This window comes from Methylorubrum sp. B1-46 (assembly GCF_021117295.1).
Classification (GTDB): domain Bacteria; phylum Pseudomonadota; class Alphaproteobacteria; order Rhizobiales; family Beijerinckiaceae; genus Methylobacterium.
The window spans coordinates 1,017,501-1,073,140 of record NZ_CP088247.1 but is presented as its reverse complement, the minus strand read 5'-3'; the positions used below and the strand labels follow the sequence as shown (position 1 = coordinate 1,073,140).

Below are 55,640 nucleotides of genomic sequence, written 5' to 3'. Positions count from 1 at the left end.
GGAGGTCTGAGGCCGATGATCGGATTGAGCCACTACCTGACGGTTGCCGCGATCCTGTTCACGCTCGGCGTGCTCGGCATCTTCATCAACCGGAAGAACGTCATCGTCATCCTGATGTCGGTCGAGCTGATCCTGCTCGCCGTGAACATCAACCTCGTCGCCTTCTCGACCCATCTCAACGACATCACCGGGCAGGTCTTCGCCCTGTTCGTGCTGACGGTGGCCGCGGCCGAGGCCGCGATCGGTCTGGCGATCCTGGTGGTGTTCTTCCGCAACCGCGGCTCCATCGCCGTCGAAGACGTGAGCATGATGAAGGGCTGACGCTCCCTCCCAAAGAGAGCCCCGTCCCCTTCGTCCGCCTGCTGCGAGGCACGACCGACCCATGTATCACGCGATCGTCTTCTTCCCGCTGATCGGCGCCCTGATCGCCGGCCTGTTCGGCCGGTTCATCGGCGCGCGGATGAGCGAACTCGTGACGACGGGCTGCCTTGCCTTCGCGGCCCTGCTGTCCTGGGGCGCCTTCTTCCTCGTGACCGGTGACGGTCGGGCCGAGACCGTGCCCGTCGCGCAGTGGTTCAGCGCTGGCGACCTCGTGGTCGATTGGGCCTTCAAGGTCGACACGCTGACCGCGGTGATGCTCGTCGTCGTGACCTCGGTCTCGACCCTCGTGCACCTCTACTCCATCGGCTACATGCACGAGGATCCGCACCGGCCGCGCTTCTTCGCCTACCTGTCGCTCTTCACCTTCGCCATGCTGATGCTGGTGACGGCCGACAACCTCGTGCAGATGTTCTTCGGCTGGGAGGGCGTCGGCCTCGCGAGCTACCTGCTGATCGGCTTCTGGTACGAGAAGCCCTCGGCGAATGCGGCGGCGATGAAGGCCTTCATCGTCAATCGCGTCGGCGATTTCGGCTTCTCGCTCGGCATCTTCCTGGTGTTCGTGCTGACCGGCTCGGTCGGGTTCGACGCGATCTTCGCGAAAGCCCCGGAGCTGAAGGACGCGACCTTCCACTTCCTCGGCCATGACTGGCACGCTCTGACGCTGGCCTGCCTGCTGCTGTTCATGGGCGCCATGGGCAAGTCGGCGCAGTTCCTGCTGCACACTTGGCTCCCCGACGCGATGGAGGGACCGACCCCGGTCTCGGCGCTGATCCACGCCGCCACCATGGTCACCGCCGGCGTGTTCATGGTCGCGCGCCTGTCGCCGCTCTTCGAGCTGGCCCCGACTGCGCTCACCGTCGTCACGGTCATCGGCGGCATCACCGCCTTCTTCGCGGCGACCGTCGGCCTCGTGCAGAACGACATCAAGCGGGTCATCGCCTACTCGACCTGCTCGCAGCTCGGCTACATGTTCGTCGGCCTCGGCGTCGGCGCCTACGCCACGGGCGTGTTCCACCTCTTCACCCACGCTTTCTTCAAGGCGCTGCTGTTCCTTGGCGCCGGCTCGGTCATCCACGCGATGCACCACGAGCAGGACATGCGGAACATGGGCGGCTTGCGCCGCTACATCCCCTTTACCACGGCGATGATGACGATCGGCACCATCGCGCTGATCGGCTTCCCCTTCACCTCTGGCTACTACTCCAAAGACGCGATCATCGAGGCGGCCTACATGTCCGACCGCCCCGGCCACGTGCTGGCGTTCCTCGCCACCGTAATCGCCGCGCTGATGACCTCGTTTTACTCCTGGCGCCTGTTCTTCCTCACCTTCGAGGGACCGCAGCGCTGGGTCACGCACGGCGCCCATGGTCACGACGATCACGCTGCGCATGATCATGCCCACGCGGCGTCCGCTCACCAGGCCGACGGCGCGCCGGGCCATCACGAGGGCGTCGCTCACGATGACAAGGGCCACGATATCGAGCCCGCCTCGCACAGCGCGATCGAGCACCACGACGATCATGCCCACACGCCGCACGAGAGCCCGCTCGTGATGACGATCCCGCTTGCGATCCTGGCCTTCGGCGCCCTGTTCGCCGGCCTGATCTTCAAGGAGCGCTTCATCGGGCACGACATGGACAAGTTCTGGGGCAATGCGCTGCCGCACGGCTCCGGCAACGACATCATGCACAAGATCCACGATGCGCCGGGCTGGGTCGCCGCCTCGCCCTTCGTGATGCTGGTGCTCGGCTTCCTCTTGGCCTTCTGGATGTATATCCGCCGGCCCGACATGCCGCACCGCATCGCGGAGTCTCAGCCGATCCTGTACCGCTTCCTGCTCAACAAGTGGTACTTCGACGAGATCTACGACCGGATCTTCGTGCGGCCGGCCAAGAACTTCGGCCTGTTCCTCTGGAAGGAGGGCGACGGCCGCATCATCGACGGGCTGGGCCCGAACGGCATCTCGGCCCGGGTCGTGGACATCACCCGCGGCGTGGTCCGCCTCCAGACCGGCTACGTCTACCACTACGCCTTCGTGATGCTCGTCGGGGTCGCCGGCCTGATCACGTGGTACCTCGTCTCCGGCGTGCCTGGGGGGACCCACTGATGCTCGGCCTCGGTATTCTCTCCGGGCTCCTGATCGTCCCGCTCGCGGGCGCCGCCTTCATCCTGACCCTAGGTGAGGAGACGGCGGCGGTGAAGCGCAATGCCCGCTGGGCCGCGCTGATCACCACGATCGTCACCTTCCTGCTCTCGCTGGCTGCCTGGGCCCGCTACGACATCGCGTCCCCGAGCTTCCAGCTCGTCGAGAGCCATGCGTGGCTGGCCGAGACGATCCGGTTCAAGCTCGGCGTCGACGGCTTCTCGATGCCGCTGATTCTGCTGACCACCTTCCTGATGCCGTTCTGCATCGGGGCCTCGTGGCTGTCGGTCGAGAACCGGGTCAAGGAGTACTTCGTCGCCTTCCTGGTGCTGGAAACGACGATGATCGGTGTGTTCTGCGCCCTCGATCTGGTGCTGTTCTACCTGTTCTTCGAGGCTGGTCTGATCCCGATGTTCCTCATCATCGGCATCTGGGGCGGCAAGCGGCGCATCTACGCGAGCTTCAAGTTCTTCCTCTACACGCTGCTCGGCTCCGTGCTGATGCTGCTCGCCATCATGGCGATGTACTGGGAGGCCGGCACCACCGACATCCCGACGCTCCTCCAGCATCGCTTCCCCGTCGGGATGCAATGGTGGCTCTGGCTCGCTTTCTTCGCCTCGTTCGCGGTGAAGATGCCGATGTGGCCGGTCCATACCTGGCTCCCCGACGCCCACGTCGAGGCGCCGACCGCGGGCTCGGTGATCCTGGCCGGCATCCTGCTGAAGATGGGCGGCTATGGCTTCATCCGGATCTCGCTGCCGATGCTGCCGGATGCGTCGGCCGAGTTCGCGCCTCTGGTCTTCGCGCTGTCGGTGATCGCGATCATCTTCACCTCGCTCACCGCGATGATGCAGACCGACATCAAGAAGCTGATCGCCTACTCCTCCGTGGCGCATATGGGCTTCGTGACGCTCGGCCTGTTCACCCTTAACGAGCAGGGCATCCAGGGCGCGCTGTTCCTGATGATCTCGCACGGCATCGTCTCGGGCGCGCTCTTCCTCTGCGTCGGCGTCGTCTACGACCGGATGCACACCCGCGAGATCGCCGCCTATGGCGGCCTCGTGAAGCGGATGCCACTCTACGCCGCCGCGATGATGGTCTTCACCATGGCCAATGTCGGCCTTCCCGGCACGTCGGGCTTCGTCGGCGAGTTCCTGGCGATGACGGGCGCCTTCAAGGCCAACCCGACGGTCGCCTTCTTCTCGGTCTTTGGCATCATCCTGTCGGCGGGCTACGCGCTGTGGCTCTACGCCCGGGTGATCTACGGGAAGCTCGACAAGCCTAACCTCCAGGGCATCCTCGATCTCGACACGCGCGAGAAAATCATCATCGCGCCGCTCGTCGCGCTGACGATCTGGTACGGCGTGCATCCGGCCCCCGTGCTCGACACCTTCGCGCCCTCCACCGAGGCGCTGGTGCAGAACATGCGCGGCGCACTCGGCAACACGCAGACCGCCGAGGCCGCCGCCAAGGCGGCGAAGCTCGCGGCGGCCGAGAACATGGCTGGACCTGAGTCCCAGAAAACCGTCGAGGCCGCCGCGCGATGACCCCGATCCAGTCCGTCCTGCCGGCGATCACGCCGGTCCTGCCGGAGATCGTCCTGAGCGTCGGCGCTTTGCTGCTCGTGCTCTACGGGGCGTGGCGCGGCGAGCGCTCGTCCGAGGGCGTCAATGTCGGCGCGCTGATCCTCCTGATCTTCACCTTCTTCCTCGTCGTCTCGCAGACGGGCAACGTGACGACGCTGAACGGCGCCTTCATCGCCGACCCGTTCGCGCGGGTGATGAAGTCGCTGATCCTGATCGGCTCGGCGGCGACGATCCTGCTCTCGCGCGACTACTTCCAGCGCGAGCGCATCGACCGGTTCGAGTATCCGATCCTGATCGTGCTCTGCACCATCGGCATGATGGTGATGGCCTCGGCCAACGACTTGATCTCGCTCTATCTCGGGCTGGAACTGCAATCGCTCGCCGCCTACGTCATCGCCGCCTTCCACCGCGACGATGTGAAGTCCACGGAAGCGGGCCTGAAGTACTTCGTGCTCGGCGCGCTCTCCTCCGGCATGCTGCTCTACGGCGCCTCGCTGGTCTACGGCTTCACCGGCACCGTTTCGTTCCCCGGCATCGTCACGGCGCTCAACGGCGCGACGAGCTTCGGCATCGTGCTCGGCATCGTGTTCGTGGCCGCGGGCGTCGCCTTCAAGCTGGCGGCGGTGCCGTTCCACATGTGGACGCCGGACGTCTACGAGGGCTCGCCGACGCCGGTCACCGCCTTCTTCGGCTCCGCCCCGAAGATCGCCGCCATGGCGATGACGGTACGCGTCTTCATCGGCGCCTTCCCCGACGTGACGGCGGTCTGGCAGCAGATCATCGTGTTCGTCTCGATCGCCTCGATGGCGCTCGGATCCTTCGCCGCCATCGGCCAGCGCAACATCAAGCGCCTGATGGCCTATTCCTCCATCGGCAATGTCGGCTACGCGCTGATCGGGCTCGCCGCCGGCTCGGAGGAGGGCGTGCGCGGCGTCATCATCTACATGGTGATCTACCTCGCCATGACGCTCGGCGCCTTCGCCGTGCTGCTGTCGCTCCGCCGCAAGGACAAGATGTTCGAGACGATCGACGATCTCTCGGGCCTCTCGCGCACGCATCCGTGGCTGGCCTTCTGCCTCGCCGCGATGATGTTCTCGCTTGCCGGCATCCCGCCGCTCGCCGGCTTCTTCGCGAAGTTCTACGTCTTCGCCGCCGCCATCAAGGCGGGGCTGGTGACGCTCGCCGTCGTCGGCGTGGTGACCTCGGTGGTGGGTGCGTTCTACTACCTCCGCCTCGTCAAGGTGATGTACTTCGACGAGGCCAAGGCCCCCTATGAGCGGATCCCGCCGGGCTCGGCCATCGTGCTCGGCGTGTCGAGCGCCGTCGTCGTGCTGTTCTTCCTCGTCCCGGCCCCGTTGGTCGCGGCGGCGGGTGATGCGGCAAAGGCGCTGTTCTGAGGCGGATGCAGTTCCGCTTAAGTCAGGCGGCCCGGTCCGAGGGATACCGGCTTCACAGCCACGACCGGCTCGATTCGACCAACAGCGAGGCGATGCGCCTCGCCCATGGCGGCGAGGTGGGCCCGCTCTGGGTCACGGCCCAACGCCAGGAAGCCGGCCGCGGCCGCCGCGGTAATGCCTGGACCTCACCGGAGGGTAACCTCGCCGCGAGCCTGTTGCTGCCGGTGGCGGGTGTCGCGCCGGAGATGGTGGCAACCCTGGGGTTCGTCGCCGGTTGCGCACTCGTAGACGCTTTGCGCGACGCCTGCCGTTCAGCCCCCTCTCCCCGTAGGCAGGGAGAGGGTCGTGACGACCTCGTCGTCGTCGAAGTCCTCTCCCCGCATGCGGAGAGAGGGGATGCGCTGGCGCCGCAGGGCATTGCTCCCTCAAACGCCGCTATCCATTTGAAATGGCCGAACGACGTCCTCGCTGACGGCCAAAAGCTCGCCGGTATCCTGCTGGAGGCCGAGACGCTGCCGGGTGGGCGACGGGCAGTCGTGGTCGGCTTCGGTGTGAATATCGCGGCCACACCCGAGTGTTTGCCCTATCCGGCGGCGGCGCTCTCGGCGTTTTCCGCGGCGGATGCGCCGATGCTGCTCGAATTCCTGTCGGAACGATTTGTCGAAGCCGTCCGGATCTGGAACAAGGGGCGCGGATTCTCGAATATCCGGCGGCGGTGGCTTGAGCGCGCGGCGGGGGTAGGGGCCCCCGTGTCGGTTCGCATGGCCGAGGCCACGCTGACGGGCATGTTTGAAACGATCGACGAGGGGGGGCGGCTCGTGATCCTCGCCCCGGATGGAACCCGACGAACCGTGACGGCGGGCGAGGTGCATTTCGGAAGTGCCGCGACGGCGGCCTGAGACTGGATAGACGGACAAGATGACGACACGGCAGGACGAACTCGTCTTCGTGCCGCTCGGCGGCGTGGGCGAGATCGGCATGAATGCAGGCCTCTACGGGATCGGACCCGAGAAGCAGCGCAAATGGATCATGGTCGATTGCGGGATGGGCTTTGCCGGCGAGGAAGGGCTGCCGGGTGTCGACCTGATGTTCCCCGACCTCACCTTCATCGAGGAGCGCAAGAAGGACCTCCTCGGCATCTTCATCACCCACGCGCACGAGGACCATATCGGCGCCATCTCGGAGCTGTGGCCGCGCATTAAGGCGCCGGTCTACGCCACGCGCTTCGCCAAGCAGCTTCTGGAGACACGTCGTCTCTCCGAGCCCGGCGCGCCGAAGGTCGATCTGCGCGAGATCAAGCCGGGTCGGCGTGTCACCGTCGGTCCGTTCGAGATCGAATTCGTGCCGGTGGCCCACTCGATTCCCGAGTCGAATGCGGTGGCGATCCGCACCGAGCACGGCCTCGTGCTCCATACCGGCGACTGGAAGCTCGACGACACGCCGGTGGCCGGCGACACGACCTCGCCGGAAGCCTTCACCAGGCTCGGCGACGAAGGCATCCTGGCGCTGGTCTGCGATTCCACCAACGTCCTGCGCGAGGGCCGCTCGCCGAGCGAGTCCGAGGTCTCCGCGACTCTGCGCAAGCTGATCGAGAACGCGCCGCATCGTGTGGCGGTGACGACCTTCGCCTCTAACGTCGCGCGCATCCGTGCCGTGGCGGAAGCCGCCCAGGCCTGCGGGCGTCAGGTCATCGCCGTCGGGCGCGCCATGGACCGGGTCATCGATGTCGCCCGCGAATGCGGCTACCTCGACGGATTGCCGGACTTCCTCTCGGCGGATTCCTTCTCGCACATCCCACGCGACAAGGTGGTCTGCCTGCTCACCGGCTCGCAGGGCGAGCCGCGGGCGGCCATGTCGCGGGTGTCGCGCCACGACCATCCGGCGATCTCGCTGACGGCCGGCGACCGGGTGATCTTCTCCTCGCGCGCCATTCCCGGCAACGAGCGCGATGTCGGCGCCATCATCAACGACCTGATCGAGGACGGCATCGAGGTCATCACCGACCGCACCGAACTCGTCCACGTCTCCGGCCATCCCCGCCGCGAGGAGATGGTGGCGATGTATTCCTGGACCCGGCCGAAGGCGGTCGTGCCGGTTCACGGCGAGGCGCTGCATCTCGACGAGCACGCGCGTTTCGCCCGTTCGCAGGGCGTCGAGTCGGTGATCAAGGCCCGCAACGGCGCGGTGGTCCGTCTCGCGCCGGGCACGCCCGAGGTGGTCGAGCACGTCCGCGCTGGGCGGCTCTATAAGGACGGCAATGTCCTGATCGACTCCAAGGACCGGGCGATCCCCGAGCGGCGTAAGCTCTCGCAGACCGGCATCGTCTCGGTGGCGCTCGCCATCGACGAGCGCGGCGAGATGGCCGGCGATCCGGCGGTGGACATCATGGGCCTGCCCAATCGCGGCCGGAGCGGCGAGCCGCTGCTCGACACCGTGGTCGATACGGTCAACCGAACGATCAATGGCCTGTCGCGCGGCAAGATGAAGGACTCGGAGGCCGTGGAGATCGCGGTCGACCGCGCCGTGCGCTCCGCCGTCAACGAGGCCTGGGGCAAGAAGCCCGCCTGCCACGTGCAGGTGGTGGAGGTGTGATAGTCTAAAGACACGCCCGGTCAGTGCGAGGCGAAGCCGAAGCAATCCAGCGATCCGCATCATTCCCCGATGTCGCGCCGCTGGATTGTTTCGCTGCCGCGCGCAATGACGGGATCAGGGTTGGGAGGCAGGAAAAGATGATCGGACGGCTCAATCACGTCGCCATCGCGGTGAAGGATCTCGACGCGGCGACCGCAGTCTACCGCGACACGCTCGGCGCCAAGGTCACCGAGCCCCTGCCGCAGCCCGAGCACGGCGTGACGGTGGTGTTCGTGGAACTGCCCAACAGCAAGGTCGAGCTGATGTCGCCGCTCGGAGAGAACTCGACGATCCAAGGCTTCGTCGACAAGAACCCGGCCGGCGGCATCCACCACGTCTGCTACGAGGTCGAGGACATCATCGCGGCCCGCGACCAGATGAAGGCGGCTGGCGCCCGCGTGCTCGGCACCGGCGAGCCGAAGATCGGCGCCCACGGCAAGCCGGTGATCTTCCTCCACCCCAAGGATTTCCTGGGCACGCTGGTGGAACTGGAGCAGGTCTGAGCGACCGCCTCCGGTTCGAGAGCATCGTCCCGAAAGGTGGTCCCCGGCTTTCTGGACGATGCAAGAACAAGAGTGAGGAGATCGGTCGGGCCCCGGCCCGGCCGCTGCATGATTGTTTGAAAACGATGACCCGTTCGCCTCTTCGCACCGTCACCGCCTCGACGCCGCTGACTCTCCTGACGGTGGCGGTGCTGGTCGCGCTGTTCGCGACGGTGGCCGTGAAGGGGTTCGAGCTGACGGTGTTCGGCGCGCTGGCGCTCTACTTCGTCCTGTGGTGGACCTTCCTGTTCGCGATCCTGCCGCTGGGCAATGCCGCCGAGGCCGATCCGCACCGGCTGGTGCCGGGCCAGGATCCGGGGGCGCCCGCGAGCCCGCGCCTGCGCGAGAAAGCGCTGCTGACGACCGTACTGGCCGCGTTCGCCTTCTTCGTCGCGCTGCTGATCTTCCCGCTCGCCCGCCTGTAGTCGCGAAAGGCGACGGACGCCGCAGGCCGAGGATCCCGCAAGGCACGAGAAGAGCCACAGTCCAAAAACAAAAAGCAAGGCACGAGGCCTTGCTTTGGAAAACCGAAGTATTTTTCAGCCTAGATTATATCGCGCATTGCTTGCGGCGCGTTGGCTGATTGTTCCTCCCAAGACCCGGACCGTGCGCTGCCTCGTGGACTGCGACCATCACGGCGCTGCTTATAGGAAGAAGATTTCCCGGTGTCATCAGGGGAGAGACGGTTCGCAGCGCTTTTTTGCAAGGGGCGCGGCAAACCGTCTCTTCAGCTGGTCGACGCGGCGGCCCACCGGCGCTTCGCCGGCTTCCTTCCGCCTCATTGCCGTCCGATCCTGTGTTCGCAGGGCGCTTGTGTTTTGCGGGGGCAATGTGTTGTGTGCCCTCGCATGCTGGCCTAGCTCCTCTCCGGCTGCGCCTGCCCGCTTCCAAGGTCGAACGATGCGTCTCTCCCGCTACTTCCTGCCGATCCTGCGCGAGACGCCCAAGGAAGCGGAGATCGTCTCGCACCGCCTGATGCTGCGCGCCGGCATGATCCGCCAGGAGGCCGCCGGCATCTACGCTTGGCTGCCGCTGGGTCTGCGCGTCCTCAACAAGGTCTGCGACGTGATCCGCGCCGAGCAGGACCGCGCGGGCGCCATCGAGATCCTGATGCCGACGATCCAGGCCGCCGATCTCTGGCGGGAATCCGGCCGCTACGAGGCCTACGGCAAGGAGATGCTGCGCCTGAAGGACCGGCACGAGCGCGAGTTGCTCTACGGGCCGACGGCAGAGGAGGTTGTCACCGAGATCTTTCGCGCCAGCGCGCGCTCCTACAAGGATCTGCCCAAGAACCTCTATCAGATCTCGTGGAAGTTCCGCGACGAGGTGCGCCCGCGCTTCGGCACCATGCGCTCGCGCGAGTTCCTGATGAAGGACGGCTACTCCTTCGACCTCGATCAGGCCGCCGCGCGCCACTCCTACAACAAGGTCTTCGTCTCCTATCTCCGCACCTTCGAGAGGCTCGGCCTTCGAGCCATTCCGATGCGCGCCGACACGGGCCCCATCGGCGGCGATCTCAGCCACGAGTTCATCATCCTGGCCAAGACCGGTGAGAGCGAGGTCTTCTGCGACCGCGCCTATCTCGACATGCCGGTGCCGCCGCCGTCCGTCGATTTCGACGACGTGGCGGGCTTGCAGGGCGTGGTCGATGCCTGGACCTCGCACTACGCCGCCACCGACGAGATGCACGACGAGGCGGTCTTCGCCGAGGTGCCGGAGACCGCGCGCCTCTCCGCCCGCGGCATCGAGGTCGGCCACATCTTCTATTTCGGCACCAAGTACTCGACGCCGATGAAGGCGGTCGTCACCGGTCCCGACGGCCAGGAGCGGCCGGTCCATATGGGCTCCTACGGCATCGGCCCGAGCCGGCTCGTTGCGGCCACCATCGAGGCGAGCCACGACGAGGCCGGCATCATCTGGCCGGACGCCATCGCCCCCTTCGACGTGGCGCTGATCAACCTCAAGGTCGGCGATGCCGCCTGCGACGGGGCCTGCGCCGAGATCCAGGTGGCGCTGGAGACGGCCGGCCTCTCCGTGCTCTACGACGACCGTGACGAGCGGCCGGGCGCCAAGTTCGCCACCGCGGATCTCATCGGCCTGCCCTGGCAGGTGATCGTCGGCCCGAAGGGGCTGGCCGAGGGCAAGATCGAGCTGAAGCGCCGCGCCAGCGGGGAGCGCGAGACCCTCGATCCCGTCGATCTTCCCGCTCGCATCCGTCGCGTCTGAGGACCGGCCGCGATGGCGCTCGCGTTGGGTAAGGCTGGCGTCTCCTTGAAGGGCGTCTTGGCACGGCTGAAGAACGCCCGCGCGAGCGCCTCCACGCCGCCCTTCGCCGGGTTCGAGTGGATCATCGCCGGCCGCTACCTGCGGGCGCGGCGCCGGGGCGGCGGCGTCTCGGTGGTGGCTCTGTTCTCGGTGCTCGGCATCGCGGTCGGGGTCGCCACCCTCATCATCGTGCTCTCGGTGATGAACGGCTTCCGCTCGGAACTGCGCTCCAAGATCATCGGGCTGAACGGCCACGTCTTCGCCGCGCCGATCGACCGCCTCTTCACCGATTACGTCGATCTCTCCGACCGGCTGGAGAAGGTCGCGGGCGTGCGCGCCGTGGTGCCGATGGTGCAGGGGCAGGCCTTCGCCTCCTCGCCCTATGGCGGATCCGGCGTGCTCGTGCGCGGCGTGCGGGAAGCCGACCTGCCGAAGATCCCGGCGGTCTCCGGCGCGATCAAGAGCGGCACGCTGGAGGGCTTCGACACCGGCGAAGGGGTCGCACTCGGCAAAAGGCTCGCCGATTCCCTCGGCCTCCAGGCGGGCGATCAGGTCACCCTCTCGACGCCGAAGGGGGCGAGCACGCCCTTCGGCACCGCGCCCCGCACCAAGGCCTACACCGTCAAGGCGATCTTCGAGATCGGTGTGACCGATTTCGACACCACCATGGCCTTCATGCCGCTCGCCGAGGCGCAGGCCTTCTTCAACCGCGACGGCGACGTCAGCGTCATCGAGATCTACATCGACAACGCCGACGCGGTCGGCGAGATGCGCGAGCCCCTGGAGATGGCGGCCGAGCGGCCGATTCTACTGACCGACTGGCGCCAGACCAACCGCACCTTCTTCGGGGCCCTGGAGGTGGAGCGGAATGTGATGTTCCTGATCCTCAACCTCATCGTCATCGTGGCGACCCTCAACATCATCTCGGGGCTCATCCTGCTCGTGCGCGACAAGTCCTCGGACATCGCGATCCTGCGCACGATGGGGGCGACGCCGGGCACGATCATGCGGGTCTTTCTCATCAACGGAGCGCTGATCGGCCTCGTCGGCACGGCGATCGGCCTCATCGGCGGGGTGCTGTTCACCCTCAACATCAAGCCGATCCAGCGCACCCTGTTTCCCACCGCCTGGGACCCGACCGTGCGCTTCCTCGCCGAGATTCCGGCGGAGATGAACACGAACGAGGTCGTCATCATCGTGGTCACCTCGGTGCTGCTATCCCTGGTGGCGACACTTTATCCCTCCTGGCGCGCCGCCCGGCTCGATCCGGTGCAGGCCCTGCGCTACGGCTGACGGAACGCCCCGATATGGCTCAGACGAATGCCGGCGGCGCCCAGCCCGTGCCGGCCCTGTTCTTCGCGGGCGTCCAACGCCGCTATCAGCAGGGGGAGGGCGCGCTCGAGATTCTGCGCGGCACCGATCTCGCGATCTGGCCCGGCGAACTGGTCGCCCTGGTGGCGCCCTCGGGGGCCGGCAAGTCGACCCTGCTCCACATTGCCGGCCTCTTGGAGCGGCCGGACGGCGGCGAGGTCTATATCGGCGGCCAGCCGACGGCCGGCATGTCGGATGGCGAGCGCACCCGCCTGCGGCGCGAGGAGATGGGCTTCGTCTACCAGTTCCACCACCTGCTGCCGGAGTTCTCGGCGCTGGAGAACGTGGTGCTGCCCCAACTCATCCGCGGGCTCGCCCGCAAGGAAGCGGAGGCCCGCGCCGCCGAACTGCTGAGCTTCCTCGGCCTCAAGGACCGCCTGCCGCACCGCCCGGCCGAACTCTCGGGCGGCGAGCAGCAGCGCGTCGCCATCGCCCGCGCCGTCGCCAACGGCCCCCGCCTGCTGCTGGCCGACGAGCCGACCGGTAATCTCGATCCGCAGACCTCGGGCCGGGTGTTCAGCATCCTGCTCCAGCTCGTGCGCGCCTCCGGTCTCGCGGCGCTGATCGCGACCCACAACATGGAGCTCGCCGCCCGCATGGACCGGCGGGTGACGATCCGCGACGGCATGATCGAGCAGGTGGGCTAGGGGCGACGCTCGGAAACGCCCGCTTCAACCTCGTACCCCCGGCCGATGCGGGCTGCCGGTCGATCCGCTCCGCTGCATTTGCGAGGCGGAGCCGAAGCGATTCAGATCACGCTCCGTCCGGAACGGTCACGCGGCTGGATCGCTTCGCTGGCGCTCGCGATGACGGAGAAAAGGCGGCGCCTCGTCCTACGCACCTGGACTGGACCCAGAGCGCACCCGGACTCATCCGGCGCTCGCGCCCTCATGCGTCGCTTGTGGCCCTAGCAACACATCGTTCACCCTTCCGCTGAGTTGCCGCGTCCCCAGGCTTTACACAGAACAAAACAGGAACAAAAATCACTCCATCAACAGGGAGTGGAAGCCATGACCAAGCGCGTGTTCCTCACCAGCGTCGTCGAGTTCACCGCCTTCGGCCTGCTCTTCGGTGCCGTTGCGCTCTGGGCGGTAGCTTTGGCGCCGATCCGTTAAGCGATCCTGTTTCGTTCCCGGCGGCGGCGGGCGATGCACAGGAAAGCGGAGCCTGTTGGCCGAAAGCGGGAAATCGACCGCCCGAGCTGATGCGGCCGGGGCACGGGCGGTGGATATCCGTGGCCCATGCACCGAAGCGCATCGACTCCGTGACCCTGAATCGGGATCCTGGCCGGCCCCGTGAGGCCGAGCAAAAAGATCCCGATGGCGCGCACGCTCAAAGAAGTCGGCTTCGTCCACCTCCACGTCCATTCCTCCTACTCGCTGCTCGAAGGGGGCGTGAAGGTCGCTGACCTCGTCAAGGCGGCGGCCGCCGACCGGCAGCCCGCGCTGGCGCTCACCGACACCAACAACCTGTTCGGCGCGCTGGAATTCTCGGAGAAGGCCGCCGGCACCGGCATCCAGCCGATCGCCGGCCTCCAGCTCACGGTCTGCTTCGAGGCGCCCGACCCGATGGCGCGGATGCCGCAGGCCGGCTGCGCCAACATCGTGCTGCTCGCTCAGGACGAGACCGGTTACGGCAACCTGCTGCGGCTCGGCAGCCGCGCCCATTTCGACGGTCCGCTCGGCGCCGCTCCCAACCTCGCCGTCTCGGCGCTCGAGGGCAATGTCGACGGGCTGATCGGCCTGACCGGCGGGCTCACGGGCCCGCTCGACACCGCCTTGCGCGCCGGCCGCGCCGATCAGGCGGCGCGTCGCTTGGAGGTGCTGAAGGCGGCGTTCGGCGAGGAGCGCCTCTACGTCGAGATCCAGCGCCACGGCCTCGACGACGGCCCAGCCGTCGAGCGTGAGCTGCTGCGGCTCGCCGACGGCAACGGCCTCGGCATCGTCGCCACCAACGAGCCGTTCTTCGCCAAGCCCGGCGATTACGACGCCCACGACGCCCTGCTCGCCATCGCGGACGGCCGCCTCGTCTCCGACGAGCGCCGCCGCCGGCTGACGCCGCGGCACGCCTTCACCACACGCGCCGCGATGATGGAGCTGTTCCGCGATCTGCCGGACGCGCTCGCGGCCTCCGTCGAGATCGCCATGCGCTGCGCCGTCCGGGCGCGCACCCGCAAGCCGATCCTGCCGAACTTCGCCAGCGTCGCCGCGGGCGAGGCTCCGCCCATGGCCGAGGTGCTGGCCGAAGCGGCCGACGCCCCGGTCCAGGCGGTGGCCGCCGACGAGCCGACCGAGCTGTGCCGCCAGGCCGAGGCCGGGCTGGGCTTACGCCTGAAGCAGCACGGCACCGCGCCGGGTTTCACGGAAGAGGATTACCGCGCGCGGCTGAAGTTCGAGCTCGACGTCATCGTCAAGATGAAGTTCCCGGGCTACTTCCTGATCGTCTCCGACTTCATCAAGTGGGCCAAGGACCACGACATCCCCGTGGGACCCGGCCGCGGCTCCGGCGCGGGCTCGCTGGTGGCGTGGTCGCTCCTCATCACCGATCTCGATCCGCTCCGCTTCGGCCTGCTGTTCGAGCGCTTCCTCAACCCCGAGCGCGTCTCGATGCCGGACTTCGACATCGATTTCTGCGTCGAGGGCCGCGAGCGCGTGATCCGCTACGTGCAGCAGCGCTACGGCGAGCGGCAGGTCGGGCAGATCATCACCTTCGGTACGCTACTGGCCCGCGGCGTGCTGCGCGACGTCGGCCGCGTGCTGGAGATGCCGTACGGGCAGGTCGACAAGCTGACCAAGCTCGTGCCGCAGAACCCGGCCAACCCCGTGACCCTGGCGCAAGCCATCGAGGGCGAGCCCAAGCTGCAGCAGGCGATCGAGGAAGAGCCGATCGTCGCCCGCCTCATCGAGATCTCGAAGAAACTGGAGGGCCTGCACCGCCACGCCTCCACCCACGCCGCCGGCGTGGTGATCGGCGACCGGCCCCTCGAGGAACTGGTGCCGCTCTATCGAGACCCGAAGACGGGCATGCGGGTGACCCAGTTCAACATGAAGTGGGTCGAGCAGGCCGGCCTCGTCAAATTCGACTTCCTGGGCCTCAAGACCCTCACCATGCTGCGGTGCTGCACCGACTTGCTGAAGCAGCGCGGCATCGAGGTGGATTTGGCTCAAATCCCGCTCGACGACCCGAAAACCTACGAGCCGATGGGGCGCGGCGAGACGGTGGCGGTGTTCCAGGTGGAATCCGCCGGCATGCGCAAGGCGCTGTGCGAGATGCAGGCCGACCGCTTGGAGGACATCATCGCGCTGGTGGCGCTCTACCGGCCGGGCCCGATGGCCAACATCCCGGTCTATTGCGAGCGCAAGCTCGGGCGCGACGCCGGCAACGAGGCGAGCTGGTATCCGCACCCGATGCTGGAGCCGATCCTGCGGGAGACCTTCGGGATCATCGTCTACCAAGAGCAGGTGATGGAGGTCGCGAAGGTTCTGGCCGGCTACACGCTGGGCGAGGCCGACATGCTGCGGCGCGCCATGGGCAAGAAGATTAAGGCGGAGATGGACGCTCAGCGCGACCGCTTCGTGAAGGGCTGCCTGGAAAGCGGAATCCCTCAGGCGAAGGCCAACGAGATCTTCGACCTCTTGGCGAAGTTCGCCGATTACGGCTTCAACAAGTCGCACGCCGCGGCCTACGCGCTCGTGACCTACCAGACCGCCTATCTCAAGGCGAACCATCCGGTCGAGTTCCTGGCCGCGGCCATGACGCTCGATATCGACAACACCGACAAGCTCGCCGAATTCCGCCAGGACGCGCAGCGCCTCAAGATCACTGTCGAGCCGCCTTCGGTGAACACCTCGGGCGTGGTCTTCGATGTGAAGGAGGGCCGCATCCTCTACGCGCTCGCCGCGATCAAGGGCGTCGGCCGCGCGGCGGTGGAGTCGATCGTCCAAGCCCGCGGCGACAAGCCGTTCAAGGATCTCGCCTGCTTCGCCCGGCGTCTCAACCCGCGCCACGTCAACAAGCGCACGCTGGAGAACCTGATCGCGGCCGGTGCGCTCGACTGCATCGAGCCGGACCGGGCACGGGCCTGGGCCGCGGTCGAGCCGATGATGAAGATGGCCCAAGGCGCGGCCGAGGCCGAGACCTCCGGCATCACCGACATGTTCGGCGGCGTCGCTTCCGCCGACGTGGCGCTTCGTATTCCGCCGCACGAGTTCTGGACCCACACCGACAAGCTCAAGCGCGAGTGCGACGCCATCGGCTTCTTCCTCTCGGGCCATCCGCTCGACGAGTACGGGCCGATCCTCCAGAAGCTGCGGGTTCAGTCCTGGGCCGATTTCTGCCGGGCGGTGCGGGCGGGCACGGCCAGTGTCGGGCGGATCGCCGCCTCGGTGCTCGACCGTTCGGAACGGCGCACCAAGAGCGGCAACAAGCTCGGCATCGTCATCCTCTCGGACCAGACCGGCCACTTCGAGGCGATCATCTTCTCCGAGGGGCTGAACCAGTACCGCGACATCCTCGAGCCCGGCCGACCGCTGGTGCTGACGATCCAGGCGAACCTCGAGGGCGAGGACGTGCGCGCCCGCATCACCACCGCCGAGCCCCTCGATCAGGCCGCCGCCCGCCACCAGAAGGGCATGCGCATCTTCCTGCGCGACGACCGCGCCTTGAGTTCGGTCCAGCAGCGCCTGACCCTGCGCGGCGAGGGCGAGGTCTCGCTGATCCTGATCCTCGACGGCGGCGAGCGCGAGGTCGAAGTCCGCCTGAAGGACCGTTATCAGGCCACCCCGCAGGTCGCGGGCGCGCTGCGCGCCGTGCCGGGCGTGGTGCAGGTCGAGGTGAACTGAGGCCGCGGCCGGCCCAACACTCCGGTAACCAAACCGATCTCGTCCGCCAAATAGGGGTGTGACACTTCCCTTCGTGCCTCACCGCCGCCACAGCTCGGTGATTCTGCCAAGGTATGGTTCGGCCAAGTCGGAGACCGGGCGTGCATTCCCCTGAGTGGAACGCGCTCGGCTCCGCGGAGCGGCTGAAGCCCTGCGATTGCCGCGGCGCCGAGCAGGCCGCTGCCTGATGGAGTGTGGGATGACCGGACACGGTTTGAGAATGGTGGCGGTGGCCGCCCTGATGGGGCTCGCCGGCACGGCGCAGGCGGCGCAGTGCGGCAACAATGCCGCCGGCTTCGAGGCCTGGAAGGACGAGTTCATCGCCGAGGCCAAGGGCCGGGCGAGCCCGGCGGCGCTCGCAGCACTCGCCAACACCTCCTACTCCACCGCCACCATCTCGGCCGATCGCGGCCAGAAGAGCTTCAAGCTCTCGCTCGATCAGTTCCTGGCCAAGCGCGGCGGCAACACCATCGTCTCGCGCGGGCGCGCCCTGAAGGCGCAGAACGCGGCGCTCTTCGCCTCGATCGAGCAGCGCTACGGCGTGCCGCCGGGCCCGCTCCTGGCGATCTGGGGCATGGAGACCGGCTTCGGCGCTGTGAAGGGCAACGTCAACACCCTCTCGGCGGTCGCGACACTGGCCTACGATTGCCGCCGCTCGGCCTTCTTCACCGATCAGCTCTACGCCGCGCTTAAGCTCGTCGACAGCGGCGTGCTGACGCCCTCGACCCGCGGCGCGGCCCACGGCGAGGTCGGTCACACCCAGTTCCTGCCGAAGAACGTCCTGACCTACGGCGTCGGCGGCAGCCTCGACAGCGCCCCGGTCGCGCTGAACTCCACGGCGAACTTTCTCAAGGGACACGGCTGGCAGCGCGGCGCGGGCTACCAGCCCGGCGAGCCGAACTTCGCCGCGATCCAGGGCTGGAACGCGGCCGGCGTCTACCAGCGCGCCATCGCGCTCCTCGGCGCCCGGATCGACGGGCAGTAGTCCGTCTCGCCGTCACGGCGAGCGGCGCGAAGCCGTCCAGGACGCGACCGTGCCGGATCGGGCGGCGCCCTGGATCGCTTCGGCCTCGCCTCGCGATGACGGAGACCTACCCGCGGGCGGTGCGCCCGTCCCGCAGGCGCTCGGCCACGAGCGCCTGGAGAGACCACAGGTGCCGATCGTGGATGCCGAGCCGGCCGCAAGCCTCCACGGTGCGGAACAGATATTCGGCACTCGGGCCCAGATGTCCGCAAGCCGCCGCGATCCTGTCCGCGATCTCTTCGTCGGAGAGGCGCCCGGCGTAGCGGTCGCTTCTACGGTTCACCATGAAGGTCAGCGCCGTGACCGGCCCGGCCGCGGTCTCTACCTTGACCCAGCGCCCCTCGTAGCCCTTGCCCTTCATCTCCCGCCGCCAGACCGGCATCAGGGTCGCGTGCGGATCGGTCTCGTCCAGGCGGAAGGCGACGCCGCGGCAGGTCCCACCCCGGTCGAGCCCGAGCACGAAGCCCGGCTTCTCCGGCGTGCCGCGAAACCGCCGCTGCAGCAGGCAGAAGCGGCGGTGCCAGCCCCGCAGGAGGCCGAGCCGCTGCTCGGTAAAGGCGAATTCCGGGCTCCACAGCAGCGAGCCGTAGGCGAACACCCAAAGTCCGCCCTCAGACGAGGCCCGCCGCGCCAGCATCGCTTCGAGTTCGGGCGCGAGGTCGTCGTCCGGGAGCAGCGTCAACGCGTTCGGATCGTCGGGAACGGTGTCGGGATGGGCACGGGCGATGAGGTCGAGGGAGAGCGACAGGGGGCGGGAAGCCATCAGGCCGGAAGGGACCATTTTTGCGTGCGCGTGCGCAACCCCGGTGTCGCGGCCTGTTTGACCGAACTGGACTGGCGTCTCCAACAATCCTCATGCTGAGGAGATACGCCAGCAGCCTCGAAGCACGCCGCCCCGTTTCAACGGCACCCGTTCCGTGGGAGCGGCCGTTCCGGGGGGCTTCGAGGCCGAGCTTTCGCTCGGCACCTCGGCATGAGGAGCGAGGCGTTTTCCAAGCGCTTCAGGCAGCCAGGCGCTCAACCCCCCGGCGAATCCAGCTCCGGAAACGGCTCGCTGCGGTGCCCCTCGCAGACTTCCTCCTCGTCGCGCAGGACGGTGAGGGCGCCGGCCTCCTCCCGCACCACGAGCTTCGGTCGCTCCGGCTTGCCGAAGGTGCGGCCGCTCATCCGGGTCGAGACGCAGGTGAGTTGGCGGCCGCCATCCTCGAACGGGCCGGCGATGCGGCTGTGCGCGAACCGCACCGGAATCAGCGAGACCGAGCCGAAGGCGACCTGACGCAAGGCCAAAGCCGCGATCCGCTCGCGGAGGGTGCCGGTGGAGGCGGAGGGCGAAGGCGGGGCGGCGGCCGCGGTGCAGCCGCCAACCGTGAGGACCATCGCCAGCACCACCCCGCCGCGCCGCCCGACCATCGCCGAATCTCCCATTGCGGGAAAAGCTTAGCGGTTTCGATCAGGGCGGGAAATGGATTCGCCATCGCACCCCGATTTCGGCGTGCAAAGCAGTCCCGTTCCGGCCTCGGAATGACTATCTCTCTTCCATGCAATGGACCGACGATGGCCTCGTGATCGGCCTGCGCAAGCACGGCGAGACCGGGATCGTGCTCGAACTGATGACGCCGGAGCACGGACGCCATCTCGGGCTCGTTCATGGCGGCCGCTCGCGGCGGATGCAGCCGATGCTTCAGCCCGGCAACACGCTGCGCGCCACGTGGCGGGCGCGGCTCGACGGGGCGCTCGGCTCCTACGCCGTCGAGCCGCTGAACATGAACGCCTCGCGGCTGATGGATTCGGGGTTGGCGCTCTACGGTGTCGCGCATCTCTCGGCGCTGCTGCGGCTTCTCCCTGAGCGCGACCCGCATCCGGACCTCTACGCGGCGGCACAGGTGCTGATCGGCCATCTCGACGATCCCGAGATCGCGCCCGCGCTGATGGTGCGGTTCGAACTGGCGCTGCTTGCGGGGCTCGGCTTCGGTCTCGACCTCTCCCACTGCGCGGCCACAGGCGCCAACGACGCCCTGGTCTACGTGTCCCCGAAGAGCGGGCGCGCGGTCAGCGCCTCGGCTGGCGAGCCGTTTCGCGATCGCCTGCTGGCGCTGCCACCCTTCCTGCGCGACCGCGACCAGCCCGGCAGCGGCTGGCGCACGCCCGACGCCGGCGACGTTCGGGAGGGGTTTACCTTGACGGGGTATTTCCTCGATCAGCATGTCTGGCGCCCACGGGCGCAAGACACGCCGCAGGAACGCGCACGATTCGTCGCACTCGGCACTGGCCAGAGTTGACCGTGTTCGTGTTATGTTCTGGTGCGTTTCGAGAGGCACCGTGACCCGTCAAGACGGAGAACGGTGGCGGACGCCGACGCAGGGTCGGCGCCCGGAGTGAACTGACGATGTGGAGTGAGTGATGGGCCAGCCCGTCCTGCCGCCGCCGAGCGATGGCATCGAGAGCGTCGAGCTGAAGACGGCGCTGGAGGAGCGCTACTATGCCTATGCGCTCTCCACGATCATGCAGCGCGCGCTGCCCGATGCCCGCGACGGCCTCAAGCCCGTGCACCGGCGCATCCTCTACGGCATGCGCCTGCTGCGGCTCGACCCGACCTCGGCTTTCAAGAAGTGCGCGAAGATCGTCGGCGACGTGATGGGTGACTTCCACCCCCACGGCGATCAGGCGATCTACGACGCGCTGGTGCGCCTCTCCCAGGATTTTGCCCAGCGCTACCCCCTGGTCGATGGCCAGGGCAATTTCGGCAATATCGACGGCGACGGACCGGCGGCCTACCGCTACACCGAGGCGCGGCTGACCGAGGTCGCCCGGCTGCTGCTCGACGGGATCGACGAGGACACGGTCGATTTCCGCCCCTCCTACAACGGCGAGAAGGAGGAGCCCGTCGTCCTGCCGGCGGCCTTCCCGAACCTTCTCGCCAACGGCAGCCAGGGCATCGCGGTCGGCATGGCGACCTCGATCCCGCCGCACAACGCCGCCGAACTCTGCGACGCGGCGCTCTACCTGATCCAGAACCGCGAGGCGACGTCCGAGCAGCTCTGCACCTTCGTGCAGGGACCGGACTTTCCGACCGGCGGCATCCTGATCGATACGCCCGAGACCATCCGCGAGGCCTACCGCACCGGCCGCGGCGGTTTTCGCGTCCGCGCCCGCTGGGCCAAGGAGGAGCAGGGGCGCGGTACCTGGAACATCGTCGTCACCGAGATCCCCTACGGCGTGCCGAAGGCCCGCCTCATCGAGAAGCTCGCCGACCTGCTCCAGGAGAAGAAGCTGCCGCTGCTCGCCGACGTGCGCGACGAGTCGGCCGAGGACGTGCGTGTCGTGCTGGAGCCGCGCTCGCGCTCGGTCGATCCGGTGATGCTGATGGAATCGCTGTTCCGGCTCTCGGAATTGGAGGCGCGGGTCCCGCTCAATCTCAACGTGCTGGTCGGCGGGGTCGTCCCCCGCGTCATCGGGCTCGCCGAGTGCCTGCGCGAATGGGTCGATCACCGCCGCGTCGTGCTGCAGCGCCGCTCGAGCTACCGCCTCGGCCAGATCGAACGGCGCCTCGAAATCCTCGGCGGCCTACTCATCGTCTATCTCGACCTCGACGAGGTGATCCGCATCATCCGCGAGGAGGACGACCCGAAGGCTTCCCTGATGGCCCGGTTCGAACTCACCGAGGTCCAGGCCAACGCCATCCTCGACACGCGCCTGCGCTCGCTCCGGAAGCTCGAGGAGATGGAGCTGAAGCGCGAGTTCGAGGAACTCACCAAGGAGAAGGAGGGGATCGAGGCGCTGCTCGGCTCCGAGAAGCTCCAGTGGACGGAGATCACTAAGCAGATCCGCGCGGTGAAGAAGACGTTCGGGCCGGAGACGAAACTCGGAAAGCGGCGCACCACCCTGGAAAACCCGCCGGACACCGCCGGCATCGACTTCACCGCCGCCATGGTCGAGCGCGAGCCGATCACCGTCATCCTGTCCGAGAAGGGCTGGATCCGCGCGCTCAAGGGGCACGTGACCGAGCTGTCGGGTGTGGCCTTCAAGGGCGACGACACCCTGAAGGTCTCCTTCCTCAGCGAGACCACGGCAAAGATCCTGCTGCTCGCCTCGAACGGCAAGGTCTTCACCCTCGAAGCCTCGAAGCTGCCCGGCGGGCGCGGCTTTGGCGATCCGGTGCGGCTGATGGTCGATCTCGACGACGGCACCGAGATCGTGGCCGCTCTGCCCTACAAGCCCGAGAGCAAGCTGCTGATCGCCGGCTCGGACGGGCGCGGCTTCATCGCGCCGTCCGACGCACTGGTCGCCAACACCCGCAAGGGCAAGGCGATCCTCGGCCTCGACGAGGGGGCGAGCGCGGTGCTGCTGGTGCCGGCCGAGGGCGACCACATCGCCGTCTGCTCCTCCGACAAGCTGATGCTGGTCTTCCCGGCCTCCGAGGTGACGGAACTCGGTCGCGGCAAGGGCGTGCGCCTGCAGCGCTGCCGCCAGAGCCAGCTCGCGGATGCCTGCGTCTTCACCCTGGCGGAGGGCTTGCCCTGGCGCGACGGCTCGGGCCAGGCGCGGCTCGCTCAAAGCGCGATGCTGGAGAAGTGGATGGGCCACCGCTCCGATGCCGGCACGCTGATGACCCGCAGCTTCCCGAAGTTCGAGCGGTTCGGGAAGTAATTTTTGGGAGTTTTGGGCGGTGCCCTATGGGGCGCCGCTTAGAACCTATTCCGGTAGGGTTTGTTGAGCGGCGATGATCCCGCAGGCGAAGTGGACGAGGGCTCGGTAGTTCCGGGGCTTTTTGGGCCAGCGGATGAGGATGCCACGGAAGCGGTTGAGCCAAGCGTGGGCGCGCTCGACGACCCATCTGCGCGCCTTGGCCCCGCGGTGGCGTTTGGCGTGGATCTCCTCGCCTCGGCGGCGCAGGTGGAGGGTGAAGCCGCGCTCCTCGACCAAGGTCCGGGAGGTGGCGTAGTCGTATCCCTTGTCGAGGCACAGGTGCAGGGGCGAGCGTCTGGTCGGTTTGGGCCGGGCGACGGGTACGGCGTCCAAGGTCTCACCCATGAGAAGATGGTCGTTGACGTTGGCGCCCGCGATGACGACGCTGATCGGGACGCCGCGTCCGTCAGTGAGCACCGAGCGCTTGACCCCGCGCTTGCCGCGGTCGGTCGGGTTGGGGCCGGTTTTTTCCCCCACCCAGGGGCGCCTTGCCCATGGCTGCATCCAGCGACAACCACGTCCAGTCGATCCCGACCAGATCGTCGTAGGCCAGCAGGCCCTCCCGCCAGAACGCCTCGAACACCCCGGCCTGCGTCCACTCCTGGAACCGGCGATGGGCCGAGGAAGAGGTGCAGATCCCGGTGGCGGTCAGGGCGTTCCACTGGCATCCGGTGCGCAGCACGAACAGGATCGCGTCCATCGCCTTGCGATCGGGCGTCCGCGGGTTGTGACAGCCCAGAGGATGAGGCGGACGTGGAGGCAGCAAGCGCTCCATCCGCGCCCACAGATCGTCGGGCAGGCGATAGCCGTCGTCCAGAACTGACGGCTTGCTCGGGCGGCGCTTGCGAGGCTCGGTCATCCCGACAAACTAGGGCGCCGAGCCTCAGCGCCTAGCGAGATAGGTTCTTAGCAGGCTCGATCAAAAAACGAAGGGCTGTCCGCCGCTCTTAGCGGCGGCGGAACTGCTGACCGCCGCGCTGGGGCGGACGCGGACCGGAACGCTCGTCCTTGTGGCGGAACACGAGGCGACCCTTTTCGAGGTCGTAGGGGGACATCTCGACGGTGACGCGGTCGCCGGCCAGGGTCTTGATGCGGTTCTTCTTCATCTTGCCGGCCGTGTAGGCGACGATTTCGTGGCCTTGGTCGAGCTGCACCCGGTAGCGCGCGTCCGGCAGGATCTCGACGACCAAGCCGTCGAACTGCATCAATTCCTCTTTCGCCATGCACCTGTCTCCGGCCGGGCTGCCTGCACAGGGCGCTCCGGCAAATCCAAAATCGGTCTATTGTGCGAAACGCGCGGCGCTGCGGGTCCGATCCGCTCGGGACGAGAGGCGTCAGCGATGCCGGGCGTCGGGCGCCTTTCGCGAAACTCCCGGATCGGGGAGTCCCCCCTTCGGCCGAGCAAGCGGCACGACGGGCGTTTCGCGAAGGGCACCAAGCCTGCGACTTAAGCGTCTGAGGCGGTTTGTGCAAGAATATCCGCCGCGGAATGACCGCCTAAGCTCGACCGCAGGCGGGATTTTCCGGCGCAAACCGCCGCGTGACACCCCTATGGCGAGCTTTCATTGCCGGCAAAGTCGAGCCGCCCGTCGGGGAGCCGGCGCCACGCCGTGACGATGAAGGGCGGCTTCACGAGATCGCCGCCCGCATCGAACGCCACCTCGCCGAGAACGGTTCGGAGCGGGGCGCCGCCACGCAAGGTGGCCGCAACCTTGGCCGGCTCGGTCGAGCGTGCGCCCTCGATGCCTTGCCGCATCACCTCCACCGCCGCGTAGGCCGGGCTGGCGAACAGGTCGGCCTCGGGCCCCCGCGGCGTCTTCGTGCCCCTCGGTTCGGGCAGGCGGGGCGGCGCGGCCGGGACTGTCATCAGCGTGCCCTCGGCGCCGGGAGCTTGCGCAAAGTCCTTGTCGAGCAGGCCGTCGCTGCCGATCATGGTTGTCGTCAGGCCGGCCTCGCGCATGGCCCGGATCAGGCTTGCAGCCGGCGCCGCCAGGCCGCCGAAATAGATCGCCTCGATCCCGAGCGCCCGCAGCTTGGCGACGAGCGCGGCGGACTCGCGGTCGTCGCGGGAAACGCCCTCGAACAAGCGTTCCCCCCCACCGCGAGCCTTGAGGGCACGGGCGGCCTCGTCGGCGAGACCGCGGCCGAAGCTGGTCTTGTCGTGGACGATAGCGACCGGCTTGCCGCGGAACCGCTCGGCGAGAAGCGCCCCGCCGAGCGCGCCCTGCTGCGCGTCGCTACCCGAGAGCCGGAACAGCAGGCCGGCGCCGCGGCGGGTCAGCGGGGCCCAGGTCGCACCGGGCGTCACCGAGAGGATGCCGGTCTCCTCGTAGACTTGGCTCGCCGCCGCGCTCGCCCCCGAGGTGAGCGGGCCGATGACGAAGCGCACGCCGCTTCCCGCAAAGCGACGGGCGATCGCCGCCGCCTGTTTCGGATCGGCGGCATCGTCCTGCACCACGAGCTGAAGCTTTCGGCCCACCACCCCGCCCGCGCGGTTGATCTCGGCCACCGCCTGCTCGGCGCCGAGCCGCGCCCCCTGGCCGAACCCGGCATCGGGCCCGCTCAGGGGGACGGCGAGCCCGATCTTCAGCGGCTCGGCGGCCGCGAGGGGGCCCGCGAGCGCGACGGTGAGAAGGATTGCCCACGCGCTCCGCTTCGTCACACCACGCCCTCGTCCGGTTGCCGAAAAATCGCCGGACCTTGATGAGGTCCGCCTTTCTGGCTGGCAAGCGCCTCCGTTAGCCGCATTGCGGAAACGGTTGGCATCCCTGCCTCGCACGCCTACCTCTCCCGTGACGGGACGGTCGGGGGCGGCGGAACCGCGCTATTCAGGACGGGAAGCCCATGCTCTCCACCGAGGACGATATCCTGCGCGCCGCCGAGGGCTGGCGGCGGGAGGGGCGCGCGGTCGCGCTCGCCACCGTGATCGAGACCTGGGGCTCGGCGCCCCGCCCGGTCGGCAGCCACCTCGTCATCGACGGCGACAGCCGCTTTCTCGGCTCGGTCTCCGGTGGCTGCGTCGAGGGCGAGGTCATCACCGAGGCGCTCGACGTGATCGAGGACGGGCGCCCCCGCACCTTGGAATTCGGTGTCGCCGACGAGACCGCGTGGCGGGCCGGGCTCTCCTGCGGCGGCCGCATCCGCGTCTTCGTCGAACGCATCGATTGAGCCGAGCCCGGTGATCTTCCCCTCCACGCCCTCATCCTGAGGTGCCGGCGCGACGCGGAGGCCTCGAAGGATCCTCCCGATCCCGCCCGGTCCCTGGAAGAACCTTCGACGCCGCTTCGCGGCACCTCAGGACGAGGGCTTGAGTTGGACGAAGGTCGCGGGGCTCCGCCGGCTTTCGCGTCGATCCCCGATTTGCTGAATCTCTTGACCGAGACCACCATGCGCCTCGACACCCTGTCGGCCCTCAATGCGGAGCGCGCGGCGCGCCGCCCGGCCCTGATCGTCACCGATCCCGAGGATGGCAGCCAGCGTCTCGTGCGCGCCGCCGAGATCGACGCCGACCCGCTCGGGCCCCTGCTGCGCGAGCGCCTGCGCAGCGGCAGGAGCGGCCTCGGCGAGGGGCTCGACGGGCGCTCCGTCTTCGTCGCCGTCCACGCGCCGCCGGTGCGGTTCGTCGTGGTCGGCGCGGTGCACATCTCTCAGGCGCTGGTGCCGCTCGCGAGCCAGCTCGGCCTCGACCTCACGGTGATCGATCCGCGCACCGCCTTCGCCAGTCCGGAGCGGTTTCCCGGCGTGCGCCTCATCGCCGAATGGCCGGACGCCGCGCTTCGCGAGATCGGGCCGCTCGACGCCTACACGGCTTTGGCGGCCCTGACGCACGACCCCAAGATCGACGACCCGGCGCTCATGACGGCGCTGCGGGCGGAGTGCGCCTATATCGGGGCGCTGGGATCGCGAAAGACCCATGCGAAGCGCGTGGAGCGCCTCAGGGAGGCGGGGTTCGACGAGGCGGCGATCGGCCGGATCCACGCGCCGATCGGGCTCGATATCGGCGCGGTCTCGCCGGCCGAGATCGCGCTGTCGATCCTCGCTCAGCTCGTCGCGATCCTGCGCAAGGGTCGAACAGCGGACCGCGACGCGGCGGCGGGGCGCTGAGACCATGCAGTTCGGACCCGTTGCGACCCGCGACAGCGCGGGGCTGATCGCGGCTCATACCGTGCGCGCCGAGGGCGCGAGCCTGAAGAAGGGCCGGCCGATTCCCCCCGAGGCGGCGCTGCGTCTCGCCGAATCCGGGGTTCCCGAGATCCTGGCGGTGCGGCTCGATCCCGGCGATGTCGGCGAGGATGCAGCAGCGGCCCGGCTTGCCCACCATCTCGCGGGGGAGGGCTTGCGGGTGGAGGCGCCGTTCACCGGGCGCTGCAACCTGTTCGCTGAGGCCGCGGGCGTCTTCGTGGTCGAGCCCGCCCGCATCGACGCCGTCAACGCCGTGGACGAGGCGATCACGGTCGCGACCCTTCCGGCCTTCCGGCCGGTGGCTGCGGGCGAGATGGTGGCCACCGTCAAGATCATCCCCTACGCGGTCGCCGCCGCGCCGCTGGAGCGGGCGCTCACGGCTTCCGCCGCGCCGCCGATGCGGCTCGCGCCCTACCGTGTCGCGCGGGTCGGCGTGGTCTCGACGCTGCTGCTCGGCCTGAAGGCGGCCACCGTTACCAAGACCCTGCGCGTGCTGGCCGACCGCTTGGCGCCGACGGGCGCGCGGATCGCTGCGGAGGCGCGTGTACGGCACGAGGCCGACGCGGTCGCGGGTGCCTTGGCCGCTGCGGTGGCGGAGGGGGCGGAGCTGGTCGTGGTGTTCGGCGCCTCGGCCATCGCCGACCGGCGCGACGTGATCCCCGCGGGGCTGGAGGCCGCCGGCGGCCGGGTCGAGCAGTTCGGCATGCCGGTCGATCCCGGCAACCTGCTGCTGCTCGGCGCCCTCGGGGATGTGCCGGTGATCGGCGCGCCGGGCTGCGCCCGCTCGCCGAAGGAGAACGGCTTCGACTTCGTCCTGCACCGCCTGCTTGCGGGCCTTCCCGTGACGCGGGCCGACATCGTGCGCCTCGGCGTCGGTGGCCTGCTCACCGAGATTCCGCTGCGCGGCCAGCCGCGATCGGGCGGTGACGGTGCCTGAGCCGCGCATCGGCGCGGTAATCCTCGCCGCCGGCCTCGGCTCCCGGTTCGGGCCGGCGCCGAAGATGCTCGCGCCCTATGCCGGCCGGCCGATGGCGCGCCGCGCCGCTGAAGCCGCCCTGGCCTCGGCAGCGCGGCCTGTCGTGGCGGTCCTGGGCGCCCATGCCGGGACCGTGAGGGCCGCGCTGGCCGGCCTCGACCTGACGCTGGTCGAGAACCTCGAGCCCGCCGCCGGCCTCTCGGCCTCGCTGCGCCTTGGGCTCGCCGCCCTGCCGCCGGAGACCGAGGCGGCGGTGGTTCTGCTCGGCGACATGCCGCGGATCGAGGCGGCTCATATCGACGCGCTCATTGCGGCCTATGCGGCGGCCGAGCCGCGCCCCTCGGCGGTGGTGCCGGTGAGCGGCGGGCGCCGCGGCAACCCGGTTCTGCTCGACCTCTCCCGCCTCGCTGCCGACCTCGCCGCGCTGACCGGCGACCGCGGCGCCGGGCCGCTCCTGAAACGGCGCGGCGACGTGCTGGAAGTGCCGTCCGATCGGGCGGTGATCTTCGATGTCGACACGCCGGAGGGGCTTGGGGGATGAGGGTGGTCAGGTCTGACGCGCCGCGCACTTCGCCTCCGCCCGGCAGCGGTCGGAGCAGTAGCGCACCTCGTCCCAGACCCGCTCCCACTTCTTGCGCCACGCGAACGGGCGACCGCAATGGGCGCATATTTTTTGGGGGAGGTCGCCCTTTCGGCGCATCGGCGGCATCAGTTTGAGCGCCCGATCTGCCCGGCCTCGTTGAGCGGCACCGGGCTCCAGCGGGTGAGCTGCACGTAGCCGTCGCGGGCGGCCACCACGACTTGGCGGCGGTAGCGATGGACGATCGTGCCGGGAGTGTGGCGGTGGGCCTCCTGCCAGCCCTCGGCGGCGGCCACGAAGACGCGCGACGGGCCGAGCCGGGCGATGGTCTCGATCGCGCCGAAGGCGCGCACGCGCCGCAGCACCTCAGCGACGTCCTTGCGGAAGTCGAGGGTGCGGTCGGCATCGTTCACCCGCGGCCAGTAGGAGCCATCCCCCTGCGGCTCCGCCTTGCGCCAGCGCTCGGCCAGATCCCTCCCGATCGGGCCGAGGACGAGGCGGCGGGCCGCCATCTGGCACTTGGTGAGCAGCGTCTCGTGGGTCTCGTGGCCATCGACGGGAAAGATGTCCTGGGCCAGGATGTCGCCGGTGTCGAAGCCCTGCTCGGCGAGCACGTGGGCGGTGACGCCCCAGCTCTCATAGCGATCGAGCACCGCCTTGAAGAGCGGGTAGGGGCCCCGCCCCGTCGGCAGTGGCGAGGGGTGGAAGTTCAGCGCGTAGCGCACCCGCCCGTGCCACCCCCGCACGAGCCAGGGATAGCCGGCCACGACGAGGACCACATCGCGGCCGTGCTCCTGGGCGAGCCGCTCGATGTCGTCGGGCAGGAGCCGCGAGAGCTGGATCGGAATGCGGTGGTGCCGGGCCTGCGCCACCACGACCTCGTTGAAATCGTAGATGCCGTCGCAAGGCCGGGTGAACAGCTTCACCGGCGTCCATCCGGCCTCGATCAGCCCGTCGAACACGCCGCCGAGAAAGTCGATGCCGGCGAAGGCGAATTTCATGGGTGGTTCGGTCCCGTGGCTGGCCGCCCTGCGACGTTCGGCGCGGGTCTGCGGCGGCGGAGGCCGGCTCCACGCCGACCGGCCCCGCCTTAGCTAATGGATTTCGAGCGGGGGCGACATCTATGCGCGGCATCTTCGCGCGAAGTCCGCTCGGCAGGGGGCTTCATGGAACGGGTCGTGATCTACGGGGGGACCGGCGGCATCGGCCTTGCCACAGCACGGGCCCTGCGCGCCCGGGGCGTGGCGCTCCACCTCGTCGGGCGCGATGCCGGGCGCTTGGAGCAGGCGGCGTCCGACCTCGGCGAGACCGGCTTCACCGCGGGCGACGCCACCGATCCAGCACTGTTCCAGCGCGTCGCGGACGAGGCGGGCGACCGCCTCGGCGGGCTCGTCTACGCGGTCGGTACGATCCAGCTCGCGCCGCTCGCCAAGCTCGATCCGGCCCGCATCGAGGCGGATTTCCGCATCAACGCCCTCGGCGCCTTCCTGGCGGTGCAGGCGGCGGCGCCCGCGCTCAAGGTCGGTGCAGGGGAGAGGAGTTCGGGCGTGGTCCTGTTCTCCACCGTGGCCGCCGCGCAGGGATTCTCGCACCACGCCTCGGTCGCCATGGCCAAGGGAGCAGTCGAGGGGCTTGCCCTTTCGCTCGCGGCGGAACTCGCGCCCGCGATCCGGGTCAACGTGGTTGCCCCCTCGCTGACCCGCACGCCGCTCGCCGAATCCATCACCCGCAACGCGACTTTGGCCTCCGGCATTGCCTCGATGCACGCGCTCCAACGCCTCGGCGAGCCCGAGGACGTCGCCGCGCTCGCTGCCTTCCTCGTCGGCCCGGAGGCGGGCTACGTCACCGGGCAGGTGATCGGCGTCGATGGCGGGCGCTCCTCGCTGCGCACCAAGGGTTGAGCCGTTTCACAACGTGTTCCAGATCGCGAGGGAGACGTAGGGGCTCCACTGGTTGAGCGGCGTCTCAAGCTGACCGCCGGCGGAGAGACGGAAGCGGTAGCCGCCTATCGCGTAGTCGGTGACGTGCAGCCCGAGGCTCCATTTCCGGTAATCGGTCTGGTCACCGTAGACGCTGGCCTCCGGGCCGAGATAGGCGCCGAACAGCGCCGTGCCCCAGGACAGCCGGGCATAGGCGTCGCCGCGGGCCGAGCCGAGGATGGCGGTCGCGGTCAGCAGCGTCGTCTCGGTCGGCCGTGCCCAGACTTCGCCGTGCAGGCGCAGACCCGCCCGCAGGGGGAGCACCTGTACCAGGCCGGAGCCGGACACCGTTTCCCAGGACGCCTCCGGGCCGGCGAACACCGTCACCGCGCCCCATTCCCGGATGAACTGATAGCCGGCGAGCGCCGCGCCGAGGGCGGTGAAGCGCACCATCGTCGGCGCCCGGCCGCCGCCCTCCAGCCGGGCGCCTCCACCCGCTGTCACCAGTGCGACGGGGCCATCCCGGTCGAAGCGGTCGAAGACGAGTTTCGCGCCACTGGCGGAGAAGGTCGAGGCGCCGGCCTCCATGCTGCCGAACAGGACGGCCCGCAGGGGCGCGTCGTCGGCTCTGGCCGGAGCGCACAGGAGGCCGGCGCAGAGAGTGAGGAGGGCGAGCCAGGGAGCCGCGCGGGCCGCCGACGAGGAGGCATCGTCATCGTCGACGGGGATGAGAGAGGCGCGTTTCGACATGGTTGGTCGCGCGGAATTCAGTGAAGCAACCAATGGTTGTCACGATTCGCGGCATCAGTTAAGCAAAAGTTTACAACTTAAGATAAGTTGGTCGTGTGAAGCACCTTCAAGTGATGTATCTGCCCTGCCAAACAACCTGAGAGCGGATTTGTGCGGTGTGGCAAGGCACGCGTGCGGAGGCGATGGCGCTTGGCGGATGGTCCGGCTTGGGCTAGAGCCGCGCTCACCGAACCATCAACGGCCGAGCCGGTTTGTCCTCCGCTGCCCGCACCTCCGACGTTCTCACGATGCTTGCGAGCCAGGAGAGCGAGCGGCTGACCGTCGGCGACATCGTCGCCGTGCTGCGGGACCGCGCCTTCGCGCTGCTCGTGGTGCTGCTCGGTTTGCCCAACTGCCTGCCGATGCCGCCGCCGATCCCGCTGGTCTGCGGATTGGTCCTGCTCGTCATCGCCATCCAGATCGTCGCCGGGATGTCGGCCCCGTGGCTGCCGCGGCGGCTGCTCAACCAATCGATCGCCCGCGCGACGGTGGAGAAGGCGGTGAACCGGGCGGTGCCGCTCCTGCGCCGGCTGGAGCGCTGGTCGCGCCCGCGCTTGAGCGTGTTCGACGGGGCCGTCGGCATGCGCGGCATGGGGGTCCTGATCCTGGCCCTCGCCCTCGCGCTCATCGTGGCGCCCCCCTTCTTCGGCCAGATCCCGCTCGGGCTCGCTGTTTCGCTGATCGGCCTCGGACTGGTTGAGCGTGACGGGTTCGTCGTCCTGATCGGCCTCCTGATCGGCGGTGTTGGTGTCGGGATCTCGATCGGCTTCGTCTACACCCTGTTCGCCAGCCTCATGGGCGCCTTCGCCTGGCTGTCGCAGGCGATCCCCGGCCTCGGTCTGTAAGGCGGCGTCCGGTCCATCGCGTCGCTCTTGCCATCCGCCGTCATCGCGAGGCTCGGCGCCAGCGATCCGGCTGTGCGATCATTTCCCGATGGAACGGCGCCCTGGATTGCCACGGCTTGGCCTCTTAACGGCGCAAATCGGCGACGGAGCCGGCAGGTCGCCGCGGTATGATGAGCCCTTCGCGGTCCGAGCGAGTCGATCGACGGGGCGCCCCGGATATCAGATCCAGGACGATGCTCGAGGTATCCCGAAAACTCCGGGCGCTGATCACGCCTCCAGGTGACGCCGCCGCACGAGGCGGTGGATCAGGCCGCCGCGGGGGCCGACCAGCATCGAGACGAGGTAGAGCGCGCCCGCCGCCAGCACGATCGCCGGTCCGGTCGGCAGGCGGATGCCGGCATGGTACGAGACCAGCAAGCCGGTCACGCTGGAGAGCATCGAGACCAGCATCGCGACGGGAATCAGACCCGACAGGTCGGCGGCCCAGAACCGGGCGGTGATCGCCGGCAGCAGCATCAGGCCGACCGCCAGCAGCGTGCCGAGCGCCTGGAAGCCGCCGACGAGGTTGACCACCACCAGCGCGAGGAAGGCGGAGTGGACCGGGCCGCCGGCGCGGCTCACCGTGCGCAGGAACAGCGGATCGACGCACTCGATCACCAGCGGGCGGTAGAGCAGGGCGAGCGCGACCAGCGTCAGGCTGCTGATGCCGCCGAGCAGGGTGAGCGCGTCGTCGTCGAGCGCCAGCACCGTGCCGAACAGGATGTGCAGGAGATCAACCTGCGAGCCGCGCAGCGAGACGAGGAACACCCCGCCGGCAAGCGAGATCAGGTAGAAGGCGGCCAGGCTCGCATCCTCCTTCAGCACGGTTGAGCGGGTGACGAGCCCGGCGGCCAGCGCCACCGCGAGTCCGGCCACCAGCCCGCCCAGCGTCATCGCCGGCAGCGACAGCCCGGCGACGAGAAAACCCGCGGCGGCGCCGGGCAGGATGGCGTGGCTCATCGCCTCGCTCATCAGGCTCATCCGGCGCAGCATCAGGAATACGCCGAGCGGCGGCGCCGAGAGGGACAGCGCGAGGCAGCCGGCCAGCGCCCGGCGCATGAAGCCGAACTCGACGAAGGGGCCGACCAGCAGATCCGTGAGGTCGGCGAGCGTCATGACACGGCCCGGTGATGCGTGTGGGCATGGTGGTGGCCGTGATGATCGTGGGGAGCAGGCCCATGATCGTGGCCGTGATGCGCGTGTCCCTGACCATGGTCGTGCGCCCCCGCCGCGGTGGAGCCACCCGTGGGTGGCGCCTCATGGCGGCAGATCGCGGCGGCCTCGTCCCAGGCTTCGGAGAGGCGCAGGGCGCGGGCCAGCACCGGCGGCGTCAGCACCTCGCGGGTCGGGCCCCAGGCGATGGGGCGGCGGGCGATGACGAGCGTCGAAGGAAAATGCGCGCGCACCTGCGCGAGGTCGTGCAGGGCCGCGACCACCGTGCGGCCCTCACGGTGCCAGCCGCGGATCAGCGCGAGCAGGTCCGTGGTGGTGCGCTCGTCGATGCCGGTGAAGGGCTCGTCGAGCAGGATGACCCGCGCGTCCTGCAGGATCAGACGGGCGAACAGTGCCCGCTGGAACTGCCCGCCGGAAAGGGTACCGATCGGCCGATCCTCGAAGCCGGTGAGCCCGACCGCGGCGAGCGCGTCGATCAGGCGCGGGCGCTGGCGGGTGAGGCTGCGCCACGCGCCGAGCGGGCGCCAAAGGCCCATCGCCACGAGATCGAGGACGCTCAAGGGGAAGCTGCGGTCGATCTCGGCGGCCTGCGGCAGGTAGGCGATGGCGCCGGGCCGCGTTTCCGCCTCGACCGCCCCGTCGAGGGGGTGGATCTCGCCGACGATGCCCTTCAGGAGAGTCGATTTGCCCGCGCCGTTCGGTCCCACCACGGCGAGCAGGTCGCCTGCCGCGATGGTGCCGTCGAGATGGTGGACCGCCGGATGCCGGTCGTAGCCCAGGGTCAGGCTCCGGAACCGGATAGCGCCCGTTCGGGCCGACCCGGCACTCACGATTGCGCCCACAGGATCACCGCCCAGAGCAGGATCGACAGAATGAGGGCCGCCGCCAATCGCAGGCCGGCCCCGCTGCGGAACAGCGAGCGGCGCGGGAGGCGGACGGTCCCGCCGGCACGGGTCATGGGATCCTCGAGGATTACCGGAGCGGGCGACGTCGCGGAGGCCGGGGATGATCGCGAACCGCGCCGTTCTCCGCCTCGTTGCCCGATTGCGGCCGGACGCCTATCTTGGTGGGGCTGATACACTGTAACACGGATCGAGTTCAATCGACCCGTGTCGAGTTCAATGCTTGCCGAGTTCAGCCCCTGCCGGGGCCGAGCGGCGATACGAGTGGCACGACAAGCGGCGGTCTCGATCGCCGATATCGGGGAGGTCGGGATGCGCGGTCACGCGCCGCATGAACACGGCCAAGGCGACGGGAGCGGCGACCGTGACGCTCACGCGCAGAGTCACGCGCATCACCCTCACGGTCATGATGGGGCCGGCTGTGGCGGTGGGCACGAGGCCGGAGACGTGGTCGGGCGGGCGGAGCGTCTGTGCCAGACTCGCGGCCTGCAGTTCACGCGGCTGCGGCGGGACGTGCTCGCGGCTGTGGCGGCGGAGCACCGGCCGCTCGGTGCCTACGACATCGCCGAGCGGATGAGCGCGCCCGGGCGCCGGGTCGCGGCGGTGTCGGTCTATCGCGCGCTCGACTTCCTCACCGAGCAGGGCTTCGTCCACCGCATTTCCAGCCGCAATGCCTTCGTCTCCTGCGGACACGAGCACGGGGCGGGCGCGGGCCTCGTCTTCCTGATCTGCCGCACCTGCGGCGGCATCGACGAGATGACGGCGCCGGCGGTCGAGAGTGCCCTCGACCAGACGCTGGCGGGAACCGGCTTCAGCCCGACCAGCCGAATCTTGGAGGTCGAGGGCGAATGCGGCGCCTGCCGCGGACGCAACGACGTGCCCGATCAAGCCTGATCTTTCTCCGAAAGCCGGAGGCCGCCCTTCAGGATGATGCTCGAGCCTTTCCGGGCTCGAACCATCTGGGGTCGGAGGGTCGGGGTCAGAACGCGTTGCGGTAGGCCCGCGGCGAGGCGATCGTGCGGACGAGGATGGTGATGTCGAGCCAGAGCGACCAGTTGTCGATGTAGTGCAGGTCGGCTTGGACGCGAGCCTCCATCGCTTCGTCGGTCAGGGTCTCGCCGCGGAAGCCGTTGACCTGCGCCCAGCCGGTGATGCCCGGCTTCACGTTGTGGCGGCGGGCGTAGAGGGCGATGCGGCGCTCGAAGCTGCGGTCGTGGGCGAGCGCGTGCGGCCGGGGGCCGACGAGCGACATGTCGCCCCGGATCACGTTGATGAGCTGGGGCAGCTCGTCGAGATTGGTCCGGCGCAGCAGGGCACCGATGCGGGTGATGCGGTCGTCGTTGCGCGACGCCTGCCGGAAGGGCGCGTCGGGGGCGGCCTTCATGCTGCGGAACTTGAAGACGCCGAAGGCTTCCTGATTGAAGCCGTAGCGCCGCTGCCGGAAGAAGACCGGTCCGGGGCTGTCGAGCTTGATCAGCACGGCAAGCGCGACGAACAGGGGGGCGAGCAGCAGGAGCCCGATGCCGGCCAACGTCACGTCGAAGGCGCGCTTGAGCAGGACCTCGCCGACGGAGAGCGGACGGCGACCGATATTGATGCCCGACAGCCGCCCGACCCGGGCGACCTGAAGGTCGGGAAAGCGGTCCATCATCGTGCCGGGCCGCAGATGCAGGGCGGCGGGCACCCGCAGGAACGCGTCGATGCAGCGCTCGATGTCGGCGGGCTCCGACCAGGGCACCAGCACGAACACGTGGTCCGGCCGCAGGAAGCGCACCACCGAGACCGCGAGGTCGAGATCCTCGGCGAGCAGGGTTTCCGCGCTGGCCGTGCCGGAGGCGGGATCGAAGCGGCGCAGGTAGCTCGTGCCGACGACGCGCAGTCCCAGCGCCTCGACATCGTTGTTGGCGTAGAAATTCGTCACGTCCTCCTCGTAGCCGACGAGGTGGACGCGGCTGACCGACGGAGAGGCCGAGGTGCTGCTGCGGCGAACCAGCGCAACCGCCGCCGCGCGCACGAGGATCGTGACCGGCAGGCCGGTGAGGAAGAAGGCGACCGAGGCGACGCGGGAGAAGTCTTGCGTCGTCTTGGTCGCGAAGCCGGCCAGCAGGGCGACCGCCCAGGCCATCAGCCAGAGCGTGGCCCGGCGCTGCCCATGCGGCGTCTGCGACAGGCAGCGCTCGATGCTGTACTCGCCGCGCACGAGGTTGGTCACGACCACGATCAGGGCGAGGAAGCCGGCGGTCTGAAGGTTCATGCTCTGCGTCAGTGAGATCAGCACCCCGTCGCCGAGATAGGCGTGGTAGGCCGCATCCACCGCGAAGCCGACAGCGAGGATCGCTACGAGATCGGCGGTGAGCAGCGCGGCCGAGATGCCGACGCGAAGGGCCGTGCGCCGCCGCTGCGGCAGAAGCGCAGCCCAGACGGAACGGCGCGCCCGGTCGCCGGGCAGGCGCTGGTACTGCTGGGGTGGGCGCTCGTGAAACATGTGTCCCGCGTTGTGCTGCCCTGAGGCGGTGATCTGTCCCGAAGCGGGACGCTTCCGGTCGCCGCCCTCGATGATGCGGTTCCCTGCGCAAGCCGCGCACCGGATCCGTTCGGGCGACGGTGCCGGAGCGGCAGCGGGCTGCCCTGCGTCCGACGGACGAAGGCCGGGCCGCTCTCTCGAAGGCCTCGGTCCGTCCCGTCCGCGGGCCGAACGCGGCTGCGGCCCCGCTCGATCCAGCCGGCTCGGGTGCGGCGCCGATGTGAGACGAATGACGTGGTTTTTGCGAGGGAGTCAGTGGCTTCGCGGCGCGAGGCCGCGCGGAATCAGCGCCGATTTTTCGAGCAATTCAATATCGGCGAGCCGTCCGGCCGGGGGCGGCATACGCGTGGCCTCGGCGGGGCCCCTCGCGCGGACCATGGCCTGCGCGGGCTCGCGGCGGCGCACACGACCCTGCCGGGGCTAATCGGTGACCGCTTCGGACGCCAGCGCGTGATTCGAAGCCCGATTCTCGGCGTGCCGTCCGTCCGCCCGACCGGCGGCGCAGGAAGCGGCCCCGGACGGCCGTCCTTTCGACGCCGATCAGGCCGATTCCGGCTTCGGCCATGCCGGCGATCCCGGTCTATGCACAGGATTGTGGCCTGAGCGGATCGGTCTCATTGCCGGCTTGGTGCTCGGCGTCGCCTTGCTCGGAGAGAGGGCCGCCTCGACCGGCATCGGGCGGGTCGACGACCTCTGCGCCTTCCGCCCCCGGCTTGACGGCGGTGTTCCTGCGGTGTCAGCGCCGAGACCGAATTCCGGTGCGAGGTCGGCCGGCATCCATTTCGGCCTGCGGCCCCGTCCCGGTTCGCCGGCCGGGACGGGACCTCGGAAAACAGGATCAGGCCGCCTGCTCGTTCGCCGGCCGGGCCACCGTCTGGATCGTCTCGAAGCCTTCGAATTGCGGGTGCCCGAGATAGAGCGGCTTGGTGCCCGGCACCCGCCCATGCGCCTTGCGGAACTGTTCCGAACGGGTCCAGGCCTCGAAATCGGCCCGCGAGCGCCAGATCGTGTGCGAGGCGTAGAGGATGTGATCCTCGGCTTCCGGCCCCTTCAGCAGGTGGAATTCCACGAAGCCTTCCATCTCGCCGAGGTGGCTGTCGCGTCCGAGCCAGACCTGCTCGAAGTCCTGCGCCGATTCCTTGACGACCTTGAACCGGTTCATCGCGATGAACATGCTCGTATGCTCCCGATCTGATCGAGCCGACCACCCAGCGGCCGTCCGAATTTTATGACTCTACGTAGTCTCGCTCGTAAGCTGAAGCCGGAGCGGCTCCACCGCCTACAGCGTGAGTCCCCTGCCACAGCGAATTCGCGAGAAATCCCGCCAAACTCAAGCGATGCTTGTCGATTTCGCCGCAGGAACGTTTAGAGAACAGAAACCGAGCAGCAAACTGAAAACACCGATCCGGCAACAGGTAGGTACTTGCATTGCGTATGCACTTCATGGTGATGCTGCAGTCAGGCTAAACCACAGCGATACGGTAGCCTCGCAGCGCATCTGTCTGACCTGCCTCGGCAGTAGAAGCGTTCCGCGATGCCCGAAAACGCTGGCAAATGCTCAAGCGCCGCCGACCTGAGGTCCTTGGGTTGGTCTGCGACGTCGAACAGGGACCGTGCCGTAAGATGATGCCGAAACAGACAACCGATGTCGACCGCCTCGTCGGGCTCCGGATCACCGCGCTGCGTAAAGCACGCGGCTTGAGCCAGACCGCGCTCGGGACCGCCGTGGGCGTGACGTTCCAGCAGGTCCAGAAATACGAGAAGGGCCAGAACCGCGTCGGCGCCGGGCGCCTGCGCGAGATCGCCCGACTGCTCGAAGTTCCGGTCTCGGCCTTCTTCGACGAGGGCGACGGTGCCGCCGCCCAGGAGCAGACGGAAGTGTTCGGCTTCCTGCGCGCCCACGGGGCCGTCGATCTGCTGCGCGCCTTCGCGACGATCGAGGACGACCAATTGCGGCGCGAGGTGCTGGCGATCGTGCGCAGCGCCGCCCGCCTCGGCCGTCAGAAGGACTCGGAAGTCCTCGACGCCTGACCGCTTTTCGCCGAAGCGGAGGCAAATTCGGATTCGAGAGCCGCAGCCGATGAGCTCGGCTGCGGCTCTCGACCGGTCGAGCGGACGGAAGCGACTCCGTTCAGAGCAAGGAATGCGGTCTGCGCTTCCTGCGCAAGGCTATTCCCGCGCGAAGCCTTGTCCCTCTCGATCCCAGCCCGGTCGGGCGGTGCTGTGGGCTCGCGGCCTTGGGCTACCCGCCGGTCGTCCCTGAGATCAGGTGGAAAAAACTGCCCGTAACTTGGCCCTGGCGGTGGCCGGCGAGGCCGAGCGGCACGCCCTCCGCATCCGTCACCTGCGCGAGCGCGAGCGTATCCTCGGGGTTCGGCGTGAGTTCGCTCGCATAGTGGAACTCGTGCCCGACGAGGCGCGTGCCGGCCGCACCCAACAAGCCATCGGCGAGGAGATGCGCGACGCGATAGCCGAGATGGAGCTTGCGCCGCCGGTACGAGGTCGCGACCGGCAGAAGGCCGCACATCGGATGGGTCACCCCGTCCGCATCCTCCAGGCTCTCGCCCAGAACCATGTAGCCGCCGCACTCGCCGTGGACCGGCCGCGTCTGCGCGAAGCCCCGCAGCCCGTCGCGGAAGCGCTGCGCCGCCGCGAGCCGGCCGGCATGCAGTTCGGGATAGCCGCCGGGCAGCCAGCAGGCGTCGCAATCGGTGCTCGGCGCCTCGTCGGCCAGCGGCGAGAACGGAACGATCTCGGCGCCGGCCGCGCGCCAGCCCGCCAGCATATGCGGATAGAGGAACGAGAAGGCGGCGTCCCGCGCCACCGCGATCCGCTGCGCCGGCGGCTTCGGCAGGCCGTCTCTGGTTTCGGGAGCGTGCCCGCCTGCCACGGAAACGATCGCGTCGAGGTTGAGGGAGGCTTCCGCGAGGTCGGCGAGCCGGTCGAGGCGGGCGTGGAGGTCGGCGGTCTCGCCGGCTTGAACGAGGCCGAGATGGCGCTCGGGCAGGACGAGGCTCGCCTCCCGCGGGAAGGCGCCGAGCACCGGGAGCCCGACCCGCGACAGCCCCGCCTCGACCAGACGGCGGTGGCGCGGGCTCGCGACCTTGTTGAGGATCACACCCGCGATCCGGATGCGCGAGTCGTAAGCCGCGCAGCCGAGCGCCACGGCCGCCGCCGATTGCGCCGCGCCCGACACGTCGAGCACGAGGAGCACCGGCCAGCCGTAGCGTGCGGCGATATCGGCATTCGCTCCCGTGCGACCCTCGCCGGCGACGATGCCGTCGTGCAGACCCATCGAGCCCTCGGCGATGACCAGATCCGCACCGCGTGCGCTCAGGCCGGCGCAGGCGTCGAGCAGCGCGTCGGGCATGGCGAAGCTGTCGAGGTTCAGGCTGGGGGCGCCGGTCGCCGCCTCGTGGAAGGCGGGGTCGATGTAGTCCGGCCCGCATTTGGCGCCGCGCAAAGCCACGCCGCGCCGGCGCAACGCCCGCATCAGCGCGAGCGTCACCGTGGTCTTGCCGGAGCCGGAGCGCGGCGCGGCGACGAGGAGGCCGGGGGCGGGGCTCACGATGCGGCCTCGTCCGATGTCGCGCCAACGGCACCGACTGCGCCGACGGCGCCGCGGGGGCGGAAGCGACGGTCGTAGTCGGGAGCGTAGAGCGCGCTCTCGCGGAAATCCGACGGGTCGAGCGCCGGCCCCACCAGGATCAGCGCCGTGCGCTCGATCTTTTCCGCGCGCACCCGCTCGGGCAGGGTGGCCAGCGTCCCGGTCAGCACCCGCTCGTCGGGCCAGGTCGCGCGGAACACCACCGCGGCCGGGCAGTCCGGCCCGTAGATGGGGACGAGGTCGGCGCAGGTCTGCTCGACGACGTGGATCGAGAGATGCAGCGCCAGCGTCGCCCCGGTGGCCGCAAAGGCGGAGAGGGTTTCGCGCTCCGGCATCGGGCTCGCCCGGCCCGAGGTGCGGGTGAGCACCACCGATTGCGTCAGCCCCGGCACGGTCAACTCGCGCCGCAGCAGGGCGGCGGCGGCGGCAAACGAGGGGACGCCCGGTGTCACGGTGTAGGGGATGCCGAGCCTGTCGAGCCGGCGGGTCTGCTCGGCGAGCGCACTCCAGACCGAGAGATCGCCCGAATGCAGCCGCGCCACGTCCCGGCCCGCCGCGTGCGCCCGCCCGATCTCTTCCATGATCGCGTCGAGGTCGAGGGGCGCGGTGTCGACGATGCGCGCATCCGGCGGGCACCACGAGAGGATCTCAGGAGCCACCAGCGAGCCGGCATAGAGGCAGACCGGACACGCGGCGATGAGATCGCGGCCGCGCACGGTGATGAGGTCGGCGGCGCCCGGCCCGGCGCCGATGAAGTGGACGGTCATGGCGTCCGCTTACAGCATCGGGCCGGTCGTTGGGGAGAGACGATGATCGAGGGGGACCGGCTCATACCAAATCCGATCGATCCCTTCGGGAGGGCGAATTTGGCCTCGCTCAAGCGCCGCGCAGGCTCGCTGATCCGATCCCCGCTTTGATCAAGCGGAGACCGACTCAGCGGGAGGCCGCCGCAGCCTCGCTCCAGCTCGGAAGCGGGAAAGCCCGGTCGTAGGCTAAGTTGAAGAGAAAGGCGTAGGCCACGTAGAAGGCCGCGATCGCGAGGTCCATCACGAAGGCCTGGACGAGGCCGATGCCGAGATACCAGGCGATCGGCGGCAGCAGGATCACGAGCAGCCCCGCCTCGAACAGAATGGCGTGACCCACCCGCAGGGGGAGGCTCTTGTGGGTATGCCCAATCCACCGCTGCATCGCGCGATCGAAGCCGAGATTGTAGACGTAGTTCCACGCCGTCGCGGCGAGCGCGCTGCCCACCCCGATGACGCCCATCTCGGAGACGTGCAGGCCGAACAGCACAGTGCCGAGCGGAATGATGAGCGCGAGGCCGAATAGCTCGAACAGGATGGCGTGGCGGATGCGGTCGCGTGTGGTGCGCATGGACTGGCCCCGGAAGACGTCGTTGGTCCGCGGCCTTCTATCTGTGATATCGCTGGCGCAAAGTTGGAACCTATCTGGAAATCGGATGGATGGCGGTCTCGCTCGAACAGCTCCAAGCCTTCGTGGCGGCGGCCGAGGCCGGGTCCTTCTCGGGCGCGGCCCGTAGGCTGCGGAAGGCGCAATCGGCCGTCAGCACCCAGGTGGCCAACCTCGAGACCGATCTCGGGCTGGCGCTGTTCGACCGAACCGGCCGAAACCCGGTTCTGATGCCAGCGGGCGAGCGTCTGCTTCTGGAGGCGCGGGTGGTGCTCGACCGGCGCGAGCACCTGATCGGCGTGGCGAGCAGCCTGGAGCAGCGGGTCGAGAACCGGCTGGTCGTCGCTATCGACGAGCTCTACCCCGAGCACGCGCTCGGCGCCCTCTTCGCCGAATTCGCTCAGGCCTTCCCCTTCGTCGAGCTGGAACTGCTCTTCCCGCTGATGGAGGATGTCAGCCGCATGGTGCAGTCGGGCGCCGCCGATCTCGGCGTGATGTGGCGACAGGAGGTTCTGCCGACCGAACTCGGCTTCCAGACCATCGGCTGGGTGCCGCTCAAGCTCGTCTGCGGGCGCGACCACCCGCTCGCCAAGGCGCGGGTGGAGTGGGAGGAGTTGAAGCGCCACCGCCAGATCCTCGTGGCCGCGCGCAGCGATGGGCCGGAGAAGCGCCGCCTGCGGGTGGCCGCCGAAGTGTGGTGGGTGGAGAGCCACTGGGTCATTCTGGAGATGGTGAAGCACGGCATCGGCTGGGCCTTCGTCACCGACCACGTGATCGCCGCCTCCCAGACCGCACCGTTCCTCGTCACGCCGGATCTGCAATTCGACCAGGGCGACTGGCCGATCGCCCTGGAACTGGTCTGGCACAAGCAGCGGCCCTGCGGCCCGGCCGCTTCTTGGCTGCGCGCACGCTTTGCCGCGGAGCGGGTCGGCGGCCTGTCAGGAGGGGATTGAGCCGACGGAAGGGCGGTCCTCGAACAAGGCGAGGGCGCAGGTGGCGCCGGCGCTGGCGATGCGGGGCAGGAGAAGGCGCGCCGCCGGGCCGGCGCAGGCGAGGGCTGCCGCCTCTGCCACCGAGCCGACGCCGCGGCTCGCCTCGATCCGGCTCGAGCGGGTCACGACCCGCGCATCCACCGCCGTCAGGGCCGACGCATCGAGCCCGGTCGGGATGAGGCCGAAGGCGGCGGCGGCCACGCGGATCGCCGGTTCGCCGGTTCGGTCCGCGGCGGAGGCGATGGCGGTGAGCCGCTCGGGCGCCAGCCCGGCCTCACCGAGTGCGCGGTGCAGGAGCGCGACGATTTCTGCGGGTGGCGTCGCCCGGCGGAAGCCGATGCCGGCGACGAGACGGGGCAGGGTCACGGCTTCGTCCAGACCCATTGCGTGATCGGCATGGCCGGTCGCCAGCCGGTGAGGCCGCCGACTGGCACGGCCTGGGCGAACGAGAGCCGTCGCAGGGCGCCGCCGGCCTCACCGAAGGCCGCGAGCAGAGCCGCCTCGCCCTCCAGGGTGACGGCGTTGGCGACGCATCGTCCGTCCGGAGGAAGTGCCTCCCGGCAGGCGGCGAGCAGGCCGGGCTCGGCGCCGCCGCCGCCGACGAAGACCGAATGAGGGGAGGGGAGGGCGGGCAAACTCGCGAGCGAGGCGCCGACAACGACCTGCACCCGTGCGCCGACGCCGAGTGCCCGTGCGTTGCGGGCGATCCGTTCGGCCCGGTCCGGGCGCCGCTCGACCGCCACCGCGCGATTGGCGGGATGGCGCAGGCACCACTCGATCGAGACCGAGCCGGCGCCGGCGCCGAGATCCCACAGGGTCTCGCCGGCCCGCGGGCGCAGCGCCGCGAGCGTCACCGCGCGGATCTCGGCCTTGGTGAGTTGGCCGTCATTCTCGAACCACGTGTCTGCGAGGCCGGGGCTCAAGGGGACGATCCGGGCGCCGGGTTCGGCCTCGACCTCTACCGCGATCGTGTTGAGGGCGGCGATTTCGCTCAGGTCGAAGCCCTCCGCCCGCGCCGCGCGGACCCGCTCGTTCGGGCCGCCCATCGCTTCGAGCACGGTGAGCCGCGAGAGGCCGAGCCCGCGCTCGACGAGGAGAGCGGCGAGCGCGGCGGGCGTCGTTCCGTCCCAGGACAGGGCGAGGAGGCGGGCGCCGGGCTGGAGATGGGGCACGATGCCGAACAGGTCGCGCCCATGAAGGGTCAGGCAGGCGGTGTCGGGCAGCGACCAGCCGAGCCGGGCGGCGGCCAGGCTGAAGGCGGAGGGCTGTAAAAACGCGCGGATCTCCGCCGCCGGCACCAGCCGGGCGATCTCGGCGCCGATGCCGTAGTGGAACGGGTCGCCGGTGGCGAGGATGCAGGTGGGCCGGCCGCGCCGCGCCAGGATGCCCGGATAGGCATCCGTAATCGGGCTCGGCCAGGGCCGGGTCTCGGCGGACAGAGGGCTCGCCAGCGCGAGGTGGCGACGCCCGCCATAGATTACCTCCGCGGCGTCGAGGGCGGCGGACGCGGCGGGCGAGAGCCCCGCGCGCCCGTCCTCGCCGATGCCGACGATGGCGAGCCAGGGGGCGCGTCCCGGCTCGGGAGGAAGCGGCGCGGTCATGGTCCGCGCCGCCGGGGAGTGATGTGCATGGCGGATGTCTCTGGCGCGAGTCGGTCGGTCTCGCGAAAAGCCATCCGTTACGCGCGCCGGCCCCGTTCTACCAGGGCCGGCGCTGGCCGCTTTTGCCTCAGACCGCCGGACGCACGGCCAGCGGCGCGGCCGCTTCCGGCACCGCTGGTCCGGGCACGCCGAGATAGGCGCGGCGGGCGGGCTTGAGCACGAACCACGCGAGCGCCGCGACGATGAGATCGAGGACGATGGCGATGCCGAAGACCGGCACCCAGCTCCCGACCGCGTCGTGGATCAGCGCGGCAACCGGGCCGCCGAGCAGCGAGCCGACGCCCTGGGCCATGTAGAGGAAGCCGTAATTGGTCGTGGCGTGCTTGGTGCCGAAGGTGTCGGTCAGCGTCGAGGGGAACAGCGAGAAGATCTCGCCCCAGGCGAAGAAGACGACGCCCGAGAGCAGGGCGAAGGCGTAGGCGTTCTCGCGGAACATCAACAGCAGGCCGATGGCCACCGCTTCGAGCGCGAAGGCCACGGCCATGGTGTTCTCGCGGCCGGCATGATCGGAGACCCAGCCGAAGAAGGGTCGCGTTAGGCCGTTGGTGATGCGGTCGAAGGTGAGCGCGAAGGGCAACGCCGCGAAGCCGAACACCATGGCATCGGCCACACCGAATTCCTTGGCGAAGGCCGCGAATTGCGCCACCACCATCAGGCCGCCGGTCGACATCATCGCCATCATGGCGAACATCAGCCAGAAAAGCGGGCTCCGCAGCATCTCGGCCGGAGCCACGTCGCGGGCGGCGCTCGCCACCTTGTTGGCGGGGATGGCGGGCGTCTCGCCGGCCTTCGGCGTGCGCAGGCCGAGCGCCGCGGCGACGCCGATCACGGCCATGATCGCACCGAACACGAACAGCGTGTGGCGGTAGCCCGAGGCGGCGATCATGTCGGTGATGGGGAAGGTGGTGGCGATGGCGCCCATGCCGTAACCCGCCGCCACGACGCCGGCGGCGAAGCCGCGCCGCTCGGGAAACCAGCGCACCATCAGCCCGACGACGCCGACATAGACGACGCCGGTGCCCAGGCCGCAGAGTAGACCGTAGGTTGCATAAAGCCCCCACAGCGTGTCGGTGTAGGAGGCCGCGATCCAGCCGAGCCCCGACAGGCCGGCGCCGAGGGCGATCATGGCCTTGGCGCTGAAGCGCTCGATCAGCCAGCCCTGCACCGGCGAGAAGAAGGTCTGGAGCACGATCAGCAGGGTGAAGGCGACCTGCACGGCGGCGAGACTCGCGCCAGTGGTCGCCTGGAACGGCTTCACGAACAGGGTCCAGACATATTGCGGGCTGGAGATCGTCATCATGACGAGTAGACCCAGGCCGAGCTGGATCCACCGCGTCCGACCAGAGATTGTATTCATCATTCACTCCCTTGCGGCGCCGGCAGCGCAGCAAAGGACGTGCCAGAGCCGAACCTCAGGTTCGCGCTGTGACGAGCCAGCAGGCGGCGCCGAGATCGACCGGGCCCGTTCCGAAGCTTTCGGTGAAAAGCTCTGTGATGATTTTCAAGGCAGCCGCCTGCAGAGCCGGATCGCGGTCGCGCAGCAGGCGGGCAACGGGTCCCCGCGTCGCGACGAAGTCGGCTGCGGCCGAGATCGTCACGCCGACTCGCATCGTCCGATCGACCGGTTGGCAGGCGATGGCACGAAAGCCGGCTGCCTCAAGAATAGGCAGGAGCGTGTCCGGTGCGGCGAAGCGGAACGGGCCGGGCATGCCGGGCTGCGGTGGCTCGACCTCGGGCAGGAGCGGCAGCACGGCGTCGCGGGGAACCGTGACCCAGGCATTCTCCGCCATGCTGCGCCAGCAGAGGAAGCTCAGCCGTCCGCCTTCCGCGAGGGAGCGGCGGATATTGGCGAAGGCGTCGGCGGAATCCTCGAAGAACATCACACCGAAACGCGAAAGGGCGTGGTCGAAGCGTCCCTCGAAGGCGTGATCCTGGGCATCGGCCCGAAGCCACGCGATCGGGGCGGCGCCCGGCCCCTCCCGCGCCGCCCGCTCGCGGCCGACCGCCAGCAGCGGTTCGGACAGGTCCGCGCCGGTCACATGGCCGCCGCTCCCGACCTGCCGCGCGGCGATGAGCGCGGTGTCGCCCGATCCGCAGCCGATATCGAGCACGCGCTCGCCGGGCTTGAGCGCGGCGCTGGCGAACAGCGCCTCGGTGAAGGGCGCGAAGGCGGAGTCGAGCGCTTGGTGGTAGGCGGCCCAGCGCTGTCCGACCTCGCCGTTCCAGTACTCGCTCTGGTCCTTGTTCAGGGTGCTCATCCTCTGTCGTCTCACTCTACTTCCAGGCCGTCGTTTCGGGTCTCAGCCCACGGCTTCGCCTCGCAATGACAGAAGGAGCGAGCGAAGCCATCAAAGGGAGGACGTCTCAGGGCGTTTCAGCGGCCAGTGCCTCGAAGGCGGTCGCCACCGCGACGGCGCCGGGATCGGGATGGCCCTTCAGGTCGCTGCCGGCGAGGTAGCTGGAGCGGCCGGTGCCGGCCCGCTCCATCCTGGCGGTCGCCTCCGCCCCTGTGCGGGCAGCGCGCGCCGCCGCGCCGATCCCGGAGGCCGCCAGCGCCTCGACCGCCGGAATCGCCGCGTCGAGCATCGTGCGGTCGCCCGGGCCTGCGCCGCCGATCTCGCGCACCCGCTCCACCCCGGCGGCGCAGGCTTTCGCCCAATCGGCCCCGGCGGCGAGCGCCGCGCCGGCCGCGGTGAAGAAGATCGAGAGCAGCACGCCGCTCGACCCGCCCGTAGCGCGCCCGAGGCGCTCGCCCAGCGCGCGGCAGAGCGCGGCGGGCTCGGCCTGCGGCAGACGGTCGAGATCGGCCAGGACGGCGCGTGCGCCCTCGGCGAAGGTGGAGCCGGTATCCCCGTCACCCACCCGCGCATCGAGGGCGTTGAGCGAGGCTTCCGCCGCAATCAGCGCCCGGCACACCGCCTCGATCCGGGCGGCGACGGCCGGATCCCGCGAGGGCGTCGGCGCCGGACCGCCGGAGACCCCCTCTGGCAGCGGCCGGACGATCGGCGCGTGCAGGACCCGCGCGCGCGGCCAGGCGGCGACCGGCGTCTCGGCGAGAAGCGCCGCCTCGATGGTCTCGTCCAGCGCCAGGAAGGTGAGGGAGGCGCCGTGCATGTCGAGCGCCGTCATGACCGGGGACGGACCGAGCAACAGCCGCACCCGGCGGCCGAGATCGGTCGCGAGCACCGCCTTCGTCAGAACCGCCATCTCGAGGGCGGTGGTCGAGCCGAGATTGTTGACGAGGAGCGCCAGCCGCTCGGCCCCCGCGATGGGGGCGGGAAAACGTGCGGTCATGCGCGCGGCGAGCGCGTCGGCGCGGGGCAGGTCGATGCGCTCGATGCCGGGCTCGCCGTGGATGCCGAGGCCGAGTTCCGCTTGGCCTTCCGCCAAGCGCGGCTCCGGCCGGGTGCCCGGGATCGTCGCGGTGGAGACGGCGATGCCGAGGGTGCGCACGGCGGCGGCCGTGCGCCGGGCCAGCGCCGCCACCTCTCCCAGGGGAGCGCCCGAGGCGGCGGCGTGGCCCGCGGCCTTGTGGACGAGGAGCGTCCCGGCGAGCCCCCGCGGCCGGGCCGCCTCCGGCAGGGCGATGTCGTCGGCCACCAGCACCGTCTCGACCCGGCGGCCGAGCGCGCGGGCCCGCTCGGCGGCGAGGCCGAAATTCAGCCGGTCGCCGGCATAGTTCTTCACGATGAGGACGCAGCCGGCCTCGCCCGTCACCGCCAGGATCCCGGCGAGCACGGCTTCGACGGAGGGGGAGGCGAACACGTCGCCGCACACCGCCGCCGCGAGCAGGCCGGGCCCGACGAAGCCGGCATGGGCTGGCTCGTGCCCCGAGCCGCCACCGGAGACGATGGCGACCTTTCCGGGTTCCGGCTCGGCCCGCAGCACGACGCGGATCTCGGGGTAGCCGTCGAGCCGCGCCAGCGCTCCGCCGCTGCCGGCGACGAGCCCGTCGATGGCGTCGGTGACGAGGCCGGCGCGGTCATTGATGAAGTGGGACAAGGCGGTGCCTCCCGTCATGCCCGCTCGTCGGGCGGGCTTTGGCGCGGAAGGTATCGCGTGCCTCGGGTGGTGTAACCCTGGCCCGCCTCAGAGTCCCGCCGCGCCACCGTCGGAGCGCGGATCGTGCGTTGCTTCGATCCGCCCGTCCTTGACGTGGCGCACCAGCATGCCGGCATGACCGAGTGAGTCGATATAGGCGCCGCCCAGTTCCTCGATATCGTGGCCCAAGCGCCGCAGCGCCGCGATGCAGCCCGGATCGAAGCGGTCCTCGACCTTCACGCTGAGCGACTCGGCGCCCCAGGTGCGGCCGTAGAGCAGGCGCGGCGCATCGACCGCGTCGGCCACCGACATTCCGTAATCGGCGTAGCGCGAAAAAATCTGGGCCTGGAATTGCGGCTGCCCGTCGCCGCCCATGGAGCCGTAGGACATCACCCGGCCGTCGTCGAAGGCGGCGAGCGCCGGGATCAGGGTGTGGAACGGGCGCCGGCCCGGCTCCAGCGGGTTCACCGCGTTCGGATCGAGCGAGAACGACATGCCGCGGTTCTGCCAGCAGATGCCCGTGGCGGGCAGCACCGTGCCGGAGCCGTATTCCCAGTAGACCGACTGGATGAAGGACACGGCCATGCCCTCGTTGTCGATGGCGCCCATCCAGACGGTATCGCCCTCGCCCGAGCGCACGGGGATGCTCGCCGCGCGCGCCATGTCGATCAGCGCTGCCTCACGGTCGAGGCGCTTGGAATCGAGGAAGGCGGCCGGGTCGCCTTTGAGGCGGTCGAAATCGGTGACGAAGCGGTCGCGGATGGCGAAGGCGCGCTTCGTCGCCTCGATCAGGCCGTGATAATGCGCGGTGCTCTCCGGCTCGGCGATGTTCAGCCGCTCGAAGATCCCGAGGATGATGAGCGCCGCGAGGCCCTGGGTCGGCGGCGGGAAGTTGTAGAGCGTGGCGTCGCGCCGACGCAGCGTCAGGGGCGCCCGCTCCTTGGCCGAATAGGCATCAAGGTCGGCGCGGGTCACCGGCGCGCCGAGGCGCTCCAGATCGGCGGCGATCTCGCGGCCGATATCGCCGCGGTAGAAGTCGTCGAGCCCGGCATGGACGAGTTGGGTCAGGGTGTCGGCGAGCTTGGGCTGCGTTCGGATCGCGCCCGCCGCGTAGGGCTTGCCGTCATCGAGATAGGTTTTTGCAAAATTCGGCGCGTCGTGGAGCGTGTCGAGCTCCTTCGGCACGTAGCGCGCTTCCGAAGCCGAGACCGGGCAGCCGGCGCGGGCGTGGCGGATCGCGTCGGCGAGGATCGCGTCAAGGGGCAGGCGGCCGCCGAAGGCACGGGCCATGTCGAGGGCAAGGCGCCAGCCGCCGACCGTGCCGGCCACCGTCACCGCCGCATCGGGGCCGCGGGAGGGGATCGCCTCGAGGCCCTTCTCCCGGTAGCGGGCGCGGGTGGCGAGCCTGCCGGCCGGGCCGCAGGCCTCGATGCCGCGCACCCGGCCGTTCTTTTCCCGGATCAGCCAGAAGCCGTCGCCGCCGATGCCGTTCATGTGCGGGTAGACCACCGCGATCGCCGCGGCCATGGCGACCATCGCCTCGATGGCATTGCCCCCCTGCGCCAACACGTTCTGCCCGGCCGTAGCCGCGAGCGCGTGGGGGGCGGCGACGGCCGCATGGGCGAAGACGGGCGTATCGGGCATGATCGGACTCTGACGAAACCTGAGGTCGGCCGGGACGCGGCCGAGAAGCAGGATCAGGACCACGCGCAGACGCGCAGGGCAACCGCCACGCTTTCGGTGGCCGCGCAGCCCGGGCATTCGCCGGCCGCGCAACCGGCTTCCCTGCGGCCGAGGCTTCCTGATGTCTGCGATCGAGGGTTGCTCGAGGCGACCGAATTCCCGGAATGCTGAAATGGTTCCGGTCGTGCTTCTGCCTTTTTACGAATGTTGCACAAAAGGAACTGCGCGGCTGCGAGCAGGATGACATGATCGTCCTCGCGATTCGGCAGGTATCTCCACACATGAAGCAAAACGACCGGGCGATCCTACAGGATCGCGTGAGAACACTTGTCTTGCGCCATGCTCTCGAAGCCGCACTTCAGCGGTTGGCCGATCTTTCCGGTGCGAGTGCCGAGGAAGAACTGTTGCGGCTCGAGCATTCCATTGTGCTGGCGACGCGCCGCGTCGGCGAGATTCCCGGCAACGTGCAACTCGCCGCCCTGGTCGCGGTCGAGGATGCGGTGGCGGCCATCCGCACCGCGTTCGATACGGTGCACGGGCAGATCGAGGCGGCGCCGGCCGTGAACCCCGCGGCACCGACAGCCCTGGCGGCCTAAAACGCGACGATTTCGCCGCCGGCTCACGCCCACGGCGATTGAATTGCCGTCTTGCCATGGGCATATCGCCCCCGCTTTTCGCGTGTTCGGCCGAACACCCGCCGCGTCCGCGCGGGCGTTCCGGTGCGGCACGCCAGACGGGGAGTAAGCCTTTGAGCGAGACGGTAGAGCGGCACGAATTCGGTGCCGAGGTCGGGCGCCTGTTGGATCTCGTCGTCCACGCGCTCTATTCCGACCGCGAGATCTTCCTGCGCGAGCTGGTGGCCAATGCTGCCGACGCGACCGACCGGCGCCGCTTCGAGGCGCTGACCAACGAGGCCCTGGCGCTCCCCTCCGACGCCCGGGTGCTGATTGCCCCCGACAAGGCGGCGCGCACGCTCACCATCTCCGATTCCGGCATCGGCATGAGCAAGGAGGATCTGGCCCAGAACCTCGGCACCATCGCCCGCTCCGGCACCCGCGCCTTCTCCCAGGCGCTCGGCGAGACCAAGGGCGGCGAGGGCGAGGATCTGCGCCCGAGCCTGATCGGCCAGTTCGGCGTCGGCTTCTACTCCGCCTTCATGGTGGCCGACCGCGTCACCGTCACCTCGCGCCGGGCGGGTGCGGACGAGGCCTGGACCTGGGCCTCCGACGGCAAGGGCAGCTACACTCTCGAGCCGGCCGCCCGCGAACAGGCCGGCACCGACATCGTGCTGCATCTGAAGGAGGATGCCGACGAGTATCTGGAGAGCTACCGGCTCGATCACGTCGTGCGCAAATGGGCCGACAACATCGCCGTGCCGATCGCGATCCGCGACGCGGAGGGCAAGGAGGAGGCGGCCAACCGGGGCACCGCCCTCTGGCGCAAGCCGAAATCCGAGATCACGGAAGAGCAGTACAAGGAGTTCTACCGCACCGTCAGCCACGGTTTCGACGAGCCCTGGGCGACGCTGCACTGGCGGGCCGAGGGCGCGCTCGAATTCACCGGCCTCCTGTTCGTGCCGAGCATGAAGCCGTTCATGGCGATGGAGGACGACCGGCGCTCCAAGGTGCGGCTGCACGTGCGGCGCATGTTTATCACCGACGAGGCCGAGTTGCTGCCGAACTGGCTGCGCTTCGTCCACGGCGTGATCGATACCGACGACCTTCCGCTCAACGTCTCCCGCGAGATGCTGCAATCGACGCCGACCTTGCAGAAGATCCGCCGCGCCGTGACCACCCGCGTCATCAACGAGCTGTCGAGCCGCTCGAAGAACGCGGAGAAGGCCGAGGAATACCAGAAGTTCTTCGAGAATTTCGGCTCGGTGCTGAAGGAAGGTATCTACGAGGATTTCGAGCGCCGCGCCGAGATCGCACCGCTGCTGCGCTTCCGCTCGTCCACGCAAGAGGGCTGGACCTCGCTGCCCGACTACGTCGCGCGCATGAAGCCGGAGCAGGAGGCGATCTACTACCTCGTCGCCTACGACGTGGAGGCGCTCAAGAACTCCGCCCAGCTCGAAGGATTCCGGGCCCGCGGGGTCGAGGTGCTGCTGCTGTCCGACCACGTCGATGCGTTCTGGCCGGAGCAGTTGGGCAAGTTCGAGGACAAGCCGCTGCGTTCGGTCACGCAAGGCTCGGCCGACCTCGCCAAGCTCAAGCCCGAGGGCGAGGCGGCCGAGGAGGCGCCCCCGGCCGACAAGTTGGTGGCCGCCCTCAAGCTCGCGCTGGAGCCCGACGTCTCCGACGTGCGGACCACGGACCGCCTCGTCGACAGTGCCGTGGTGCTCGCCGCCTCCGGCATGGGCCCCGACCTGCAGATGCAGCGCCTGCTGCGCCGGGCCGGCCGCGGCTTCGGCGGCTCCGCGCCGATCCTGGAGATCAACCCGCGCCACCCCCTGATCCGGTCGCTCAACGACCGGGCCGAGGCCGGCGCGGATCTGAAGGCCGAGGCCGGCACGCTGCTCGACCTCGCCCGCGTTCAGGATGGCGACACGCCGCGCGATCCGGTGGCCTTCGCCCGTGCCGTCGCGGCGGCGCTGGCGGGCACCCCCGCCAAGCCGGCGTCGTAAGGGCTCGGGGAGGGGGCGGGATGCGGAAGGCTCAGATCCGCGTCCCGTCATCCCGCGGCGGCGCACCGCAGCGGAAGCGGGCGACCCGCCAGCGGTCGCCGTGTGCGTTCTGCCAAGCCGCCATCTGCGGCTGGGCCACCGAAAGGCATTGCTGCGGCGTGACGATATCCTCGTTGAAGCGGTGAACCCGCATGACGCAGTGGGTGGGGTTGGCGACCATGCAGGTCAGGAAGTAGAGGCCGTAGAGCATGCGCGGAGGCTCCGTCGTGGCGTGGGTCTCTCTCCTCCCGAGGTCGCTTCTTTCTGAGTGTGCGTCTTGATCGTCCGGTTTGCGACATCGCAACGAGCGTGCCGGAAGTTCCCGCCTCACATGCGCAGATTGCCTGTGGCGCTTGCGTGCAACGCCCACAATTTCGTGAGCGGCGGCTGAAGGACCCGCCCAGCCTCGGCCATGAACCGCCGGGCCGGCGGCGTTGACAGTCCTCCGGTATCCGCGCGAACACCGCTGCCATGGCCGCCGACCTCTCCCCCGATCCGCCGACCGCTCGCCTCGACCGCCGGGTCACCTGGGCCGTGATCGCCCTCGTCGCCGCGACCGTCCTGATCGGAGCTCTGGCGCCGCGTCCCGCCCACCATGCCGCCCCGGCGCCGATCACGGATCCGGCGCAGAATCCGAACTGCGCCGAGTGGGGCGACGGCTGCAAGGTCTGCCGCCGCATCGGGGAGGAGATCGCCTGTTCGCTGCCGGGCATCGCCTGCACGCCCGGTCCCATGACCTGCCTGGGCAGCACCGGAGAGCCGTGATCCGGAGCCGTGAAGGGAGGACACCGGCTGTCTGACGGGGGGATGCGGGAACGGAAGCCGGTTTTGCGCTTCGCGCCGAGCCCGAACGGCCGCCTGCATCTCGGCCACGCCTATTCCGCGCTCCTGAACGCGCAGATCGCCGAGCGGCTCGGCGGCCGGCTGCTGCTGCGCATCGAGGATATCGATCTCGGCCGCTCCCGGCCGGAATTCGTGGCCGGCATCCTGACCGATCTCGATTGGCTCGAGCTGCGCTTCGAGGCGGCCGTCCGCCGCCAATCCGAGCATTTTCCGGATTACGCCGCCGCACGCGATGCATTGGCAACTCGCGGCCTGATCTATCCCTGCTTCTGCTCACGGGGGCAGATTGCGGCGGAGGTCGCGGCCCGTGCGGCACGCGGGGAAGCGGCGGCGCGCGATCCCGACGGCGCCCCCCTGTATCCAGGCACCTGCCGCCACCTGTCGAACGACGAAGCGACGGCGCGCTGCGAGCGGGGGGAGCCGCATACCTGGCGCCTCGACATGCCGGCGGCGCTCCGCTCCGTCTCCGAACTGCCCGTCATCCGCCGCGTCTCACCCGATGGCGGCGCTTTGGAGACCGTCACTGCCGCGCCGGCCCGATGGGGTGACGCGGTGATCGTTCGGCGCGACGTGCCGACGAGCTACCACCTCGCGGTCGTCTGCGACGATGCTCTGCAGGGGATCACCCACGTGGTGCGCGGTCAGGATCTGGAGGCAGCCACCGATCTCCACGCCTTGCTCCAGCGCCTCTTCGGCCTTCCGTCGCCGGCCTATCACCACCATGCGTTGATCCGAGCCGAGGACGGCGAGAAGCTCGCCAAGTCGAAGGGCTCCGAATCCCTCGCCGACCTGCGCGCCCGCGGCATCACCGCTGAAGATGTACGGACAAGGCTCGGGTTTTGAACCTTTGGTTGACCCAGCGTCTCACCGGGACTTGTGCCACATCGGTCCTTCGGGAATCCGTGAGGGGCGGCGGGTGGCCGTCTGGGGGCCAGGCACGATGCGATTGTTTCGCGCGATCCTGATTGTGTCGGCCTGGGCGCCCGCCGCACCGATCTTTTCTCTGCGTGTCACCGCATCGCGTCGCGCTGCGCCATCGCCGTGGCGGTCTTCGACTTCTGCATCGTCGCTTCGGTCTGGTCGCGCTGGCGTTTGAACTCGGCGAGCAGGCGCCCGTCGAGCTCGCGCCCGCGGGGCACCCGGATCTTCATCGGATCGACGAAGTGGCCGTTGATGATCACCTCGTAGTGCAGGTGGGCGCCGGTGGACAGGCCGGTGGAGCCGACATAGCCGATCACCTGCCCCTGCCGCACGCGGCTGCCCGCGCTGACGCCGCGGGCAAAGCGCGACATGTGGTTGTAGGTCGTGACGTAGCCGTTGATGTGCTGCACCTCGACCCGGCGGCCGTAGCCCGAATCCCATTCCGCCTTGATCACGGTGCCGTTGCCGGCGGCCACGATCGGCGTGCCGATCGGGTTGGCCCAATCGACGCCGGTATGCAGCTTGGCATAGCCGAGGATCGGGTGGCGCCGGTAGCCGAAGCCCGAGCGCATGATGCCGTCGGCGATCGGCTTGCGGATCAGGAACTTTTTCAGCGAGCGGCCCTGCTCGTCGAGATAATCGATCGAGCCGTCGTCCGGGGACTGGAAGCGATAGACTTTGCGCGACTCGCCCCCGAGATTGAGCGCGGCGTAGAGCAGTTCCGGTCGCTCGGAGGCGCCAGGCCCGGCCTCCTCGTCGTAGGTGTAGAACAGGTCGATCCCGTCGCCCGACGAGATGCGGCGCTGGAAGTCGATGTCGTAGCTGAAGATCCGGAGGATATCCTCGACCGTCGAGCGCGGCACCTCGTGGCGCGCTCCGGTCTCGTAGAGGCTCTGGTAGAGCCGCGGGCCGTTGCCCTCGTCCTCCTCGTCGTCGTCCGGCGTCTCGGCATGAGCCTGCTCTCGCGAGCGTCCCCGCGACTCGT

54 protein-coding genes (2 of these 54 cut by a window edge) are annotated in these 55,640 nt (G+C 69.3%); 29 read left to right on the top strand and 25 right to left on the bottom strand.

What is annotated here, in order from left to right:
- The 14 genes from LPC10_RS05225 to LPC10_RS05160 form a co-directional block, all read left to right on the top strand.
- Positions 1-10 carry the 3' portion of an NADH-quinone oxidoreductase subunit J gene (locus tag LPC10_RS05225; RefSeq protein ID WP_231345761.1) on the top strand. 611 nt of this gene lie to the left of the window's left edge, so the window shows 10 of its 621 coding nt (coding positions 612-621); its start codon lies off the left edge, out of view; its stop codon occupies positions 8-10.
- Between the two features lie 5 nt (positions 11-15).
- The gene (gene nuoK, locus LPC10_RS05220) at positions 16-321 is read left to right on the top strand and encodes an NADH-quinone oxidoreductase subunit NuoK (RefSeq protein ID WP_003598182.1); all 306 of its coding nucleotides are present in this window, start codon (positions 16-18) and stop codon (positions 319-321) included.
- 61 nt (positions 322-382) lie between these two features.
- Positions 383-2,488, top strand: coding sequence for an NADH-quinone oxidoreductase subunit L (gene nuoL, locus LPC10_RS05215; RefSeq protein WP_231345760.1), 2,106 nt, complete (start codon positions 383-385; stop codon positions 2,486-2,488).
- On the top strand, positions 2,488-4,071 hold the full coding sequence (locus tag LPC10_RS05210) for an NADH-quinone oxidoreductase subunit M (protein ID WP_231345759.1): 1,584 nt from the start codon (positions 2,488-2,490) through the stop codon (positions 4,069-4,071). The genes nuoL and LPC10_RS05210 overlap by 1 nt, the downstream gene beginning before the upstream one ends.
- The gene (gene nuoN, locus LPC10_RS05205; RefSeq protein ID WP_231345758.1) at positions 4,068-5,507 is read left to right on the top strand and encodes an NADH-quinone oxidoreductase subunit NuoN; all 1,440 of its coding nucleotides are present in this window, start codon (positions 4,068-4,070) and stop codon (positions 5,505-5,507) included. Before LPC10_RS05210 ends, nuoN begins: the two co-directional genes overlap by 4 nt.
- Positions 5,508-5,512: 5 nt before the next feature.
- Complete coding sequence (locus LPC10_RS05200; RefSeq protein ID WP_231345757.1) at positions 5,513-6,406, top strand: biotin--[acetyl-CoA-carboxylase] ligase; 894 nt, start codon at positions 5,513-5,515, stop codon at positions 6,404-6,406.
- Positions 6,407-6,425: 19 nt separating this feature from the next.
- Complete coding sequence (locus tag LPC10_RS05195) at positions 6,426-8,099, top strand: ribonuclease J (RefSeq protein ID WP_231345756.1); 1,674 nt, start codon at positions 6,426-6,428, stop codon at positions 8,097-8,099.
- 137 nt (positions 8,100-8,236) lie between these two features.
- A complete protein-coding gene (gene mce, locus LPC10_RS05190; RefSeq protein ID WP_017486707.1) occupies positions 8,237-8,641 on the top strand; it encodes a methylmalonyl-CoA epimerase in 405 nt (134 codons plus the stop codon).
- Positions 8,642-8,766: 125 nt separating this feature from the next.
- On the top strand, positions 8,767-9,105 hold the full coding sequence (locus tag LPC10_RS05185; RefSeq protein ID WP_231345755.1) for a DUF1467 family protein: 339 nt from the start codon (positions 8,767-8,769) through the stop codon (positions 9,103-9,105).
- Between the two features lie 475 nt (positions 9,106-9,580).
- A complete protein-coding gene (gene proS / locus LPC10_RS05180) occupies positions 9,581-10,906 on the top strand; it encodes a proline--tRNA ligase (protein WP_231345754.1) in 1,326 nt (441 codons plus the stop codon).
- Positions 10,907-10,918: 12 nt separating this feature from the next.
- A complete protein-coding gene (locus LPC10_RS05175) occupies positions 10,919-12,238 on the top strand; it encodes a lipoprotein-releasing ABC transporter permease subunit (protein ID WP_231345753.1) in 1,320 nt (439 codons plus the stop codon).
- 14 nt (positions 12,239-12,252) lie between these two features.
- The gene (locus LPC10_RS05170) at positions 12,253-12,963 is read left to right on the top strand and encodes an ABC transporter ATP-binding protein (protein ID WP_231345752.1); all 711 of its coding nucleotides are present in this window, start codon (positions 12,253-12,255) and stop codon (positions 12,961-12,963) included.
- Between the two features lie 672 nt (positions 12,964-13,635).
- Complete coding sequence (gene dnaE / locus LPC10_RS05165; protein ID WP_231345751.1) at positions 13,636-17,157, top strand: DNA polymerase III subunit alpha; 3,522 nt, start codon at positions 13,636-13,638, stop codon at positions 17,155-17,157.
- A 238-nt stretch (positions 17,158-17,395) separates the two neighbouring features.
- Entirely contained in the window at positions 17,396-18,181 is a 786-nt protein-coding gene (locus LPC10_RS05160; protein WP_231345750.1) for a lytic transglycosylase domain-containing protein, read from the top strand.
- Positions 18,182-18,287: 106 nt separating this feature from the next.
- Here the strand turns inward: LPC10_RS05160 and LPC10_RS05155 are convergent, their stop codons facing one another.
- Positions 18,288-18,983: a gamma-glutamylcyclotransferase gene (locus LPC10_RS05155; RefSeq protein WP_231345749.1), complete on the bottom strand. Its 696-nt coding sequence runs from the start codon at positions 18,981-18,983 to the stop codon at positions 18,288-18,290.
- A 254-nt stretch (positions 18,984-19,237) separates the two neighbouring features.
- Positions 19,238-19,630, bottom strand: coding sequence for a hypothetical protein (locus LPC10_RS05150; protein WP_231345748.1), 393 nt, complete (start codon positions 19,628-19,630; stop codon positions 19,238-19,240).
- 128 nt (positions 19,631-19,758) lie between these two features.
- Between LPC10_RS05150 and recO the strand changes: the two genes are divergently transcribed.
- On the top strand, positions 19,759-20,499 hold the full coding sequence (gene recO, locus LPC10_RS05145) for a DNA repair protein RecO (RefSeq protein ID WP_231345747.1): 741 nt from the start codon (positions 19,759-19,761) through the stop codon (positions 20,497-20,499).
- Positions 20,500-20,620: 121 nt separating this feature from the next.
- Positions 20,621-22,867: a DNA topoisomerase IV subunit A gene (gene parC / locus LPC10_RS05140; protein WP_231345746.1), complete on the top strand. Its 2,247-nt coding sequence runs from the start codon at positions 20,621-20,623 to the stop codon at positions 22,865-22,867.
- A gap of 45 nt (positions 22,868-22,912) precedes the next feature.
- Here the strand turns inward: parC and LPC10_RS05135 are convergent.
- The 3 genes from LPC10_RS05135 to LPC10_RS05125 all read right to left on the bottom strand — a co-directional run bounded on the left by LPC10_RS05135 (position 22,913) and on the right by LPC10_RS05125 (position 25,568).
- A protein-coding gene (locus tag LPC10_RS05135) for an IS5 family transposase (protein WP_231346938.1) occupies positions 22,913-23,681 on the bottom strand; the annotation gives its coding sequence in 2 pieces (ribosomal slippage) (positions 22,913-23,383 and positions 23,385-23,681; 768 coding nt in all).
- A gap of 172 nt (positions 23,682-23,853) precedes the next feature.
- Entirely contained in the window at positions 23,854-24,129 is a 276-nt protein-coding gene (gene infA / locus LPC10_RS05130; RefSeq protein WP_003600463.1) for a translation initiation factor IF-1, read from the bottom strand.
- Between the two features lie 326 nt (positions 24,130-24,455).
- Positions 24,456-25,568, bottom strand: coding sequence for a branched-chain amino acid ABC transporter substrate-binding protein (locus tag LPC10_RS05125; RefSeq protein ID WP_231345745.1), 1,113 nt, complete (start codon positions 25,566-25,568; stop codon positions 24,456-24,458).
- A gap of 182 nt (positions 25,569-25,750) precedes the next feature.
- Between LPC10_RS05125 and LPC10_RS05120 the strand changes: the two genes are divergently transcribed.
- The 4 genes from LPC10_RS05120 to LPC10_RS05105 all read left to right on the top strand — a co-directional run bounded on the left by LPC10_RS05120 (position 25,751) and on the right by LPC10_RS05105 (position 28,605).
- Positions 25,751-26,074, top strand: a complete 324-nt coding sequence (locus LPC10_RS05120; protein WP_012452917.1) for an XdhC family protein — start codon at positions 25,751-25,753, stop codon at positions 26,072-26,074.
- A 219-nt stretch (positions 26,075-26,293) separates the two neighbouring features.
- Positions 26,294-27,010, top strand: a complete 717-nt coding sequence (locus tag LPC10_RS05115; RefSeq protein ID WP_231346969.1) for an XdhC family protein — start codon at positions 26,294-26,296, stop codon at positions 27,008-27,010.
- A 4-nt stretch (positions 27,011-27,014) separates the two neighbouring features.
- The gene (locus LPC10_RS05110; RefSeq protein ID WP_231345744.1) at positions 27,015-28,025 is read left to right on the top strand and encodes a molybdopterin-binding protein; all 1,011 of its coding nucleotides are present in this window, start codon (positions 27,015-27,017) and stop codon (positions 28,023-28,025) included.
- Complete coding sequence (locus tag LPC10_RS05105; RefSeq protein WP_231345743.1) at positions 28,012-28,605, top strand: NTP transferase domain-containing protein; 594 nt, start codon at positions 28,012-28,014, stop codon at positions 28,603-28,605. The genes LPC10_RS05110 and LPC10_RS05105 overlap by 14 nt, the downstream gene beginning before the upstream one ends.
- A 6-nt stretch (positions 28,606-28,611) precedes the next feature.
- Here LPC10_RS05105 and LPC10_RS05100 read toward each other — a convergent pair whose 3' ends face one another.
- Both LPC10_RS05100 and LPC10_RS05095 read right to left on the bottom strand, forming a co-directional pair.
- Positions 28,612-28,773: a DUF2256 domain-containing protein gene (locus LPC10_RS05100; RefSeq protein WP_231345742.1), complete on the bottom strand. Its 162-nt coding sequence runs from the start codon at positions 28,771-28,773 to the stop codon at positions 28,612-28,614.
- On the bottom strand, positions 28,773-29,645 hold the full coding sequence (locus LPC10_RS05095) for a methionyl-tRNA formyltransferase (protein WP_231345741.1): 873 nt from the start codon (positions 29,643-29,645) through the stop codon (positions 28,773-28,775). Before LPC10_RS05095 ends, LPC10_RS05100 begins: the two co-directional genes overlap by 1 nt.
- Positions 29,646-29,810: 165 nt before the next feature.
- On the opposite strand from LPC10_RS05095, the gene LPC10_RS05090 reads away from it, so the two are divergent.
- The gene (locus tag LPC10_RS05090) at positions 29,811-30,545 is read left to right on the top strand and encodes an SDR family NAD(P)-dependent oxidoreductase (RefSeq protein ID WP_231345740.1); all 735 of its coding nucleotides are present in this window, start codon (positions 29,811-29,813) and stop codon (positions 30,543-30,545) included.
- A 6-nt stretch (positions 30,546-30,551) separates the two neighbouring features.
- Here the strand turns inward: LPC10_RS05090 and bcsS are convergent, their stop codons facing one another.
- Positions 30,552-31,313 carry a cellulose biosynthesis protein BcsS gene (gene bcsS, locus LPC10_RS05085; protein ID WP_231345739.1) on the bottom strand — a complete coding sequence of 254 codons (762 nt, stop codon included), beginning with the start codon at positions 31,311-31,313 and terminating at the stop codon, positions 30,552-30,554.
- 287 nt (positions 31,314-31,600) lie between these two features.
- Here bcsS and LPC10_RS05080 point away from each other — a divergent pair, with 287 nt between their 5' ends.
- Positions 31,601-32,197, top strand: a complete 597-nt coding sequence (locus tag LPC10_RS05080) for an exopolysaccharide biosynthesis protein (RefSeq protein WP_108938978.1) — start codon at positions 31,601-31,603, stop codon at positions 32,195-32,197.
- Positions 32,198-32,464: 267 nt separating this feature from the next.
- Here the strand turns inward: LPC10_RS05080 and LPC10_RS05075 are convergent, their stop codons facing one another.
- The 4 genes from LPC10_RS05075 to LPC10_RS05065 form a co-directional block, all read right to left on the bottom strand.
- On the bottom strand, positions 32,465-33,352 hold the full coding sequence (locus LPC10_RS05075; RefSeq protein WP_133091305.1) for a metal ABC transporter permease: 888 nt from the start codon (positions 33,350-33,352) through the stop codon (positions 32,465-32,467).
- Entirely contained in the window at positions 33,349-34,239 is an 891-nt protein-coding gene (aztA, locus tag LPC10_RS05070; protein WP_231345738.1) for a zinc ABC transporter ATP-binding protein AztA, read from the bottom strand. The genes LPC10_RS05075 and aztA overlap by 4 nt, the downstream gene beginning before the upstream one ends.
- Positions 34,236-34,367, bottom strand: a complete 132-nt coding sequence (locus tag LPC10_RS25540) for a hypothetical protein (RefSeq protein ID WP_255700735.1) — start codon at positions 34,365-34,367, stop codon at positions 34,236-34,238. Before LPC10_RS25540 ends, aztA begins: the two co-directional genes overlap by 4 nt.
- A 160-nt stretch (positions 34,368-34,527) precedes the next feature.
- The gene (locus LPC10_RS05065; protein ID WP_231347152.1) at positions 34,528-34,704 is read right to left on the bottom strand and encodes a hypothetical protein; all 177 of its coding nucleotides are present in this window, start codon (positions 34,702-34,704) and stop codon (positions 34,528-34,530) included.
- Between LPC10_RS05065 and LPC10_RS05060 the strand changes: the two genes are divergently transcribed.
- Positions 34,624-35,205, top strand: a complete 582-nt coding sequence (locus tag LPC10_RS05060) for a Fur family transcriptional regulator (RefSeq protein ID WP_231346968.1) — start codon at positions 34,624-34,626, stop codon at positions 35,203-35,205. The genes LPC10_RS05065 and LPC10_RS05060 overlap by 81 nt on opposite strands.
- A gap of 85 nt (positions 35,206-35,290) precedes the next feature.
- Here the strand turns inward: LPC10_RS05060 and LPC10_RS05055 are convergent, their stop codons facing one another.
- The gene (locus tag LPC10_RS05055) at positions 35,291-36,796 is read right to left on the bottom strand and encodes a sugar transferase (RefSeq protein WP_231345737.1); all 1,506 of its coding nucleotides are present in this window, start codon (positions 36,794-36,796) and stop codon (positions 35,291-35,293) included.
- Positions 36,797-37,673: 877 nt separating this feature from the next.
- Entirely contained in the window at positions 37,674-38,009 is a 336-nt protein-coding gene (locus LPC10_RS05050; RefSeq protein ID WP_231345736.1) for an antibiotic biosynthesis monooxygenase, read from the bottom strand.
- A gap of 449 nt (positions 38,010-38,458) precedes the next feature.
- Between LPC10_RS05050 and LPC10_RS05045 the strand changes: the two genes are divergently transcribed.
- Complete coding sequence (locus LPC10_RS05045; RefSeq protein WP_231345735.1) at positions 38,459-38,866, top strand: helix-turn-helix domain-containing protein; 408 nt, start codon at positions 38,459-38,461, stop codon at positions 38,864-38,866.
- A gap of 211 nt (positions 38,867-39,077) precedes the next feature.
- Here the strand turns inward: LPC10_RS05045 and LPC10_RS05040 are convergent, their stop codons facing one another.
- From LPC10_RS05040 to LPC10_RS05030, 3 genes are all read right to left on the bottom strand, one after another.
- Positions 39,078-40,403 carry a cobyrinate a,c-diamide synthase gene (locus LPC10_RS05040; protein ID WP_231345734.1) on the bottom strand — a complete coding sequence of 442 codons (1,326 nt, stop codon included), beginning with the start codon at positions 40,401-40,403 and terminating at the stop codon, positions 39,078-39,080.
- A complete protein-coding gene (gene cobM / locus LPC10_RS05035; protein ID WP_231345733.1) occupies positions 40,400-41,209 on the bottom strand; it encodes a precorrin-4 C(11)-methyltransferase in 810 nt (269 codons plus the stop codon). Before cobM ends, LPC10_RS05040 begins: the two co-directional genes overlap by 4 nt.
- A 166-nt stretch (positions 41,210-41,375) precedes the next feature.
- Positions 41,376-41,816, bottom strand: coding sequence for a PACE efflux transporter (locus LPC10_RS05030; RefSeq protein WP_231345732.1), 441 nt, complete (start codon positions 41,814-41,816; stop codon positions 41,376-41,378).
- A gap of 89 nt (positions 41,817-41,905) precedes the next feature.
- Here LPC10_RS05030 and LPC10_RS05025 point away from each other — a divergent pair, with 89 nt between their 5' ends.
- Positions 41,906-42,805: a LysR family transcriptional regulator gene (locus LPC10_RS05025; protein WP_231345731.1), complete on the top strand. Its 900-nt coding sequence runs from the start codon at positions 41,906-41,908 to the stop codon at positions 42,803-42,805.
- Here the strand turns inward: LPC10_RS05025 and LPC10_RS05020 are convergent.
- The 6 genes from LPC10_RS05020 to LPC10_RS04995 form a co-directional block, all read right to left on the bottom strand.
- Positions 42,791-43,228, bottom strand: a complete 438-nt coding sequence (locus tag LPC10_RS05020) for a cobalamin biosynthesis protein (RefSeq protein WP_231345730.1) — start codon at positions 43,226-43,228, stop codon at positions 42,791-42,793. The genes LPC10_RS05025 and LPC10_RS05020 overlap by 15 nt on opposite strands.
- Positions 43,207-44,445, bottom strand: coding sequence for a precorrin-6y C5,15-methyltransferase (decarboxylating) subunit CbiE (cbiE, locus tag LPC10_RS05015; protein WP_231345729.1), 1,239 nt, complete (start codon positions 44,443-44,445; stop codon positions 43,207-43,209). The genes LPC10_RS05020 and cbiE overlap by 22 nt, the downstream gene beginning before the upstream one ends.
- 127 nt (positions 44,446-44,572) lie before the next feature.
- Positions 44,573-45,862 carry an oxalate/formate MFS antiporter gene (gene oxlT, locus LPC10_RS05010; RefSeq protein ID WP_231345728.1) on the bottom strand — a complete coding sequence of 430 codons (1,290 nt, stop codon included), beginning with the start codon at positions 45,860-45,862 and terminating at the stop codon, positions 44,573-44,575.
- Between the two features lie 55 nt (positions 45,863-45,917).
- Positions 45,918-46,763, bottom strand: a complete 846-nt coding sequence (locus tag LPC10_RS05005) for a class I SAM-dependent methyltransferase (protein WP_231345727.1) — start codon at positions 46,761-46,763, stop codon at positions 45,918-45,920.
- 106 nt (positions 46,764-46,869) lie between these two features.
- The gene (locus LPC10_RS05000; RefSeq protein ID WP_231346967.1) at positions 46,870-48,507 is read right to left on the bottom strand and encodes a dihydroxyacetone kinase subunit DhaK; all 1,638 of its coding nucleotides are present in this window, start codon (positions 48,505-48,507) and stop codon (positions 46,870-46,872) included.
- Positions 48,508-48,594: 87 nt separating this feature from the next.
- Entirely contained in the window at positions 48,595-50,190 is a 1,596-nt protein-coding gene (locus LPC10_RS04995) for a gamma-glutamyltransferase family protein (RefSeq protein ID WP_231345726.1), read from the bottom strand.
- 203 nt (positions 50,191-50,393) lie between these two features.
- Between LPC10_RS04995 and LPC10_RS04990 the strand changes: the two genes are divergently transcribed.
- Positions 50,394-50,825 carry a hypothetical protein gene (locus LPC10_RS04990; RefSeq protein ID WP_231345725.1) on the top strand — a complete coding sequence of 144 codons (432 nt, stop codon included), beginning with the start codon at positions 50,394-50,396 and terminating at the stop codon, positions 50,823-50,825.
- Positions 50,826-50,977: 152 nt separating this feature from the next.
- Positions 50,978-52,852: a molecular chaperone HtpG gene (gene htpG, locus LPC10_RS04985; protein WP_231345724.1), complete on the top strand. Its 1,875-nt coding sequence runs from the start codon at positions 50,978-50,980 to the stop codon at positions 52,850-52,852.
- A gap of 31 nt (positions 52,853-52,883) precedes the next feature.
- Here htpG and LPC10_RS04980 read toward each other — a convergent pair whose 3' ends face one another.
- A complete protein-coding gene (locus LPC10_RS04980; protein WP_017486666.1) occupies positions 52,884-53,102 on the bottom strand; it encodes a hypothetical protein in 219 nt (72 codons plus the stop codon).
- Positions 53,103-53,362: 260 nt separating this feature from the next.
- On the opposite strand from LPC10_RS04980, the gene LPC10_RS04975 reads away from it, so the two are divergent.
- Both LPC10_RS04975 and gluQRS read left to right on the top strand, forming a co-directional pair.
- Positions 53,363-53,656 carry a hypothetical protein gene (locus LPC10_RS04975; protein ID WP_231345723.1) on the top strand — a complete coding sequence of 98 codons (294 nt, stop codon included), beginning with the start codon at positions 53,363-53,365 and terminating at the stop codon, positions 53,654-53,656.
- Between the two features lie 42 nt (positions 53,657-53,698).
- Positions 53,699-54,577 (top strand): tRNA glutamyl-Q(34) synthetase GluQRS, encoded by an 879-nt coding sequence (gene gluQRS, locus LPC10_RS04970; protein ID WP_231345722.1) that lies wholly within the window; start codon positions 53,699-53,701, stop codon positions 54,575-54,577.
- Between the two features lie 167 nt (positions 54,578-54,744).
- Here gluQRS and LPC10_RS04965 read toward each other — a convergent pair whose 3' ends face one another.
- On the bottom strand, positions 54,745-55,640 hold the end of the coding sequence (locus LPC10_RS04965) for a M23 family metallopeptidase (RefSeq protein ID WP_231345721.1). The gene runs 1,192 nt beyond the window's last position; 896 of the gene's 2,088 nt are visible here — the last part of the coding sequence; its start codon lies off the right edge, out of view; its stop codon occupies positions 54,745-54,747.

Bases quoted from the DNA above. Each gene is read 5' to 3' on its own strand.
- nuoK (WP_003598182.1), top strand. From the start codon at position 16: ATGATCGGATTGAGCCACTACCTGACGGTTGCCGCGATCCTGTTCACG.
- LPC10_RS05050 (WP_231345736.1), bottom strand. From the start codon at position 38,009: ATGTTCATCGCGATGAACCGGTTCAAGGTCGTCAAGGAATCGGCGCAG.
- nuoN (WP_231345758.1), top strand. From the start codon at position 4,068: ATGACCCCGATCCAGTCCGTCCTGCCGGCGATCACGCCGGTCCTGCCG.
- LPC10_RS05200 (WP_231345757.1), top strand. From the start codon at position 5,513: ATGCAGTTCCGCTTAAGTCAGGCGGCCCGGTCCGAGGGATACCGGCTT.
- LPC10_RS05045 (WP_231345735.1), top strand. From the start codon at position 38,459: ATGATGCCGAAACAGACAACCGATGTCGACCGCCTCGTCGGGCTCCGG.
- LPC10_RS05185 (WP_231345755.1), top strand. From the start codon at position 8,767: ATGACCCGTTCGCCTCTTCGCACCGTCACCGCCTCGACGCCGCTGACT.
- LPC10_RS05065 (WP_231347152.1), bottom strand. From the start codon at position 34,704: ATGCGCGTGACTCTGCGCGTGAGCGTCACGGTCGCCGCTCCCGTCGCC.
- LPC10_RS04995 (WP_231345726.1), bottom strand. From the start codon at position 50,190: ATGCCCGATACGCCCGTCTTCGCCCATGCGGCCGTCGCCGCCCCCCAC.
- parC (WP_231345746.1), top strand. From the start codon at position 20,621: ATGGGCCAGCCCGTCCTGCCGCCGCCGAGCGATGGCATCGAGAGCGTC.
- LPC10_RS04980 (WP_017486666.1), bottom strand. From the start codon at position 53,102: ATGCTCTACGGCCTCTACTTCCTGACCTGCATGGTCGCCAACCCCACC.
- LPC10_RS05055 (WP_231345737.1), bottom strand. From the start codon at position 36,796: ATGTTTCACGAGCGCCCACCCCAGCAGTACCAGCGCCTGCCCGGCGAC.
- LPC10_RS05095 (WP_231345741.1), bottom strand. From the start codon at position 29,645: ATGAAATTCGCCTTCGCCGGCATCGACTTTCTCGGCGGCGTGTTCGAC.
- LPC10_RS05195 (WP_231345756.1), top strand. From the start codon at position 6,426: ATGACGACACGGCAGGACGAACTCGTCTTCGTGCCGCTCGGCGGCGTG.
- LPC10_RS05175 (WP_231345753.1), top strand. From the start codon at position 10,919: ATGGCGCTCGCGTTGGGTAAGGCTGGCGTCTCCTTGAAGGGCGTCTTG.
- LPC10_RS04975 (WP_231345723.1), top strand. From the start codon at position 53,363: ATGGCCGCCGACCTCTCCCCCGATCCGCCGACCGCTCGCCTCGACCGC.
- mce (WP_017486707.1), top strand. From the start codon at position 8,237: ATGATCGGACGGCTCAATCACGTCGCCATCGCGGTGAAGGATCTCGAC.
- LPC10_RS05170 (WP_231345752.1), top strand. From the start codon at position 12,253: ATGGCTCAGACGAATGCCGGCGGCGCCCAGCCCGTGCCGGCCCTGTTC.
- proS (WP_231345754.1), top strand. From the start codon at position 9,581: ATGCGTCTCTCCCGCTACTTCCTGCCGATCCTGCGCGAGACGCCCAAG.
- oxlT (WP_231345728.1), bottom strand. From the start codon at position 45,862: ATGAATACAATCTCTGGTCGGACGCGGTGGATCCAGCTCGGCCTGGGT.
- LPC10_RS05210 (WP_231345759.1), top strand. From the start codon at position 2,488: ATGCTCGGCCTCGGTATTCTCTCCGGGCTCCTGATCGTCCCGCTCGCG.
- LPC10_RS05005 (WP_231345727.1), bottom strand. From the start codon at position 46,763: ATGAGCACCCTGAACAAGGACCAGAGCGAGTACTGGAACGGCGAGGTC.
- LPC10_RS05090 (WP_231345740.1), top strand. From the start codon at position 29,811: ATGGAACGGGTCGTGATCTACGGGGGGACCGGCGGCATCGGCCTTGCC.
- LPC10_RS05150 (WP_231345748.1), bottom strand. From the start codon at position 19,630: ATGGTCGGGCGGCGCGGCGGGGTGGTGCTGGCGATGGTCCTCACGGTT.
- dnaE (WP_231345751.1), top strand. From the start codon at position 13,636: ATGGCGCGCACGCTCAAAGAAGTCGGCTTCGTCCACCTCCACGTCCAT.
- gluQRS (WP_231345722.1), top strand. From the start codon at position 53,699: ATGCGGGAACGGAAGCCGGTTTTGCGCTTCGCGCCGAGCCCGAACGGC.
- LPC10_RS04990 (WP_231345725.1), top strand. From the start codon at position 50,394: ATGCTGAAATGGTTCCGGTCGTGCTTCTGCCTTTTTACGAATGTTGCA.
- LPC10_RS05020 (WP_231345730.1), bottom strand. From the start codon at position 43,228: ATGGGTCTGGACGAAGCCGTGACCCTGCCCCGTCTCGTCGCCGGCATC.
- bcsS (WP_231345739.1), bottom strand. From the start codon at position 31,313: ATGTCGAAACGCGCCTCTCTCATCCCCGTCGACGATGACGATGCCTCC.
- LPC10_RS05155 (WP_231345749.1), bottom strand. From the start codon at position 18,983: ATGGCTTCCCGCCCCCTGTCGCTCTCCCTCGACCTCATCGCCCGTGCC.
- LPC10_RS05075 (WP_133091305.1), bottom strand. From the start codon at position 33,352: ATGACGCTCGCCGACCTCACGGATCTGCTGGTCGGCCCCTTCGTCGAG.
- LPC10_RS05060 (WP_231346968.1), top strand. From the start codon at position 34,624: ATGCGCGGTCACGCGCCGCATGAACACGGCCAAGGCGACGGGAGCGGC.
- LPC10_RS05120 (WP_012452917.1), top strand. From the start codon at position 25,751: ATGCTCTCCACCGAGGACGATATCCTGCGCGCCGCCGAGGGCTGGCGG.
- LPC10_RS05025 (WP_231345731.1), top strand. From the start codon at position 41,906: ATGGCGGTCTCGCTCGAACAGCTCCAAGCCTTCGTGGCGGCGGCCGAG.
- LPC10_RS05160 (WP_231345750.1), top strand. From the start codon at position 17,396: ATGACCGGACACGGTTTGAGAATGGTGGCGGTGGCCGCCCTGATGGGG.
- cbiE (WP_231345729.1), bottom strand. From the start codon at position 44,445: ATGACCGCGCCGCTTCCTCCCGAGCCGGGACGCGCCCCCTGGCTCGCC.
- cobM (WP_231345733.1), bottom strand. From the start codon at position 41,209: ATGACCGTCCACTTCATCGGCGCCGGGCCGGGCGCCGCCGACCTCATC.
- LPC10_RS05110 (WP_231345744.1), top strand. From the start codon at position 27,015: ATGCAGTTCGGACCCGTTGCGACCCGCGACAGCGCGGGGCTGATCGCG.
- LPC10_RS25540 (WP_255700735.1), bottom strand. From the start codon at position 34,367: ATGACCCGTGCCGGCGGGACCGTCCGCCTCCCGCGCCGCTCGCTGTTC.
- LPC10_RS05115 (WP_231346969.1), top strand. From the start codon at position 26,294: ATGCGCCTCGACACCCTGTCGGCCCTCAATGCGGAGCGCGCGGCGCGC.
- recO (WP_231345747.1), top strand. From the start codon at position 19,759: ATGCAATGGACCGACGATGGCCTCGTGATCGGCCTGCGCAAGCACGGC.
- infA (WP_003600463.1), bottom strand. From the start codon at position 24,129: ATGGCGAAAGAGGAATTGATGCAGTTCGACGGCTTGGTCGTCGAGATC.
- LPC10_RS05100 (WP_231345742.1), bottom strand. From the start codon at position 28,773: ATGCCGCCGATGCGCCGAAAGGGCGACCTCCCCCAAAAAATATGCGCC.
- LPC10_RS05080 (WP_108938978.1), top strand. From the start codon at position 31,601: ATGCTTGCGAGCCAGGAGAGCGAGCGGCTGACCGTCGGCGACATCGTC.
- LPC10_RS05030 (WP_231345732.1), bottom strand. From the start codon at position 41,816: ATGCGCACCACACGCGACCGCATCCGCCACGCCATCCTGTTCGAGCTA.
- nuoL (WP_231345760.1), top strand. From the start codon at position 383: ATGTATCACGCGATCGTCTTCTTCCCGCTGATCGGCGCCCTGATCGCC.